A 41,850-nucleotide genomic window follows, 5' to 3' on the forward strand; every position below is an offset into this window, starting at 1 on the left:
CGCGCCGACGGCGGCCAGCGCCTGCAACTCGTGGTCGGCCGCCTGCACGCTCAAGGGGCCGACCGACCGCCGGGCGGGGTCGCCGGCCAGCAGCGCCTCCTCGGCCGCGCGCAGGTGGCCGAGCGCCCGGGTGGCCCTGCGGACCAGCGCGTGCCCCGCCCCGGTGCAGGTGAGCCGGCGCGGCGAACGGTGGAACAGCGCCACCCCCAGCTCCGCCTCCAGCGACTGGACGGAACGGGTGACCGCCGACTGCGAGACCGCCAGCCGCCGCGCCGCGGCGGCGATCCGCGCGCCGTCGGCCACCGCCAGCAGCACCCGCAACTTGCGCAGCTTAGGCACGGACGCGCTCTCCCGTCTGTCGGAAACGCATGGAAGGAATGGAAAAATCCCTTTTTGATCAGTGAGGTATATCACGGCTGTCCGGAACCGGGGATCATCCTATAACCGTTTCGCATTGTTCGTGCCGCAAATTGCAATTCTGCCGGCATGGTTTGGCGGCGACACTGTCGGCCTCGCCCCGGATCGGGCGCCCTTGTCCGTCCCGCCGCCCCACCAGCAGAGCCCGCAGCGCCATGAACGACATCAGCCGCCCCGTCGCCGTCCCCGCCGGCGATCCGGAAGGACCCGAGGATCTGGACGGGGTCGAGCGCCCGCGCGGCGCCGGCCGGGGCGAGGCGGCCTGGGGCAGCGACCCTGTCGCCGAGACCCTGCGCCGCCTCGGCCTGCCCTTCGTGGCGCTGGTGCCGGGGTCGAGCTTCCGCGGCCTGCACGACAGCCTGGTCAACCATCTCGGCAACCGCGACCCGCAGATGGTGCTGTGCCTGCACGAGGAGCACGCGGTCGCCATCGCCGACGGCTACGCCCGGGTCACCGACCGTCCCATCGCCGTGGCGCTGCACGCCAACGTCGGCCTGATGCACGCCTCCATGGCCCTCTACAACGCCTGGTGCGACCGGGTGCCGATGGTGGTGCTGGGCGCCAACGGGCCGGTCGACGCCCACCGCCGCCGGCCGTGGATCGACTGGGTGCACACCTCGCGGGACCAGGCGGCGATGGTGCGCCACTTCATCAAGTGGGACGACCAGCCCGCCTCGACCGAGGCCGCGGTGGAGGCGGTGCTGCGGGCCCACCAGATCACCACGACCGCGCCGTTCGGCCCGACCTATGTCTGCCTCGACGTCGGCCAGCAGGAGACCCCGCTCGCCGCCCCGCTTCCGGCGGTGGACGTCGCCCGCTACGCCGCCGCTCCGCCGCCGGCCGCCCCGGCGGCCAGCGTCGCCACCGTGGCGGCAGCGCTGGCCGCGGCGCGCCGGCCGGTGCTGATGTTCGGCCGGGCCGGGCGCGGCCGGGCGGAGTGGGACCGCCGGATCGCGCTGGCCGAGGCGACCGGGGCGGCGGTGCTGACCAGCATGCACAACCCCGCGGTCTTCCCCACCGACCACGCCCAGCACCTGCTGCCGCCCTGCGGCGAGCGCCGCTCCGACGCCGAGGCGGCGCTGCTGGCCGAGGCCGACCTGCTGGTCAGCTTCGACTGGATGGACCTCGCCGGCTATGTGCGCAGCTGCACCGGCCGCTCGCAGGCCCTCAGCCCGGTGGCGACACGGGTCGTCCATTGCTCCCTGGACGGGCTGATGGCCAATGGCTGGAGCATGGACCACCAGGCGCTGCCGGCGGTCGATGTCCCGATCCTGGCCCACCCCGACGCCTTCGCCGCCCAGCTGCTCGAGGCGGTCGGCGACCGCCCGGCCGGCACCGGCTGGGACTTCGCCGGGCCGCACTGGACCAGCCACCTGCCCGACGCGCCGGTGGGCGACCGGGCCGACCGCATCGCGCTGGGCGACTTCGCCATGACCATCCGCCGCTTCGGCATGGAGCACCCCACCACCTTCGTGCGCCTGCCGCTCGGCTGGCCGCGGGCGGCCAGCCACTTCACCCACCCCCTGTCCTACCTCGGCAAGGATGGCGGCGGGGCGGTCGGCGTGGGCCCCGGCCACGCCGTGGGTGCCGCCCTGGCCTTGCGCGGCAGCGGCCGGTTTCCCACCGCGGTGCTGGGCGACGGCGATCTGCTGATGGGCGTCAACGCCCTGTGGACCGCCAGCCACATGCGCCTGCCGCTGCTGGTCGTCGTGGCCAACAACACCTCGTTCTTCAACGACGAGATCCACCAGGAGACGGTGGCCCGTGCCCGCAACCGGCCGGTGGAGAACCGCTGGATCGGCCAGCGCCTCGCCGATCCCGAGGTCGACATCGCCGCGATGGCCCGGGCCCAGGGCTTCACCGCCGGCGACCCGGTGCGCCGTGCCGCCGACCTGGCCGAGGCGCTCGCCGCGGCGGCCGCGGCGGTGGCCGGCGGCGGCCGGGTCCTCATCGACGCGCGGATCGAGCCCGGCTACGCCGCCGCCTTCGGCCTGCCGGCCGCCTGACCCCGACCACCCCGGCCCGCGAAGAAGGCCGGACCACACACGCCTGCTCTGGAGGGACCCCGATGATCGCGAAGACACTCTCGACCCTGCTGGCCGCCACCGCGGTCGCCGCCGTTTCCGGTGCCGTTTCCGGTGCCGTCACCGCCGCGCACGCGGCGTTCCCGGAAAAGCCGATCACCATGTACATCGGCTTCAACCCCGGCGGCGCCGTCGACACCACCGCCCGCCTCATCCAGAAGAACCTGGAGAAGGAGCTGGGGGTGCCCGTGGTGGCGGTGCAGAAGCCGGGCGGCGGCGGCACGGTGATGGCGACCACCCTGATGCACGCCCAGCCCGACGGCTACACCATCGGCATGGGTGCCAGCGCCGCCTACGCGCTGGCGCCGCTGCTCAACACCGACATCCGCTACCAGATCGACGACTTCGACCACATCGCCACGGTGTCCTACCCGCAGGACGCCACCGTGGTGCGGGCCGACGCGCCGTGGAACACCTATGCGGAACTGGTCAAGGACGCCAAGGGCCGGGGCAAGCCCCTGTCGCTGTCGTCCCAGGTGTCGGTGTCGCGCCTGATGGCCATCGCCATCGAGGAGGCCGAGGGCATCGCCATCGACGTGGTGCCGGTCAAGGGCGGCTCGGTCGGCATCCAGCAGGTGCTGGGCGGCCACACCGACATGACGTGGGGCGCGTCGGGCTGGCACCCGCAGGTCAAGTCGGGGGCCATGAAGCCGCTGTTCTCCCTGGGCTACAAGCGCAACCCGGACTTCCCCGACATCCCCACCCTGACGGAGCTGGGCATCGGCTACGCCTTCGTCGACACCTTCATGCTCTCCGCGCCCAAGGGGCTGCCCGACGACATCCGCGAGACCCTGACCAAGGCGGTCGAGGCGGCGCTGACGGAGGAGCTGCGCCGCGAACTGCAGGAGAAGATGTACCTGGCCGCCGACTACCGCAATCCCAAGGACACGGTGGCATACCTGCACATGCAGCGCGCGCAGGTGAAGCCCTTCGTCGAGAAGATGCTGGCCGCCGACGCGAAGTGATGGGCCGGCCCCCTCCCCGCAAGGGGAAGGGGCGGCGCACGAAACCAAGAGACCGACATGCGCACTGCCGACATCTGCGCCGGCGCGTTCCTGCTGCTGGTGGGGCTGCTGACCCTGTTCCGCATCATCCCGGCGGAGATCAGCGGCCATTCCGACTACGGCCTGCCGCCCGATTTCTTCCCCCGGGCGCTGGCCGCCCTGTTCATCGGCCTGTCGGCGCTGCTGGTGGGCTCGCGGCTGTGGGCGGCGCACCGGCGCCGTCCGCCGGTGGAGAGCCCCCGCCCGCCGATGGCCCCGGTGGACTGGGGCTTCATCGCCGGCGCCGCACTGTTCTTCGCCGGCGTCCACCAGGTGATGACCCATGTCGGCTTCATCGCCGCGGGCATGATCGCGGTGGCCCTGGTGGGCGCGCTGATGACCGGCCTGCGCCCCCACCCGGTCAGGCTGGCGGCGCTCACCGTCGGCGCACCGCTGGTCGTCTACCTGGCCTTCCGGCACCTCTTCATGGTTTTCCTTCCGGCGTAAGGACCGCTCGTCATGGACCAGATCCTCGCCGGGGTCGGCGACGCCTTCACGCTGACCACCATCGTCTACGTCGCCTTCGGCGTGTTCATGGGCATCATGGTGGGCGCCATCCCCGGCCTCAACGGCCCGATGGCCATCGCGGTCGCTGTGCCGCTCACCTATTACATGGACCCGCTGGCGGCCATCGCCTTCCTGATCGGCATCAACAAGGGCGGGACCTTCGGCGGCTCGATCTCCGCGGTGCTGCTGAACACGCCGGGCTCGCCGGAATCAGCGTCCACCGCGCTCGACGGCTACCCCCTGGCGCGTCAGGGCAAGGGGCTGAAGGCCATGAAGATGGCCCTCTACTCCTCGGTGTGCGGCGACCTCTTCAGCGACATCGTCCTGTTCACGGTGGCCGCCCCCTTCGCCATCATCGCCCTGCAGATGGGCCCGCCGGAGCTGGCGGCCGTCTTCGCCTTCTCGCTCACCATCATCGCCGGGCTGTCCGGCTCGTCGCTGATCCGCGGCCTGATCGCCGCCGTGCTCGGTGCCTTCCTCGCCACCGTCGGCCTCGACATCGAGACGGCGCAGCCGCGCCTCACCCTGGGCATGACCGACCTGATCGAGGGCATCCCGATCATCCCCATGACCATCGGCCTGCTGGCCCTGTCGGAGATCCTGATCCAGGTCGAGGAGCGGTTCTTCGGGCGCGAGCCGGGCGGCCACAGCTTCACCGTCTTCGGCAAGGGGGTGCCGCGCGAGGACCGGCGGGTCAGCTGGGCCGAGTACCGGGCCTGCCTGCGCACCATCGTCCGCTCCGCCCTGATCGGCACCGGGGTCGGCGCGGTGCCCGGCATCGGCGCCATCGTCGCCGGCTTCCTCGGCTACGGCGCGGCGCGCCGGGCGTCCAAGACGCCGGAGCGGTTCGGCACCGGCACCCTGGAGGGCATCGCCGCGGCGGAGGCCGCCAACAGCGCGGTCACCGGCGCCAACCTGATCCCGTTGCTGGCCCTGGGCATCCCCGGCAGCCTGTCGGCGGCGATCCTGATCGGCGCCTTCCTGATCCACGGCGTCGACCCCGGCCCGCTGGTCTTCACCGAGCACCCGCGCCTGATCTACGGCATCTTCGCCGCCATGTTCCTCGGCAACGTGCTGAACTTCCTGATCGGCAACCTCGGCCTGCGCCTGTTCGCCGTGGTGGTCAGCGTGCCGAAATGGATCATCCACCCCACCGTGGTGATCCTCTGCATCGCCGGTGCGTTTGCCAACGGCAACGCCATGTTCTCGGTGGCGGTGATGATGGTGTTCGCGGTGCTGGGCTACTTCATGCGCAAGTTCCAGTTCTCCTACGCCACCTTCATCGTCGGCTTCGCGCTGGGCGACGGGTTCGAGCAGGCGGTCCGCCAGTCGGTGATCCTGTTCAACGACCGCCCCGGGGCGCTGCTGGAGCACCCCATCGTCCTGCTGTTCTCGGCGCTGACCGTGTTCGCCGTGTGGCGCATCGCCCGCGGCAACCGGCGCCCCGCCCGCCCGCCCGAATCCCGGCCGCACGACGGTGCCGCCGAAGGAGCCCTGTCGCCATGAGCCCCTCCACCCCGGTCCTTCCCACCCACCGCGACCTCTACTACGGCGGGGCCTGGCACCCGCCGCGCGACGGCGGCCGGGTCGCCTGCCGTGCCCCCGGCAGCGGCGCCGACCTTGGCGGCGTCGCCCGCGGCGGGCCGGCGGACATGGCCGCGGCGATCGCCGCCGCCCGCGCCGCCTTTCCCGGCTGGCGCGACACCCCGCCGCTGGAGCGCGCCCGTCGCCTGCGCGCCATCGCCGACGTGATGCGCGCCCACAAGGAGGAGCTGGCCCTGGTCGACGCCGCTGACAGCGGCAACCCGGTGTCGGCCATGCTGAAGGACGTGGACATCGCCACCGCGGCGCTCGACTTCTTCGCCGGGCTGGTGACGGAGATGAAGGGCGACAGCATCCCGATGGGGCCGGCCGCCCTCAACTTCACGGTGCGCGAGCCGCTGGGCGTGGTCGGGCGGATCGTCGCCTTCAACCACCCCCTGATGTTCGCCGCCGCCAAGATGGCCGCCCCCCTGGCCGCCGGCAACGCGGTGGTGATCAAGCCGGCGGAACAGGCGCCGCTGTCGGTGCTGCGCTTCGTGGAGCTGGTCGGGCACCTGCTGCCGCCGGGCGTCCTCAACGTCGTCAACGGCGGGCCGGAGGCCGGCGCCGTGCTGGCCGGCCACCCCGGGGTGGCCATGGTCGGGCTGATCGGCAGCGTGCCCACCGGGGCGGCGGTGATGGCCGAGGCGGCCCGGACCGTCAAGCCGGTGATGCTGGAGCTGGGCGGCAAGAACGCCCTCATCGTCTGCCCCGACGCCGACGTGGAGACGGCCGCCCGTGGCGTCGTCGCCGGCATGAACTTCGCGTGGTGCGGCCAGTCCTGCGGCTCCACCAGCCGCGCCTTCGTCCACGCCGCGCTCCACGACGCGGTGGTGGCGCGGGTGCGCGACCTGCTGGCCGACCTCGTGCCGGGCGACCCGACCGACCCGGCGACCCGGATGGGCGCGCTCATCAGCGAGCGCCAGCGCGACCGCGTCCTCCACCACATCGCCACCGCCCGGGCCGAGGGCGCGCACCTGCTGTGCGGCGGCGGCCCGCCGGAGGACCCGGCGCTGGCCGGCGGCCTCTTCGTCCTGCCGACGGTGTTCACCGGGGTGACCCCGGACATGACCATCGCCCGGGAGGAGATCTTCGGCCCGGTCCTGGCGGTGCTGCGCTGGGAGGACGAGGCGGCGATGCTGGAGGCGGTGAACGCCGTGGACTACGGCCTCACCTGCTCCATCTGGACCCGCGACCTCGACCGTGCCCACCGCCTGGCGCGGCGCGCCCAGGCCGGATTCGTGTGGATCAACACGGTGGCCGCGCACTACCTCGGGGCGCCGTTCGGCGGGGTGAAGCGATCGGGCATCGGGCGCGAGGAGTGCCTGGGCGAACTGTTGAGCTTCACGCAGGAAAAGAACATCCATGTGGCGCTGGAGTCCGCCTGACCGGCTGTGGACGGCGGCGGGAACCCTGGCCATCGCCACCGCGGGGGGCGCGCTGGCGGCCGCCCTGCGCCTGCCCCTGCCGTGGCTGATCGGGGCGCAGCTGGCGCTGTGCGCGGTGGCGCTGCTGCGGCTTCCGGTGTTCGACCACCCGCCGTGGTGGCCGCGGGCCAGCCGCGACGTCTTCCTGCCGGTGATCGGGGTGATGATCGGTGGCTCCTTCACCGCCGACGTGCTGGGCCAGGTCCCGCACTGGTGGATCGGCCTGGCCGCCCTGTCGGTCTTCCTGGTGGCCGTGCACATGCTGGTGTTCGCGCTGTTCCGCCGGGTCGGCGGCTACGACCTGCCCACCGCCTTCTTCGCCGCCTTCCCCGGCGGCTTCATCGAGGCGACCGTGATGGGGGCGGAGGCCGGCGGCAGCCAGCGGGTGATCCAGCTCCAGCACTTCCTGCGGATCTCGCTGATCGTGCTGCTGGCGCCGCTGGTGTTTGGCTGGTTGAGCGGCCACGCCGTGGGCAGCGCCGCCGGGGCCGCGCCCCAGGGGGCGCCGGCGGCGCTGGGCTGGGCCGACGCGGCGGTGCTGCTGGCCGCCGGGGTCGGCGGCACCCTGGCCGGGCGGCGGCTGCGCATGCCCGCCCCCGACATCTCCGGCGCCATCGTCGCCAGCGCCGCGGTCCACCTCGCCGGGCTGGTGGACGCCCAGCCGCCGGGTGCCCTGGTGGCGCTGGCCCAGCTCATGGTCGGAACCTCGCTGGGCGTCGCCTTCGTCGGCATCGCCCGGGGCGAGCTGGTGCGGGCGCTCGGCCTGGCGCTGGCGGCGCTGGCGGTGGTCGCCGGCCTGGCCGTCGCGGTGGCGCTGGCGCTGGCCCGCCTGCTCGACGTGCCGGTGGCGGCGGCGGTGCTCGCCTTCGCGCCGGGGGGGCTGGCCGAACTCAGCCTGATCGCCCTGTCGCTCCAGCTCAGCGTGCCGTTCGTCACGCTGCACCACCTCTTCCGCATCGTCTTCACCATCGCCGTGCTGCCGCGCCTCTACCGGCTGGTCGGAGGGCGCGCACCGCACCGCCCGTGACAGGGGCGCAGCGTCGCGATAGATTGGTCGCCATGATCCGACCGCTTCCCCTGGGGCTCATGGCCCTGTGCGCCGCCGCGCTGGCGGCCTGCGGAACCCCGCGGGTGGTGCCGGGTCCGGTGTCGTCCGCCTACACCCGCGGCGAGGCCGCCGCCGCCGCAGGGTTCCGCGACGTGCGGGTGGTGGCGCTGGGCAGTCCCTTCGGCCTCGACCGGGCCGCCCTGGGGCGGCTGGTGACCGGGGCGATGCCCGGGCAGGTGGCCGGCGTGCCGACCCGCCTCACCACCACGCCGGGCCCGTCGGCCCATCCCGACTACCGGGTGGTGGTGGCCTTCAACCCCGCGGCGTCGACCACCGGCGACATGCTCTGCGGCGACGCCCCGGTGCCGGCGGGGCCGCCGCGTGACGGGCTGCTGGTCCAGGCGGCGCTGTGCCGGGACGTCGGCTTCCTCGGCGTCTTCGACACCGACGGGCCGCTGGGGGCGCTTGGCCTGCTGGGCGGCGGCCCGCTGACCACCGCCACCGGCTGGCTCGACCGCGCGCAGGGGCCGGACGACCCGGCGGTCACGGCGATGCTGGGCGACGTGGTGCGCACCCTGTTCCCCGACGCCTCCGAGCGCGAGCTGGAGACCGAATAGCCGGGCGGCTCAGCCGGCCGCGGCGACTCCGGCCAGCCGGCACACCTGGGCCATCAGGTCGCGGTTCGAGAAGGGTTTTGTGACATAGGCGTCGGCCCCCAGGGCGAGGGCCTGGCTGCGGTCGCTGTCGCGGCCGCAGGCGGTCAGCACCAGCACCCGGATGTCCTTGGAGGCGGGGTTGCCCTTGACCGCCTTCAACACCTCCAGCCCGCTGCCGCCGGGCAGCATCAGGTCGAGGATCACCACCGCCGGGCGCCGGCCGCCGATCGCCTGGAGCGTCAGGGCCACGTCCCTGGCCGACGCCACCGCCAGCCCCGCCCGCTCCACCAGGAAGGCGAGCGGCTCCACGATGGTCGGCTCGTCGTCGGCGATCAGCACCAGGGGGCGCACGGCGCATCCTTCCCACATGATTCGGCTCACGGATGATCCTACCACGAGCGGTCGGCCGATGCAGCCTGCCCCTCCGGGTGGGAGACGAGGGTCGACGGGAACGCGCGCTGCGGGCAGTCGTCGCGGGCGCACAGGTGGCAGTTGATGCCGGTCTCCACCGCCGGCCCGGCGGTGGTGTCGCCGTAGACGACGCGTTCGGCGTGGATCGCCTCGCAGCCGATCATCAGGCCGTAGCGCTCGCCGGGCTCGCCGAAGCCCGCGGCCGGTTTGACGATGGCACGGGCGATGAACAGGAATTCCGGCCCGTCGCCCAGGCGCACCCGCTGCACCGCCGTCTGCGCCGGGTCGCGCGGCGCGGCGTAGACCGCCCACAGCGGGCAGGCGCCGCCGAAGCGCGGCAGGCGCAGCACCGGCAGGCTGAAGCGCTTGGAGATGTTGCCGGCGGGGTCGACGCGCAGGAAGGCGAAGGGCACGCCCTCCTCGCCCGGACGGCGCAGGGTGACCAGGCGGTGGCAGATCTGCTCGACGCTGGCGCCGAACCGTGCGGCCAGGCGGTCGATGTCGTAGCGCACCGCGTCCGCGGCCGCCCGGAACGGCCGGTAGGGCAGCAGCAACGCCCCGGCGCCGTAACTGCGCAGCGCGTCCACCGCCCGCCGCCGGGCCGCCGCCGAGCGCAGCCGCGGGTCGTCGGCATGGGCGTCCACCGTCCCGCCGGCCGCCAGCGCGAAGGCGAGGCGCGCCAGGGCGAAGCGCAGGGTCGGCTGGGCCATGCCGGGCGCGGTGTGGAAGACCCGGGCGTCGGCGTCGTAGCGGCCGCGGCGCAACGGCGCTGCGCCGGTCTCGTCGGGGTCGTCGGGGCGGGCGTGGTGCACGCGCACGCCGTGCCCCCGGCGCAGCCAGTCGGCCAGCGCCGTCTCCACCGGGGTGTCCTCGCCGAGTCCGGCGGCGTGACCGGCAAGCTCGGCGGCGATCGCCTCGGCCTGCTCCTCCAGGTCGGGGAAGTGGTTGGCGTGGTCGATGATGAAGTCGTCGACCTCCTCGGCCGGCGTGTTGGCGCGCCCGGTGTCGCCGCGGTCGCTCAGGCGGTGGAACAGCGCCTCGGCGATGTCGCCGAGCCGCCCGCTCTCGCCGGCCATCAGGGCGACGAAGCGGGCGCGGCGGTCCGGCTCGATCTCGGCGTGGTCGTGGAGGATCTCGGCGAAGGAGCGCACCGCGGCGATGCGGGTGCGGAGTTCGTGGCTCGCCTCGATCAGCGCGGAATCATGGGCCAGCCGGTCCGACAGGGCCTCCGCCAGGGTGGCGGCGCGGCGGTAGGAGCGGTGCAGGCGCACCGCCGCGCGGCCCCACTCCGGCCGCCGGCCCACCAGGTCGGTGATGCCCTCCTGGTCGAGCGGGAGGTCGCGCAGCAGCGGCTCGGTGGTGACCTCGGTGAGGTCCTGAACGAGGCGCGCGGCCTCGGCGCCGGCGACGTCCTCCAGCTCCAGGTCGAGCGCCTCGGCGAGGCGGCGCAGCAGGCTGCCGGCGACCTCGCGCTTGCCGTGCTCGATCAGGTTCAGATAGCTGGCGGAGATCCCCGCGCGGGAGGCGAGGGCCGCCTGCGTGACGCCGCGCTGGCGCCGATGCTGGCGAATGCGCAGCCCCACCGGCAAGCGCGCCACGGTCGTCCCCCCGTTGTTCCGTCCCGGCCCTCAGCGGCTTTACAACTCTTACACGGTCCCGGCCCGCGGTGAACCGGAATTTACAAACTTTTCGTGCATCGCCAATCGCCGCTGGAGGCCGCGGCCGAGTGGATTTAGCTTCTGATGGTCCGCCACGCGGACAATCCGGCGTTCCCGATCAAGCAAAAGACGTCGGGGAGGAAACCAACCTCGGGAGACAGCCATGACGATCATCGACAGCAGGATCAGCCGGCGCGGCGTGCTTCGGGCGGGGGCGGCCACGGGCATCGCGCTTGCGGCGCCGCTGCACTTCGTTCGCAACGCCTGGGCGGAGCAGGCCATCGGCAACTTCCCGGCGCGCACCGGCGGGGCGGAGGTCACCTACGGCTTCATCGTTCCGCAGACCGGCGCCTACGCCGACGAGGGGGCCGACGAGCTGCGGGCCTACCAGCTCGCGGTCAAGCACATCAACGAGGGCGGCGGCATGCTCTCGACCATGAAGCCGCTCAGCCTCAAGGGCAACGGCGTGCTCGGCAAGAAGCTGGCCTACGTCACCGGCGACACCCAGACCAACCCGGACGCCGCCCGCCAGGCCGCCCAGCGCGCCATCGAGCGCGACGGCGTCATCATGTTCTCCGGCGGCTCGTCGTCGGCGGTGGCGGTGGCCCAGCAGTACCTCGCCCAGGAGAAGGGCGTGGTGTTCATGTGCGGCCTGACCCACTCCAACGACACCACCGGCAAGGACCGCCGGCGCTACGGTTTCCGCCACTTCTTCAACGCCTACATGTCGGGCATCGCGCTCGGCCCCATCCTGGCGGAGCGCTACGGCAAGGACCGCCGGTCCTTCCACCTCACCGCCGACTACACCTGGGGCCACACCCAGTACCAGTCGATCAAGGAGGCGACGGAGAAGCAGGGCTGGACCACCGTCAACAACATCATGACGCCGCTGGGCTCGCCCGATTTCTCGCAGTTCCTCACCGCCGCCATCAACTCCGACGCCGACGTGCTGGTGCTGAACCACTACGGCAAGGACATGATCAACTCGCTGACCCAGGCGGTGCAGTTCGGTCTGCGCTCCATGCAGAAGAACGGCAAGCAGATCGAGATCGTCGTGCCGCTCTATTCCGAGCTGATGGCCAAGGGCGCCGGCGACAACATCGAGGGCGTGCTGGGCACCGCCAACTTCAACGAGAAGCTGGACGACCCGGGGTCGATGGCGTTCATCAAGGCCTTCACCGACGCGTACGGCTTCCCGCCGTCCCAGGCGGCGCAGACGGCCTATGTGCAGACCCTGCTGTACTCCGACGCCGTGGAGAAGGCCGGCACCTTCTACCCGCCCGAGGTCATCAAGGCCTTGGAGGACGTCGAGATCGAGGGCATCGGCCCGGGCAAGGCGCTCTACCGTGGCGCCGACCACCAGTGCTTCCACGACATCCTGGTGGTGGAGGGCAAGGCGGCGTCGGCGCGGCAGAACGAGTACGACCTGCTGCAGATCGTCAAGCAGGTGCCGCGCGAGCAGGTGACCTACGACCCCGACATCGAGGCGTTCGGCGGCAAGGCGGCGGAACTCGGGCCCTACGTCCCGAAGGCCTGAGCCAGGGAAAGCCCCGGCACCGGGGCATGGCGCGGACACCGTCCGCCCGTGCCGCGGCGCCGGGGTTGGGACGAGGGGGGCAGCGACGCCGGCGTGACGTCTCTCCCCAGCGCCGGCGCGCGCACCCCCCTCTCCCCCGGCCCCGCTCCCGCCACCGGGAGCTCTGGAACGGCGTGCATGGGCTGAACAAGGCGGGACCACCGTGACCATCAACAGCGTATTCCTGATGGTGCTGACCGGGCTGCAGCTCGGCGCGATCTACGCATTGATCGCGCTCGGGCTGACCCTGATCTTCGGCACGCTCGGCGTCGTGAACTTCGCGCACGGCGCGCTCTACCTGATCGCGGCGTATTTCGCCGTCTTCGTCGCCGGATCCATGGGCTTCGGGCTGGCGATCCTCCTGGTGCCGGTCATCCTGTTCGTCATCGGCATCGCCATGGAACGCGGGCTGATCCAGTTCTTCTACCGGCGCCCCCACACCGACCAGATCCTGGTGACCTTCGGCCTCGCCATCGTCGTGGAGGAGGCGCTGAAATGGATGTTCGGCGCCAACAACATCCCCTTCGCCCTGCCGGCCTGGGGCGCCGGGCAGGTGCTGTTCTACGGCGCCGACGCGGTGGTGCCGGCGGCGATCCCCGGCTTCCGCGTCCCCATGCCCTTCCTGGAGGGCTTCTCGTTCTTCCCGGCGTGGCGGCTGCTGCTCATCCTGGTCACCGGCGTCACCATCGCCGCGCTGTTCGCGCTGCTGCAGTTCACCCGCTTCGGGCTGGTGGTGCGGGCCGGCATGCGCGACCCGGAGATGCTGAAGTTTCTCGGCGTCGACGTGTCGGCGCGCTTCTCCATCGTGTTCGGCCTGGGGGCGCTGATCGCCGGCATCGCCGGCGTGTTCGGCGGGCCGGTCACCCAGGTGTCGCCGACGGTGGGCATGGCGTTGCTGGTGCCGTCCTTCCTGGTGGTGGTGATCGGCGGCATGGGCTCCATGCTGGGCGCCCTGGCGGCGGCCCTGCTGCTGGGCATGGCGCTCAGCTTCACGACCGGCTTCGCGGCGGTGGCCGGCGATCCCACGGTGAAGGCCGTGCTGACCGGCCTGCAGCAGATCGTCGTCTACCTCATCGCCGTCGTCGTGCTCCTCGTCCGCCCGCGCGGCCTGTTCGGCACCAAGGGAGTCTTCGAATGAGTTCCAGCACCGAGACCGCGGACGCGCAGGGGCGGCGCCCGGCGGCGGCCCCGCGCGCGATCCGCCTGCCGCGGATCGACTGGATCGTCCTGGCGATCTTCGCCGTTGTCGTCCTGACCATGCCGGAATGGCTGATCTGGATCGCCGGCTACGAGGCGCTGGCCACCAAGATCGCCATCTGGGCCCTGTTCGCCCTGGGCTTCGACATCCTGCTCGGCTTCACCGGCTACCTCTCGTTCGGCCACGCCGCCTTCTTCGGCGCCTCCGCCTACTTCACCGGGCTGTCGCTGAAGCACCTGTCGTCGGACATCCTGCCGGCGCTGGCGCTGTCGCTCACCGGGACGCTGGTGATCGCGCTGTTCCTCGGGTTCCTGACCCTGCGCCGGTCGGGCATCTACTTCTCGGTGCTGACCCTGGCCTTCGCCGAGATGATCCACGCCCTGGTCCTGTCCTCGACCCTGCAGGCCTGGACCGGCGGCGACAACGGGCTGACCGGTCTGCAGTCGCCGACCCTGCTGGGCATCCCGATGCGCGAGCACAACGTGTTCCTGCTGTCGGCCGGGCTGCTGGTCCTCGGCTTCCTGGTCGCCATGGTGATCCGCCGCTCGCCCTTCGGCCTGATGCTGCGCTCGATCAAGGAGAACCCGATGCGCCTGGAGTACACCGGCGTCAACGTGTTCTCCTACAAGCTGGCCGGCTTCGTCATCAGCGCCATGTACGCGGGCCTCGCCGGCTCGCTGATGGTGATCTACGAACCCTACGTCGCCACCAAATACCTGTACTGGTCGACGTCGGGCGAGGTGGTCATCATGTCGGTGATCGGCGGCGTCGGCACGCTGATCGGACCGATGGCGGGCGCCGCCTTCATGCTCTACTTCGAGAACGTGGTGCAGGCGTTCATCGGCGAGCAGTGGAAGCTGGTGCTGGGCCTGATCTTCGTCTTCATCGTCATTTTCCTGCCCGGCGGCTTCGCCGACCTCGGCCGGCAGCTCTGGCGGGTCACCGGCCACCGCATCCGGCGGCGCCGCCACAACGTTCCCGACATGGCCTCCGCGGCCGATTCCCGGCCGCACCGCCGCATCGACCGCAGCGACGACGAAGGCTGATCCCCCACGATGCCGAGCCAATCAATGGAGACGCGCATGGCCGGTCGGCCGATTCTCGAGGTCCGCGGCGTGTCGAAGAGCTTCGGTGGCCTGCGGGCCCTCAACGACGTCAACCTGACGGTCGAGGAGGGCACCATCCACGCCATCATCGGTCCCAACGGGGCCGGCAAGTCGACCCTGCTCAACGTGCTGATCGGCCTGATCCAGGCCGATCACGGCACCATCACCTACGCCGGCGAGGCGCTGAAGGGGCTGTCGCCGCACACCATCATCCAGAAGGGCATCGCCCGGGTCTTCCAGACCCCGCAGATCTTCCCCGGCCTGACCCTTCAGGAGAACGTGGCGATCGCCGCCCTGGCGCGGCGCGACGGCCAGTTCAGCTTCGGCGTCCTGGAATCCCTGGCCCCCGGCCACCCGATCCTGGACGAGGCGGCGGAGCACCTGCACGACGTCGGGCTGGGCGACCACCTGGCCGACGAGGCCCAGCACCTGTCGCGCGGCGACAAGCGCCGCCTGGAACTGGCGCTGTGCCTCGCCGCCAAGCCGCGCCTGCTGCTGCTGGACGAGCCGACGGCCGGGATGTCGCGCCACGACACCAACACCACCATCGACCTGCTGCGCCACCTCTCGCGCAAGGGCATGACCAAGATCGTCATCGAGCACGACATGCACGTGGTGTTCTCCCTGTCGGAGCGCATCACCGTGCTGGCCCAGGGCACGGTGATCGCCGAGGGCACGCCCGAACAGGTCCGCGCCAACCCGCGCGTCCAGGAAGCCTATCTCGGGGGAGCGCACCACCAATGACCGCCATCGCCATCGACGAGGCACGCGCCCCGGAGGGGGCCGACGACGCCTACTTCGTCTGCCGCGACGTGCACGCCTACTACGGCGAGAGCTACATCGTGCAGGGCGTCGACTTCACCATCCGCGAGCGCGAGATCGTGGCGCTGCTCGGCCGCAACGGAGCGGGCAAGACATCGACCCTGCGCACCATCGCCCGCGCCGACAACCCGGCGCTGCGCCAGGGCGAGATCTGGCTGGCCGGCCAGCCGCTCCACGCCATGCGGGCCCACCAGGCGGCCCGCGCCGGCGTCCAGCTGGTGCCCGAGGACCGCCGCATCATTCCCGGCGTCACCGTCGAGGAGAACCTGATCCTCGCCCAGATCGCCGAGCCGCGGGGCTGGCCGATCGAGCAGATCTACCAGCACTTTCCCCGCCTCGCCGAACGCCGCCGCCAGGAGGCCACGACCCTGTCGGGCGGCGAGCAGCAGATGCTGGCGGTGGCCCGGGCGCTGGCCCGCGATCTCAAGCTGCTGCTGCTGGACGAACCCTACGAGGGGCTGGCCCCGCAGATCGTGCGCGAGATCGAGAACATCCTGCAGGAGGTCAAGCGCCTGGGCATCACGACGGTGATCGTCGAGCAGAACGCCATCGCCGCCCTGGAGCTGGCCGACAGCGCGGTGATCCTCGACATGGGCACCGTGGCCTTCACCGGGACCGCCCACGAGGTGCTGGAGAACGCGGAGCTGCGCCGCGACTACCTGGCGATCTGACGGCCCCCCGCCCCGGGGCGCCCGCTAGCGCAGGGGCGGGGCGTACAGCAGGCCGCCGTCCAGCCACAGGGCGTTCTGGCCGCGCTCCAGCGCGAAGGGGGTGCCGGGGCCGAGGTTGCGCGCGAAGATCTCGGCGTAGTTGCCGATCGCCGCGATGACCCGGCGGGCCCATTCCGGGTCGAGCCCCAGGGCCGTGCCGAACCCGGGATCGCCCCCGGCGAGGCGGCGGATCTCGGTGTCGGGGCTGTCGGCCAGGGCCGCGACGCCGGCGGACCCGACCTCCCGGGCCTCGGCCACCACGGTGGCCAGCGCCACCCAGCGCACGATGTTGAACCATTGCGGATCGCCCTGCGCCACCGCCGGCCCCAGCGGCTCGCGCGAGATGGTCTCCGCCAGGATCGTCCATTGCCCGGGCCGCACGGTCATGGTGGCGGCGCGCGCGGACAGCTCGCTGCGGTCGCCGGTCACGAGGTCGCAGCGGCGCTGGGCGAAGGCCGCGAACTTCTCCTCGGAGCTGCCGGTGCGCAGCGGCGTCAGCGTCACGGCGCCGCGGCGGATGGCGCCCTCCAGGTTGGCCTCCGAGGTGGTGCCGGACTGGACGCACACGGTGCGATCGCCGGCCTGGGCCGCGCTGGTCACGCCGAGGTCGCCCCAGGCCATGAATCCCTGCCCGTCGTAGTAGAGGACCACCGGAAAGGCGGTGCCCAGGGCCGTGTCCCGGGTGAAGGTCCAGGTCGTCATGCCGAAGGCGATGTCCACCTCGCCGGCGGCCAAGGCCTTGAACTTGTTGGCCGTGTTGATGCGGTGCACGGAGATGGCCTCGGCCGACCCGAGGGTGGCGGCCGCGACGGCGCGGCAGAAGTCGACCTCGAACCCCTGGGCCCGGCCCTCGGCGTCGACGCCGCTGAACCCCGGCGTGAGGTCGATGCCGCAGCGCACCTCGCCCCGGGTGCGAACGCGCTCCAGCACCTCCTGGGCGTGCGCCGGGGCGGCCCCGAACACGGCCGGCGTGGCGCAAACCGCCGCGATGGCGAGCACCAGCGCCCGTCGCCTGCCCCTTCGCGTTCCTCCCGTCATGGTCTCCTCCCCGAGGTGTGCGCGTCCAGCGTACCAAGAGACCATGACAGTTCATGTGCAGCAAGCATAGGCCCGGCCGTTGTTCTCCCCTCCGGCAATCAGCGGCGGTCCGCCTCCATCCCGATGTCCGGCGCACACCAACAGAACGCGCGGCGGGTTGCTTGGCGGTCGCGGGCGAGTTCTTGCCGCGTGGGTCGCCGTCGCGGCATTGTGGCGCGCCGTGGGCCGAGCGTCTCTGGGTGATCTGGCGATCATCCACGCGATGGGCCCGGCTCGGGGTTCGGGCCGGCACGGCCCTCAGCGCGGTTCGCTCGCCAACCCCTTCACGATGGCGTAACCGGCAAGCAGCAGGACGATGGTGAACGGGAACCCCGTGGACACCGCCATCGCCTGCAACGCGCCGAGCCCGCCGCCGATCAGCAGGGCGATCGCCACCAGCCCTTCGAAGCAGGCCCAGAAGACGCGCTGCGACACCGGCGCGTCGACCTTGCCGCCGGCCGTGATGGTGTCGATCACCAGGGACCCGGAGTCCGACGAGGTCACGAAGAACACGATCACCAGGACGATGGCGATCACCGACGTGATCGACTGGAGCGGCAGCGCTTCCAGCATGGAGAACAGCTTGAGTTCCAGGGGGGCGTCGGCGACCGCCTGGTGGCCGTCGTTGAGGATCTGGCTGATCGCCGTGCCGCCGAAGGCCGTCATCCAGAACACCGAGACCAGGGACGGGATGATCAGCACGCAGGTGAGGAACTCGCGCACCGTCCGGCCGCGGCAGATGCGGGCGATGAACATGCCGACGAAGGGTGACCAGGAGATCCACCAGGCCCAGTAGAAGGCGGTCCAGCCGTCGCGGAAATTGTCGTCGGTGCGGCCGAACGGGTTGGAGAGCTCCGGCAGGTAGCGCATGTATTCGTAGAGATTGGTGAAGAAGCCGGACAGGATGGCCACCGTCGGCCCCACCAGGACAACGAAAAGCAGCAGCAGCCCGGCCAGCACCATGTTGACTTCCGACAGGAGCTTGACGCCGGCGTCAAGCCCGGCCACCACGGAGGTCAGGGCGATGCCGGTGATGCCGATGATCAGCAGGATCTTCGTCGTCTCGGTCACCGGCACGCCGAAGACGTGGTTGAGGCCGGCCGTCGCCTGCTCCGCGCCGAAGCCCAGCGAGGTCGCCAGGCCGAACAGGGTGGCGAAGACCGCCAGCGTGTCGATGACGTGCCCGGGCCAGCCCCAGATGCGCTCCCCGAACACGGGGTAGAAGACCGAGCGCATGGTCAGCGGCAGGCCCTTGTTGTAGGCGAAGAGGGCGAGCGCCAGCGCCACCACCGCGTAGATCGCCCAGGGGTGCAGGCTCCAGTGGAAGATGGTGGCGGCCATGCCGAGGTGGCGCGCCGCCACCGGGTCGCCGGCCGCCCCGGCCAGCGGCGCCCAGCTCTCCGCCGTGCCGGCGTTCTCCGCCAGGGAGGAGGAGAAATGGGAGATCGGCTCGGAGACGCCGTAGAACATCAGGCCGATGCCCATGCCGGCGGCGAACAGCATGGAGAACCAGGCGAGGTAGGAGTAGTCGGGCCGGGCGTCCTTGCCGCCGATCCGCACCGCGCCATAGGGCGAGACGATCAGGAACAGGCACAGCAGGACGAAGATGTCGGCGGAAAGCAGGAAGAACCAATCGAACGTCGAGGTCAGGAACTCCCGCAAGCTGTTGAACACCGGTCCGGCTTCGTTTTGAAACATCAACGAAATCATCACGAACGCGACGATGGTCAGCCCGGAGATGACGAAGACCGGATTGTGGATGTCGAGGCCGAAGGGGCCGATCTGTTTCTGGATGTTGTCCTGCCCGACTTCGTAGTCGGTGTCGATCAGCGTCGCCTCACCCGAAGGCGCTGGAATCCCGGTGTCGGTCATGATCTCGATCCCTCTTGTGTTCGTTGGGTTGGCCGCAGCGCTCCCTGGGTTTCCGGTGGTTGATGACGGGGCACGGCCGTGTCCGCGACGCGCCCGCCCGTGGTCCGGGCCCGCCACGCGGTGCCACGCGGTGCGGGGGTGGCCGGATCGGCGGGTGGAAGCTTAACCGCGGGGTTTTGGTCCCGCCTATAACCGAATCGTCATTGTTGCGGACGAAAGCGGTGGGAACGGCCCGTCTCCCGGGGACCCATCGGACCCCTGCATATTGAAAATGCGTCGCAGTTGCGGTAAATCGGGCGCTCCGCTCCGCGCGATCCCGTTGCCCCCGTCCGCCCCGCATGCCCACCAAGCTCCTCGCCCTGGCCCATCTGTTCGCCGCCGAGCGGTCGCGGATCGTGCGGCTGGTCGGGCGGATCGTCGGGTGCCGGGACACCGCCGAGGATCTGGCCCAGGATGCGTTCCTGCGCCTGTGGAACCGCGGCGACCCGACGGTCGACGCCGGCTATCTGCTGCGCACCGCGCGCAACCTGGCGATCGATCATCTGCGGGCGCAACGGGTGCGCGCCGCCTCCGACGACGCCGCGGCGCTGGACGGCGTGGCCGATGACGGCGCGCCGGCGGACCATGCGGTGGCCGCGCGCGAGGAGTTGGAGGCGCTGCGCCACACGCTGGGGGCACTGCCCGAGCGCGCCCAGCGCGTCTTCCTGCTCAACCGCCTCGACGGCTTGACCTACGCCCAGATCGCCGCGACTCTCGATGTCTCGGTCAGCACCGTGGAGAAGGACATGATCCGTGCCCTCGACGCCTGCCGGCGGCGGCTTCCCGGCCGGGGGGCGCGGTGATGGGACGGGGCACCGCCCGCGACGGCGGGATGGCCCGGCAGCCGGGGGAGCGGGCGGCGCGCGAGGCCCTGGCCTGGTACGTCCGGATCAAGGACCCGGGGGCCGGCGCCGCCGACCGCGCGGCCTTCGCCGCCTGGCTGGCCGCGGCGCCGGAGAACCGCCGGGCCTACGCCGACGCCGGCACCCTGTGGGAGCGGCTGGAGGGGCCGGCCGTCCGGCTCGGCGCCGGCGGCTGGTACCGTGCGCCGGCCCGCCCCGCCGCCCGCCCCGCCACCCACCCCCTCATCGGGCGCTGGGCCCCCGCGGTGGCCGCCGCCTGCGCGCTGGCGCTGCTCGCCGCCGGGGCGCTGTGGCGGGACCCCGGGCTGGTGGACCGGGCGCTGGCCGACCACGCCAGCGGCCCCGGCGAGCGCCGCGCCGTGGTCCTGGCCGACGGGTCGCGGCTGGTGCTGGACGCCGACAGCGCGGTCTCGGCGACCATCGCCGGCAACGCGCGCACCCTGGTGTTGCGGCGCGGCCGGATCTGGGTCGACGTGGTGCCCGATCCCGACCGCCCGTTCCGGGTCGAGGCCGGCGGCGCGGAGACCCGCGTGCTCGGCACCGCCTTCGACGTCGACCGCCAGGGCGACCGGGTCACGGTGACGGTGGAGCGCGGACGGGTGGCGGTGGCACCCCGCGCGGTGGGGCCGGCATCGGACGCGGTCGTGCTCTCCGCCGGGCAGCGCAGCGAGGTGGCGGACGGCCGGGTCGCGCCGCCCCGCGCGGTGTCCGCCGACACCGCGTTCGCCTGGCGGCGCGGCCTCGTCGTCTTCGACCGGGCGCCGCTGCGCGACGTCGCGGCGGCCCTGGACCGGCTGAGCGGCGGGCGCGTGCTGGTGGCTGGCGACGACCTTCAGGGGCTGCCGGTGACCGGCGTCTTCCGGGCCGACGACCCCGCCGCCGTGCTGGGCGCCCTGCGCAGCGCGCTGGGGGTGCGGACCACCGAGCTGCCCGGCCTCGCCGTGGTCATCCACCGCTGACCCGTCGTCGTCGGACATCTTAAAAAAAGTCATGAGGACTCTGCCGGCCCCATCCGTTCGATCAGTGGTGCGAGTGACACGCATTCGCTGTATGGACGATGGGGGCTGGGGGGGTGAGCATGACGGGTGGACGGGACGCGGTGCCGGTGCGGAGCGTGGCCGGAGGGGGGGCGCGGTGGTGTGCGGGGGTGTCGCTGATGGCGCTGGCGATCGCCGCCGCCGCGGGTGGAGAGGCGCGGGCGCAGGTCGCCGCCGCGCCGCCATCGTCCGCGGCCCAGGTGGCACAGGCGGCCCGCACCTTCGCCCTGGACATTCCGGCCAAGCCGCTGCTGGCCGCCCTGGCCGACTTCACCGCCGCCACCGGGGTGCAGGTGGTCCGCCAGAGCGCCAGCGCGCTTGCCGGCGACTCCAGCCCGCTGCGCGGCACCTTCACCGCGGATGAGGCGCTGGGCCGTCTCCTGGCCGGCACCGGCTACACCCACCGCATGACCGACCCCGCCACCGCGGTGCTGGAGCCGGCCAACGCGGCGGCGGCCGTCGGCGGCGGCCAGGGCGCGGTGGTGCTCGACCCGGTCACGGTGCAGGGGCGACGGACAGCGGCGGACCTCGCCGGGCCGGTCGACGGCTACGTCGCCACCCACAGCGCCGCCGGCACCAAGGCGGCGACGCCCCTGGTGGAGACGCCGCGCTCGGTCTCCGTGGTGCCGCGCGAGCAGATCGAGGACCAGGGGGCGAAGACGGTGATGCAGGCCATGCGCTACACCCCCGGCGCCTTCACCGGCCAGGTCGGCGCCTCCAACCGCTACGACTACGTCATCCTGCGCGGCATCGTCGACCGCAGCATCAACAACGTGTTCCTCGACGGCCTGAAGATCCTGGGCGACGACGCGACCTACAGCTCGATGCAGGTCGACCCCTATTTCCTGGAGCGGATCGAGGCGGTGAAGGGACCGGCCTCGGTTCTCTACGGCCAGAACTCGCCGGGCGGCCTGATCGCCATGACCAGCAAGAAGCCGCTGTTCGAGCCGTTCGCCGAGGTCGAGGCCAGCGTCGGCACCGGCAACCAGCGCGGCGTCGGCTTCGACGTCTCCGGCCCGATCGGCGACGGCGCGCGCGCGGCGTTCCGCGTCACCGGGCTGGCCGACGCCGCCGACACCCAGTTCGATCACACCGAGGAGAAGCGCTACGCGGTGGCGCCGTCGCTCACGCTGCGCCTCACCGAGGACACGACGCTGACGGCCATGGCCTACCTGCAGCATGATCCCGAGGGTGGCACCCACAACGGGGCGCCGGCCGAGGGCGTGCTCTACCCCCGCAACGGCCGCACCATCTCCCGCCACTTCTTCGACGGCGAACCCGGGCTGGAGGCGTTCGAGCGCACCCAGACGATGGTCGGCTACCAGGTCGAGCACCGCGTCGACGACACCTGGACGGTGCGCCAGAACCTGCGCTACCTCGACAGCGAGGTCCACATCGACCAAGTCTACCAGACCGGCTGGATCTCCGGCACCGACACGTTGAGCCGCTACTACGGCGGCGGCGACGAGAGCCTGCAGGCGATCGCGGTCGACACCCAGGTCCAGGCGGAGTTCGCCACGGGTGCGGCGACCCACACGGTGCTGGCCGGCCTCGATCACCAGCACCGCCGCTCCAAGAACGACTGGCAGTTCGCGCCGATGCCGGCCATCGACGCCTTCGATCCCGTGTACGGGAACGACGCGCTGGCGGGCGGCGCGCCGATGCGGGCCACCCGCACCCTGGCGCAGACCGGCGTCTACCTGCAGGACCAGATCGCCTGGGGCGGTTGGCGCCTGTCGCTGGGCGGCCGCCAGGATTGGGCCGAGCGCACCAACCACGACCGCATCGCCGGAACCCGGACCGGCGAGGACCGCACCAAGTTCACCAAGCAGGCGGGCGTCCTCTATCTGTTCGACAGCGGCATCGCGCCCTACGCCAGCTACGCGGAGTCCTTCAACCCCAGCCTCTACAGCGGCGCCGACGGCCGTCCGCTGGCGCCCACCGAAGGGGTGCAGGTCGAGGCCGGTGTGAAGTACCAGCCGCCCGGCGGCCGCAGCCTGCTCACCGCCGCCCTGTTCCAGCTGGAGCAGGAGAACGTCGCGGTGTCCGACCCCAACACCTTCGTCTATCACCCCGTCGGCACCATCCGCACCCGCGGCGTGGAACTGGAGGGGCGCGTGCAGGTGAGCGAGGGGCTGCGCGTGCTGGCCGGCTACACCCTCCTCGACACCGAGTACAAGACCTCCCCCGACGGCAAGCAGGGCAACACGCCGCCGCAGATCCCCCGCCACATGGCGTCGCTGTGGGCGGAATACGCCTTCGGCGACGGCCCGCTCGCCAATCTCAGCCTCGGTGCCGGGGTGCGCTACGTGGGCGAGAGCTGGGCCGATTCCCTCAACACCACCAAGGTGCCCAGCGCCACCGTGGTGGACGTCTCGCTGCGCTACGGCCTCGCCGCGCTCGGCCTTCCCGACACCCAGCTCCGGGTGAACGCCAACAACCTGTTCGACGAGACCTACGTGGCGTCGTGCCTGGAGCTGGCCAACTGCTACTTCGGCGCCGAGCGCAGCGTGACCGCGACCCTGACACACCGCTTCTGACCCGGCGCCGCTCCGGTTCGGGGCGGTCTCACCGGCCGCTCCCGGCGCCGGGCGGGCGGCGGCGCGGGCGGGGCGACGGGGCGACCCGGGCCACCGCGTCCTGGCGGTGGGCGACCGGCGACCACACCCCGTCGGAGCGCTCGATCTCGGCCCGGATCAGCGGCCGCAGCATGGCCTTCAGGGCCTGTTCGGCGCGGGTCAACGGCCGGCGGTCCGACTGCACCAGGTAGAGGTCGCGGCGGATCTCCGGCTCGACGATGCGCTTGGCGATCAGTTCCCCCGCCGCCACCTCCTTGCGCACGGAGCCGAGCGGCATCACCGTCGCCGCCATGCCCTGGGCGACGAGATCGCGCATCAGCGCCACCGACTGCACCTCGTGCACGATGTCCAGCGCCACCCCCGCCGCCGCCGCGGTGGCGTCGAGGACACGGCGCGTGCTGTGCTTGTTGCCGGGAACCACCAGGGCGTGGCCGGCCACCGCGGCGAAGGGGATGGTGCCGCCGTCGCCCTTGCCGCGCCCGGCGCTCTCCACGAAGAACAGGGCCTCGTCGAGCACCGGCTCCCACCGCAGGCCGGGCAGGGCGGTGGCGCTGTAGGCCAGGGCCATCGACAGCTCCCCGGCCGCCACCCACTCCATCAGCACGGCTGACATCTCCTCCACCAGCGACAGGCGGATCTTGGGCGCCTCCGCCGCCACCCGGCGCAGCAGAGGGCCGGCCAGCCGGCTGCTGGTGTTGGGTGTCAACCCCAGCGCGACGGCGCCCTGGGGCTGGTCGGCGAAGGCCCGGGCGCGGGCCGCCGCCGCCTCGACCCGGGCCAGGATGTCGCGCGCGTCGTCGGCCAGCGTCTGCCCCGCCTCGGTCGCCCGCACCCCGCGGGAATGCCGGACCACCAGGGGAACGCCGAGCTGGTCCTCCAGCGCGCGAAGCTGCTGGCCCATCGCCGGCTGGGTCACGCCCAGGCGCCCGGCGGCGGCGGTCAGGCTGCGGGCGTCGAGCACAGCCAGGAAATAACGGAGCTGGCGAAGGTCCATCGGGCGTCCCGCGGGCGGCGTTCAGTGCGGCCCCAGCTATAACAAAAACTTTGACCTCGCAGAAGCCCTGCTGCTTTGCTGGCGGACCGTCCGTCCACCTAACATATGGCCACAACAAACCCACCGGGAGGAGACGCGATGCTTCGCCGCATGTTTCTGGCAGCCTCAGCCGGCGCCGCGGCCCTGGCGCTGGCCGGCGCCGCCCAGGCCGACACCGCCGCCGACTTCTACAAGGGGGAAGTCCTCCATTTCGTCGTCGGCTACGGGCCCGGCGGCGGCTTCGACCAGTACGCCCGCCTGCTGGCGCCGCACCTGGAGAAGGCGACCGGGGCCACCGTCATCGTCGAGAACCGCCCGGGCGGCGGCGGCATGACCGCCATCAATCAGGTCCAGCGCGGCAAGGCCGACGGGCTCACCGTCGCCTTCGTCAACGGCGTGCCGGCGGCGCTGGGGCAGATCACCGAATCCCCGGCCGTGCGCTTCGACATGCGGGAGATGACCTTCCTCGGCCGCGTCTCGGCCGAGGCCTGGGCCCTGCTGGCCAGCGGCGAGTCCCCCTACCGTTCGCTGGGCGACATGGTCGCCGCCAGCGCCAAGGGCGAGACCCTGACGTTCTCCGGCATCGGCCGCGCCGACGGTCCGACCGACACCGCCGCGGTGGTGTGCGCGGCGCTGGACCTGCGGTGCAAGATGATCGTCGGCTACAAGGGCTCGAGCGAGGCGGCGCTGGCCGCCATGCGCGGCGACGCCACCGGCTTCGCGGTGACCGACCGCAGCGCGCGCGACTACGCCCAGGGCGGCAAGCTGGTGCCGGTCGCCATCGTCGGTCGCAAGCGCTCGCCGCTGATGCCCGACGTTCCCACCGTGTTCGAGGCCGCCGCGGTGCCGGAGAGCACGCAGTACTTCATCGACTTCCGCTCCAGCGTCGCCGACATCGGCCGCGCCATCATCACCGTGCCGGGCACCCCGGAGGACCGCGTCGCCTTCCTGCGGGACGCCTTCCGCGCGGTGCTGACCGACCCCGCGGTGCGCAAGGAGGCGGAGCAGAAGGAGCTGCCCATCGACTACGCCCCGGCCGAGGCGGTGCGCGAGGCCGTGGAGGGCGCCTTCGGCGCGCTGCCGGAGGAGCGCCTGGCGGTCGTCCGCTCCGTCCTCCTCGACACGTACTTCTGAGCGCGGGGGACCCTCGTCCATGGTGGACAGCATCGTCCAGGGCCTGGCGCTGGCGTTCCGGCCCGATGTCCTCCTGGCCGTCGCCGCGGCCCTGCCGCTCGGCCTGCTGTTCGGGCTGCTGCCCGGCCTGAGCGGCCTGACCGCGCTGGCCATGCTGATCCCCTTCGTCTACGGGATGGACAGCATGGCCGGCCTCGCCTTCCTGCTGACCGCCCACGCCGTCGTCTACACCGGCGGGTCGGTGACGGCGATCCTGCTGGGCATCCCCGGCTCGCCCCCCAACGCCGCCACCGTGGTCGACGGCGTGCCCCTGCGCATCAAGGGGCTGGGCGGCATGGCGGTGGGCGCGGCGCTGACCGCGTCGGCGGTGGGCGGCGTGTTCGGCGCCCTGGTGCTGGTCTGCCTGCTGCCGGTGCTGCAGCCGGTGGTGATGCTGTTCGGCCCGGCCGACACCTTCCTCCTCTCGCTCATGGGCCTCACCTTCCTGGCCGCGGTGGGCACGGGGTCGCCGGCCAAGGGGCTGTTCGCCGGGGCGCTGGGCATCTTCGTCAGCTTCGTCGGCGACGAACCGATCTCCGGTGTGCCGCGCTACTGGTTCGGCTCGGAGTACCTGCTCGACGGGCTGCGGCTGGTGCCGCTGGCGCTCGGCCTGTTCGCCATCCCCGAACTGGCGTCGCTGATGTCGGGCCAGGCCCTGGCCCGGCCCGCCGGGGTGCTGGCCGGGCGCCAGGTGCTGGCGGGCATCGCCGCGGTGTTCCGGCATTTCGGCCTGACCCTGCGCAGCTCGGCCATCGGCGCCGTGATCGGCATCGTTCCCGGCGTGGGCGGCGAGACCTCGCCCTTCGTCGCCTACGCCGCCGCCCGCCAGGCCGACCGCAACCCGCAGCGCTTCGGCACCGGGGTCATCGAGGGGGTGATCGCGCCGGAGGCCAGCAACAACGCCAAGGAGGGCGGCGCGCTGGTGCCGACCCTGGCCTTCGGCATCCCCGGCAGCTCGGGCATGGCGCTGCTGCTGGGCGCCTTCCTGGTGCTGGGGTTGCAGCCCGGGCCGGACTTCCTGAAGGACCACATGGACATCGGCGTCGGGCTGATGGTCGTGCTGGCGCTGGCCAACGTCCTGGCCGCGGGGCTGATGGTGGCGGTGGCGCCGCTGCTCACCCGGGTGCTGTACGTGCCGCGCGCCTTCCTCGTCCCCGGCCTGATGGCCCTGGTCGTGCTCGGCGCCTACGCCACCGCCAACGACCTGCGCGACGTCGTGGCCCTGTTCGCCGCCGGGCTGCTGGGCATGGGGTTCGTCCGCCTCGGCTTCAACCGCGCGGCGTTCCTCCTGGGCTTCGTCCTGGGGCCGGCGGTGGAGCGCTACTTCCAGATTTCCCTCAACGTCTACGGCGCCGATTTCCTGCTGCGGCCGTTGTCGCTGGCCCTGATCGCGATCACCGTCGCCGCCGTCGCCGGACCGCGGGTGCGCACGCTGTGGCGGAGGTCCCATCCATGAGCCGTCCCCTCGTCTCCTTCGCCGTCGCGACCGCGCTGCTGGTCGACGCCCTGGTGGTCTGGGGCATGACCATCGGCGACTACCCCGCCGGGGCCAACCTGTTCCCGGCCATGGCCGCGGCCTTTCTGAGCGTGATGGCGGCGCTGGTCGTCGCCGGGGCCCCCGCCGCCCGCCGCGACCGCGGCGACGGCGACCCGCCGTTCCGGGCGGTGGCCCTGGCCTGGCTGGGTGGCCTCCTGGCGGTGCTGGTGCTGCTCGGCCTGCGGGTCGGCCTGCCGCTGTTCGCCGTCGCCTACGCGCTGGGCGCCGGGGCGCGGCGCGGCCCGGCGCTGGCGCTCGGCGTCGCGGTTGTGATCGTCGTCGAACTCCTCTTCCACGGCGTCCTCGGCATGGCCCTCGACCGGGGCTGGATCGTCGAGACGCTGTTCCCCTGATCGGTTGAGAGCCACCGGAGAGCCCGCATGTCCCTGTCTTCTTCCGCCAACCGGCCGGCCGAGTTCGTCCAGGACGGCGGCACCTCCCGCCTCCACCTCAGCGTGGCCGTGGTCGACTGCGATCACGTGCGCGATGTCACCAGCGGGGCGGTGCGCCCCGAGGGCGTCGCCCTCACCCCCCTGCTGCTGCCCATCGAGGAGATCTTCTTCCGCTTCCTGAAGAACCGCGAGTTCGACGTCTCGGAGATGTCCACCGCGAAGTTCGTCACCCTGCAGGCCGCCGGCGGCGGCGGCATGGTGGGCATCCCCGTCTTCCCGTCGCGGGTGTTCCGCCATTCGGCCATCTACGTCCGCGCCGACCGCGCCATCACCGCGCCCAAGGACCTGGAGGGCCGCACCGTCGGCATCCCGGAGTGGGCCCAGACCGCCGGCATCTACGCCCGCGGCTTCCTGACGGAGAGCTACGGCGTCGACCTCGCCGCCATCTCCTGGGTGCAGGCGGGGGTCAACCAGCCGGGGCGCGGCGAGAAGGTGGCGTTCACCCTGCCGCCCGGGGTGCGCTACGAGAGCCGGCCCGACGACAGCCTCAACGACCTGCTGCTGTCCGGCGCCATCGACGCCGTCATCAGCGCCCGGCCGCCGGCCGCCATGATCGCCGGCGACCCCCGGGTGCGCCGCCTGTTCGACGACCCGCGGGCCGAGGAGATGCGCTACCACGCCGACACCGGCGTCTTCCCCATCATGCACGTGCTGGCGATGCGCCAGGCGGTGTTCGAGCGCCACCCCTGGGTCGCCATGAGCCTGCTCAAGGCGTTCGAGGAGGCCAAGCGGCGCAGCGTGGAGCGCATGGTCGACGTGGCGTCGGCGCGCACCCCGCTGCCCTGGGGCGCCGCCTTCGCCAGCGAGGTGTTCGCCCGCTTCGGCGGCGACCCCTGGCCCTACGGCGTCGACGCCAACCGGACCACCCTGGACGCCTTCTGCCGCTACTGCCACGACCAGGGTCTGACCGGGCGCCGGCTCACCGCCGACGACCTGTTCCCGGCCGAGGTGCGGGCGGCCGTGCGGGTGTAGGGCGGGGCATTTTCCCCGTACCCAGCCGCGGGCCGGCGCGTTACCCTCGCGCCGGGCCACCGTCGGTCCGGCAAGGGGAACCACGGCCATGGCGTTCACGGCGACGATCCTGCTCCTCGGCTCCGGCGAGCTCGGCAAGGAGTTCGTCATCTCCGCCAAGCGCTACGGCTGCCACGTCGTGGCCTGCGACAGCTACGCCGGGGCGCCGGCCATGCAGGTGGCCGACGCCTGCGCGGTGTTCTCCATGCTGGACGGCGCCGCCCTGCGGGCCGCCGTGGAACAGCACCGGCCGGACGTCATCGTGCCGGAGATCGAGGCGATCCGCACCGAGGTGCTGCAGGAGCTGGAAGGGGAGGGCTTCACCGTCGTGCCCTCCGCCCGGGCCACGGTGATGACCATGAACCGCGACCGCATCCGCGAGGTGGCGGCGGCCGAGCTGGGGCTGCGCACCTCGCGCTACCGCTACGCCGAGAGCCTGGAGGAGGTGAGGGCGGCGGTCGCCCACACCGGGCTGCCCTGCGTGGTCAAGCCGGTGATGTCGTCGTCGGGCAAGGGCCAGAGCACGGTGCGCGAGGAGGGAGCCCTGGAGGCCGCGTGGGACTACGCGGTCGCCAACATGCGCGGCGACCGCCGCCGGGTGATCGTCGAGGAGTTCGTGGCCTTCGACTACGAGATCACCCTGCTGACCGTGCGCACCCGCGAGGGCGTCGCGTTCTGCGCGCCGATCGGCCACCGCCAGGAGCGCGGCGACTACCAGGAATCCTGGCAGCCCGCCGCCATGTCCGACGCCCTGGTGGCCGAGGCCCAGGCGATGGCCCGCGCGGTGGTCGACAACCTCGGCGGCTACGGGCTGTTCGGGGTGGAGTTCTTCGTGGCCGGCGACGCGGTGATCTTCTCCGAACTGTCGCCGCGGCCCCACGACACCGGCCTGGTGACCCTGATGTCCCAGGACCTGTCGGAGTTCGACCTGCACGCCCGCGCCATCCTCGGCCTGCCGATCCCCGCCATCCGCCAGACCGGGCCGACCGCCTCGGCGGTGATCCTGGCCGACCGGGAGTCGGACGAAGTCGGCTACGAGGGGCTGGACGCGGCGCTGCGCCTGGGCACGGCGGACGCCCCGGTGGAGGTGCGCATCTTCGGCAAGCCGACGACCCGGCCCTACCGCCGGATGGGCGTGGCGCTGGCCGCGGGGGCGACCACGGACGCGGCGCGGGCGCTGGCCCGCCGGGTGGCGGACCGGGTGCGCATCCGCTACGGCTCCTGACCGCCCGGGCGGCCGCAGGGATGGCCGAGTTGGCGGGCGAGAAACGCCCACAGGGGGCCGTCGGCGTCGTCGAGGGCGTTGACGGCGGTGAAGTGCCGCCCGCCGGGGACCGTCGCCAGGGCGTGCTCGTCGCCGGGCAGCCGGGCGTGGAACGCCGCGGCCTGGCGGCGGAACTCGTCGCTCTCGGCCCCGCCGACCGCGACCAGGGTGGGCGGCAGGCGGGCGGGCAGGCGGTGGACGACGCTGGCCGCCGCCACCTCCGGCGCGCTCAGGCCCAGCGCGTCGTTGCGGCTCGACAGCGCCACCGGCTCCAGGTCGTACATGCCGCTGACCAGCAGGGCACACGCCGGCGGCTGCGGCGCCGCGGCGAGCTCCACGGCGAGCGCCAGCGCGGCGAGGTGGGCGCCCGAGGAATGGCCGCCCAGGGCGATCCGGTCGGGCCGGATGCCGTGCCGACCGGCGTGCGCCTGGAGGTGGCGGAACGCCCGGGCCACCGCGGCGGCGATGGCGTCGAGCCGGGTGCCCGGCATCTTCGGCACGTTGGCGGCGACGAAGGCCACGCCGCGGCCCACCGCCACGTCGGCCCAGAAGCTGGTCTCGGCGGTCGTGTTGAACCGCCACTGGCCGCCATGGACGAACAGCAGCGCGGGCGCGGGACCGCCCGCGGCGGGCGGGGCGAACACGTCGTAGGTCTCGGCGGGGCCGGCGCCGTAGGGCACCGCCGCGGCGAAGGGCAGGGCGGCGCGGTTGCGCCGGCTGCGGTCCCGCAACGCCGCCAGGTCCTGGTCGGCCTGCGCTGTGCCGGTGTTGGTGTACTGGGCGTCGAGCGCGGCCTGGTCGTAGGGCCCGTAGCGCAGCGGGCCGGTCATTCGTCGCTTGCCATAATACAATCCCCATGACAAACCGGGACGGCGTACAAGTCGCCCGACCCTAGCCCTGGAGCGGTCGGCGGAACAAGCACCGTGACCGAGGCCCCATGACCAGCATCGAGGCGTCCGCGCTCGCCCTGCCGCTCGACCGCGCCGGCGGCGTCCCGGTGTTCGCCCAGATCCGCGACCGGCTGGTGGCGATGATCGGGTCCGGGGCGCTGGCCGACGGGGCGCGCCTGCCGCCGATCCGCGCCCTGGCGCGGACGCTCGGCGTCAACGCCATGACCGTGGCCAAGGCCTACCGCGAGCTGGCCCAGGGTGGCTACACCGAGGCGCGGGCCGGCGGCGGCACCGTCGTGCGCGGTCCCGGGGTGCGCGGTCCCGGGGTGCGCGGCCCCGGGGGGCGCCGGGGGGAGGCCCCGCCGCGGGCGGCGGCGCCGGGCGAATCCGCCGCCGACGCGGAGGCGGTGCCGCTCACGGCCCGCCTGTTCGAGCTGGCCCGGGCGCCCGGCGTCATCGGCTTCACCGCCAACTACCCCGGCGCCGCGGAAAGCCGGGTGGAGCGGTTCCGCCGGCGCATCGCCGCCCTGGCGTCGCGTGCCGACGCCGACCGCTTCTTCCGCTACGACCCGCCCAACGGCCGCCGCTGCCTGCGCGAGGCGGCGGCGGCCCATCTGGCGGGGCAGGGGATCGCCGCCCGCCCCGGCGAGGTCATGGTGACTTCGGGCGGCCAGCAGGCCATCGACCTGGTGGTGCGGGCCCTGGTCCGGCCGGGCGACCTGGTGGTGGTCGAGCGGCCGACCTACTACGGCGCCCTCAACGCCTTGCGCCAGGCCGGGGCGCGGCTGGCCGAGGTGCCGCCGGGCGACGACGGCCCCGACCTCGACCGCCTGGACGCGCTCCTCGCCGGGGAGCGCCCGCGGCTGGTCTACCTCAACCCGACCTTCCAGAACCCCACCGGCGCCACCACCGGGGCGGCGGCGCGGCGCGCCATCCTCGACCGCCTGAGCGCCCACGGCGTCCCCCTGCTGGAGGACGACCATTGCCCCGAGCTGCGCTTCCGCGGGACGCCGGTGCCGGCCTTCCGGGCCATGGCGGGTGCGGAGGAGACCGTGTTCTACGCCCGCGGCTTCGGCAAGGCGCTGCTGCCCGGGGTGCGGCTGGGCGTGCTGCTGGCGCCGCCCTGGGCGCACCGGCGGCTGGCCGCCCTGAAGGCGCTCACCGACCTGCAGTCCAACGCCTTCATGCAGGGCGCCCTGGCCGACTGGCTGGCGACCGACGGCGGCGACGTCACGGCGGAGCTGGTGCGGGTCTACGGCGCCCGCCAGCAGGCGCTGGTGGACGCGCTGCGTGCCGGCCTGCCGCCGGCGGTGCGGGTGGGGCAGCCCGACGGCGGGCTCAGCCTGTGGGCGCAGCTGCCCGAAGGCGCCGCGGTGGACGAGCTGTACTACCGCGCCGTCAGCCACGGCGTCGCCTTCACCCCCGGGGCGCCGTTCTATGCGGCCGACCCCGATCCCCGCACCCTGCGCCTCAGCTTCGGCCTGGTGCCCGACGACGCCATCGCCGAGGGCGCGCGGCGCCTGTGCTCCCTGGTGCGCGACCTGGTGGACCCCGCGGTGCCCTGGAACGGATGGGTGGTCTGACCCGGGCCAACCTGACCCGGGTTAATTGTATTAGTACGACGCGCGCGATGCATTAGTTTGTTTTGTGGGCGGGCCGCCGGGCCGATGGGCAGCGGGCGCCCAAAATCCGGGCAGCCGGCCCCTCGCGACCACCGAACCCTGCGGCAAACCGCCGCCGCACCGTTGGCACGCCGCTTGCTGATGTATGTATCATAAGACAAGATACTTGTATCAGAGAGGGGGAGCGCATGGGGGACGGGCGCATGGGGAACGGGCGATGACGGTGGGCGGCGGTGACGGGCGGGCCGAGGCGCTGGCGGCGCGGGCGCGGCGCGACCTGGAGGTCCTGGCCTATCCCAACGTCGACTGGGTGCAGCCGGTGTCCCATTCCTCCGGCGGCCATGTGTTCGACGTGGCGGTGGTCGGCGGCGGCCAGTCGGGCCTGGGCGTCGCGCTGGGGCTGCGCCGCGACGGCGTCACCAACCTGGCGGTGATCGACCGCAACCCCGCCGGGTTCGAGGGCCCGTGGGAGACGTTCGCGCGGATGGACAAGCTGCGCACCCCGCGCTTCCTGGTCGGGCTGGACCAGGGCCTGCCGAACCTGTCGCTGCGCGCCTGGTACGAGGCCCGCCACGGCGAGGCCGCCTGGCTGGCGCTGGACCGGCTGCCGCGCCCGGAGTGGATGGCCTACCTGCGCTGGTACCGGCACGCCGTGGGGCTGGCGGTGCGCAACGACACGGCCTTGGAGGCGATCGAGCCGGACGGCGCGGTGCTGGCCCTGCGGCTGCGCGGACCGGGCGAACCGGAGGTGCTGCTGGCCCGCCGCGTGGTGCTCGCCACCGGCTACGACGGCGGCGGGGAATGGCGCGTCCCCGCGGAGATCCGCGCCGCCCTGCCCGCGGCCGTCTGCCACCATTCCAACGGCCCGATCGACTTCGCGCCGATGCGCGGCAAGCGGGTGGGTGTGCTGGGCCACGGCGCCTCGGCCTTCGACGCGTCGCTGGCCGCCCTGCGCCACGGCGCGGCCTCGGTCGACCTGTGCTTCCGCCGGCCCGCGCTGCCCGGCGTCAACCCCCACCGCTGGATCGAGTTCGCCGGCTTCCTCAAGCATTTCCCCGACCTGGACGATGCGGTGCGGTGGAGCGTCAACCACCATTTCGACGCGGTCGACCAGCCGCCGGCGCGCCACAGCTTCGACGCCGCCCACGCCTTCGCCGCCTTCCGCGCCCACGCCGGCGCGCCGTGGACGCGGGTGGCGTGGGAGGGTGGGGAGGTCCGGGTGGAGACCCCGGTCGGCCGTTTCGCCTTCGACGCGGTGGTGTGCGCCACCGGCTCGGCCATCGACCTGGCCCACCGGCCGGAGCTGCGGCCCTTCGCCGATGACATCGCGCTGTGGCAGGACCGCTACCACCCGCCGCCCGAGGAGGCGCACCCCACCTTGGGCCGCTATCCCTATCTCGGCGCCCACTACGAGCTCCAGGCGCGCACGCCGGGCACGGCGGCGTTTCTGGAGCGCATCCACGCCTTCAACTTCGCCGCCATCGTCAGCATGGGCCCCCATTCCACCTCGATCAGCGGGCACAAGTACTCCATCCCCCGCCTGGTCGCCGGGGTGACCCGCAGCCTGTTCCGCGAGCAGGCGGGCTGGCTGGTGCCGGCGCTCAAGGCCTACGACGAGGTGGAGCTGGAACTGCCGGTGCGCGACGCCGCCCCGGCGGTGTCCCTGTTCGACGCCGACACCCCCATCCCCGCAGCGGAGCGACGCCCGTGACCGACACCGCCCACACCGACCCGCCCCGCTTCGTCGACCTGGCCGTGGAGCCGATCGGCCGCGCCGCCTTCGCTCCCTACGGCGACCTCGTGGAGGCCATCGAGGACGGGGTTCTGTTCGGCCCGGACGACGCCCGCCTCGACCTCTCCCAGGGGACGCCGCGCTTCTACATCATGCGCCTCGACCCGCGGCCGCTGGTGGTGCGGCGGATCACCCGCCACCGCCGCGTCACCCAGGCGCTGGCCAGCGTCGGCGGCCGGCCCTGGATCATCGCGGTGGCCCCGCCCGACGGGCTCGACGACGCCGCGGCCGAGCCGGCGCCGGAACAGGTGCGGGCTTTCCTGGTGCCGGGCGACGCGGCGGTCGTCCTGCACCGCGGCACCTGGCACGCCGGCCCCTACTTCGAGGGGCCGAACCTGTCCTTCTTCAACCTGGAGCTCAGCGACACCAACGAGGTCGACCACCACAACGCCCATTTCGACCGCCGCCACGGCATGGCCTTGCGGCTGCTGCCGCCGGCACCGGGTCCGGCCTGACCGCCATGGCCGGCGACCAACCCACGGAGGCGTCGATGAGCGACCGTCCGCCCGGCGAGCCCATGGTCCATGTCTGGAACCTGCACAAGAGCTTCGGCGCGACCGCCGTGCTGAAGGGCGTCGATCTGTCGGTGGCGCGGGGCGAGGTGGTGGTGGTCATCGGCCCCTCCGGCTCGGGCAAGAGCACGCTGCTGAGCTGCATCAACTTCCTGGAGCCGTTCGAGAGCGGCACCGTGAAGGTGGACGGCGACTACGTCGGCTTCGGCCCGGAGCGCGGCGGCGCGCGCGCCCGGCTGCCGGAGCGGCAGCTCGACCGGCTGCGCACCCGCATCGGCATCGTCTTCCAGCACTTCAACCTGTTCCCCCACATGACCGTGCTGCAGAACCTGATCGAGGCGCCGGTCCAGGTGAAGCGCGAGCCGCGCGACGTCGCCGTGGCCCGCGCCCGCCGGCTGCTGGGCCAGGTCGGCCTGGCCGCCAAGGAGGGCGCGTACCCCGGCGAGCTGTCGGGCGGCCAGCAGCAGCGGGTGGCGATCGCCCGGGCGCTGTGCATGGAGCCCAAGGTGATGCTGTTCGACGAGGTCACCTCGGCCCTCGACCCGGAGCTGGTGGGCGAGGTGCTGGCGGTGATGCGCGCTCTCGCCGGCGCGGGCATGACCATGATCATCGTCACCCACGAGATGGCGTTTGCCCGCGACGTCGCCGACCGCGTCGTCTTCATGGACGGCGGGATGGTGGTGGAGCAGGGCCCCCCCGCCGCGCTGTTCGGGGCGCCGCGCGAGCCGCGCACCCAGGCCTTCCTGCGCAAGTTCCGCGACGACGCGCAGGGCACCGCGGCGGACCCGCGGGACGGCTCGACGCCGCTGCCCCACCGCCTCGGCGGGGCCGGCTGAGGCGGGGCCACGCCGCGCGACACGACGACGACACCCGACCAGGGCCGGCGCCAAGCCGGCCGGGGACGCGATCCGCACCATCCGGCCGGCCATCGCCGGCGGCACGAACAGAGGAGAGTGGAGATGATCGGCAAGGCTTTCGTGGCGGCGACGGGCCGCCTGGCGCTGGTCGCCCTGGTGGCGGCGGGGCTCTCGGCGGGCGTGGCGCGCGCCGAGACCACCCTCGACAAGGTGATGGCCGCCAAGACCCTGGTGGCCGCCAACTCCTTCGGCTACGCCCCGTTCGGCTTCATCGAGAACGGCAAGCCCGCGGGCTTCGACGTCGACCTGGGCGAGGAGATCGCCCGGCGCATGGGCGTCTCCATGACGTGGGAGAAGATCGACTTCAAGGGCATCATCGCGGCGCTCACCTCGGGCCGCGTCGACGCCCTGATCACCGCCATGACCTGGTCGCCGGAGCGGGCCGAGCGCATCCTGTTCTCCGAACCCTATTACGACGCGGGCATCGGCGCCGCCTATGTCGAGGGCACGCCGGTGGAGAAGCCCGAGGACCTCAAGGGCAAGGTGGTCGGCGTCCAGCTCGGCTCCGCCGGCGAGCGCTGGGCGCGCGAGCATTTCGGCCAGGACATGGAGCAGGTGAAGACCTACGACGAGCTGATCCTGGTCCTGAAGGACCTGGAGAACGGCCGCATCCAGGCCGCGGTGTCGGCCCTGCCGGCGGTGAAGTACGCCATCCGCGCCATGCCCACCCTGCACACCTCGCCGGTGTGGGACGGCCGCAAGGTCGGCATCAACACCCGCAAGGAGGACACCGCGCTGATGGCCGAGATCGACAAGCACCTGGCGGCGCTGAAGGCCGAGGGCTTCCTCGACGAGCTGGAGGCCAAGTGGTTCGGCCAGGGCGGCGCGACCGCCGCCAAGCCGTGACGGAACGGCCGGCGGGTCCGGCGGCGGGAATCCCCCGCCCGCCGGCCCCGCCGGCCCGGCATCGCCGCCTGTTGGAGCAGAGGCCATGGATTTCGAGCTCGACATCTTCCTGCAATCCCTGCCGTCCCTCCTCGCCGGCTCGCTGACCACGGCAAAGCTGACGGTGGTGTCCATCGCGCTCGGCCTGTGCGTCGGCCTGGCGGGCGGCCTGGCGCGGATCGCCGCGACGCCGCTCCTGCGCTGGCCGGCCACGGTGTACGTCACCCTGCTGCGCGGGGTGCCGATGCTGGTGACGCTGCTGTTCCTCTATTACGGGTTGCCTTCGGCGGGCATCCAGCTCAGCGCCTTCACCGTGGCGGTGCTGGCCCTGGCGCTGACCAACGGCGCCTATGTGGCGGAGATCGTGCGCGCCGGCATCCAGGCGGTCGACCCCGGCCAGATGCGCGCGGCCCGTTCGCTCGGCATGTCCTACGCCACGGCGATGCGGCGGATCGTGCTGCCCCAGGCGCTGCGCCGGGTGCTGCCGCCGATCACCAACGAGTCGATCACCCTGCTGAAGAACACCGCCCTGGTCTCCACCATCGCCCTGACCGACCTGCTGCGCGCCGGGCTTGAGGTGATGACGTGGCAGGCCAACACCTTCAGCCCCTTCGCCGGGGTGGCGCTGTTCTACCTGGCGATGACCCTGCCGCTGCAGGCCATCAACCACCACCTCGAACGCCACTACCGCATCCGGTGAGCGTCCCCATGACCCGGACCCTCCTCGCCGGGGTGTCGGTGGCGCTGACCCTGGACGGCGACGGGGCGGGGCTGCGCCGCGACGTGGACATCCTGATCGACGGCGACCGGATCGCCGCGGTCGGGCCGGGCCTGGCCGCGGAGTGGCCGGAGGCGGCCCGGATCGACGGGCGCGGCCGGCTGGCGCTGCCCGGCCTGGTCAACGCCCACACCCATTCCCCGGAAACCCTGGCGCGCGGGGCCGGCGAGGGCCAGCCGCTGGCGTCCTGGATGGCCAGCGTGTGGCGCCGCCTCGACCGGCTCGACGCCGCGCAGGTGCGCCTGGCGGTGCTGCTGGGGGCGGTGGAGATGCTGCAGGGCGGGGTGACCGCCGTGCTCGACCATTTCCGCCAGACGCCGCTCAGCGAGGCGGCGGTGGAGGCGGCGGTCGCGGCCTACGAGGAGGCGGGCCTGCGCGCCGTGGTCGCGGCCATGGTCCGCGACGGGCTGGACGGGCAGGGGCAGACGGTGGGCGCCCCCTGGGCGGAGCCGGAACCGGCGGACCGCCTGCTGGCCCGCTGTGCGGGGCTGGTGGCGCGCCATGGTGCGGCCGACGCGCTGGTGCGGGTGGGCGTCGGCCCGTCCGCGCCGGGCCGGGCCGGCGACGCCCTGCTGGCCGGCGCCGCGGCACTGTGCCGCGATGGCGGCGTGCCCTTCCACATCCACGTCGACGAGACCAAGGGGGAGGCCGAGGCCGCCCGCGCCCGCCACGGCGTCAGCGCCGTCGCGCGGCTGGAGGCGCTGGGCGTGCTGGGCCCCCACGCCTCCCTGGCCCATTGCGTGTGGATCGACGCCGCCGACGCGCGGCGCATCGCCGCCGCCGGCGCCACCGTGGTGCACAACCCCGTCAGCAACCTGCGCCTGGGCGCCGGGGTGATGCCCCTGGGGATGATGCGTGCGGCCGGCGTCCGCGTCGCCCTGGGCAGCGACGGCGCGGCCAGCAACGACGGGCAGTCGGTGCTGGAGGCCGCCAAGGCCGCGGCCATCCTGCACCGCGCCGGCGAGCCCGACTCGGCCCGTTGGCCCTCCGCGGCCGAGGCGCTGCGCATGGCGGTGGACGGCGGTGCCGCGGCGATCGGCCTGGCGCCGGGGCGCCTGGCGCCGGGGGCACGCGCCGACATCGTCCTGTTCGACCTGGACGCCCCGGCGTTCGTGCCTTTGAGCGGGGCGGTGGAGCAACTGGTGCTGGCCGGCGCCGGGCTGCGCGCCGACCGGGTGCTGGTGGCCGGGCGCGAGGTGCTGCGCGACGGGCGCCCGACCCGCATCGACACGGCCCGGCTCTACGCCGCCGCCCGGGCGGCGCTCGGGCCCGGGTGACGGGTGTCGGCGGGTTTGCGCAGAACGGCTAACGTAGACACGACGGCTCTACGGATTTAGAGTGACCGCATCCACCAAGGGGGACACGCTGATGCGCACGGAAATCGCCCGCTGGGGCAACAGCCTCGCCCTTCGGCTTCCGCGGCCGATCGCGGATCAGGCGGGAATTGCCGAGGGCGTCGCCGTCGAAATCGCCGTCGAGGGCGATCGGATCGTCATCCGGCCGGCACTGCCACGCTACTCGCTCGACTCATTGCTTGACGGTATCACCGCCGACAATGTGCCCGACGTCACCTTCGATGATGGGCCGCGAGGGCAGGAACTGCTGTGATGCTGCCCGACCGCGGCGACCTCGTCTGGCTCGACGTCACTCCCCAGGCGGGACATGAGCAGGCCGGCCGGCGGCCCGGGCTGGTGCTGTCGCCACGAGCATATCACCAGCGAGCGCCGTTCGTGATCGTGTGTCCGATCACCAGCAAGGCGAAGGGCTACCCTTTCGAAGTGCCTTTGCCCGAGGGCCTGCCCATCGACGGCGTCGTTCTCGCCGACCAGGTAAGGAGCCTCGACCGGCGCGTGCGTCATCTCGATCCCGCCGGTGCCGTTCCGCGGCAATGCCTTCAGGAGGTCCTCGCCAAGTTGGCGCCTCTGCTGGCTCTGCGCCTTTGAGCGCTCTTATTCCGCCGCCTGCGCGTCCGGCTCGGCGCCGGGGGCGCCGGCGGTGTCCCGGGATGGCACCGCCGGCCGGCGGCGGAAGGCGAACCAGTACATGCCGCCGACGAAGACGGCACCACCGACCCAGTTGCCCAGGGTGACGAGGCCGAGGCGCAGCGAGAAGTTGGCGACCGTGATGGTGGTCGCCGGGTCGGGGCCGGCGGTGCCGAGCTCGGCCCAGAAGGTGTCGGGGGCGCCCCACTGGATCAGCAGGCCCAGCGGGATGAAGTACATGTTGGCGATGGCGTGCTCGAAGCCGGCGGCGGCGAAGGCGGTGACCGGCAGGGACATGGCGAGGATCTTGTCGGTCACCGTGCGGGCCCCCAGGCACAGCCACACCGCCAGGCAGACCAGCACGTTGCACAGGATGGCCAGGACGAAGGCGTTCAGGGGCGCCAGCCCGGCCTTGGCGCCGGCGATGTAGAGGGCGGTGCGGCCGACCTCGCCGTGGCCGAAGCCGTACTGGCCGGACAGAAAGACCAGCACCGCGGTGCCGGCGGCGCCGATGAAGTTGCCGACCCACACCAGCACCCAGACCCGGGCCATCTCGGCCACCGTCAGGCGGTGGCTGGCCCAGGCCATGACCATCAGCGCGTCGCCGGTGAAGAGCTGGGCGCCGGCCACCATGACCAGCACCAGCCCGAGGGAGAAGGCGAGGCCGCCCAGCAGCTTGGTGATGCCGTAGGGCATCACCTCGCCGCCGGCCATGGCGACCGTCGAGAACATGGCGCCGAGGCCGATGTAGGCGCCGGCCAGCACGGCCAGGGCCAGCAGGCTCGCCGTGTCGCGGTGCGCCTTCTTCAGGGCGAGGTCCTCGGCGGCCCGGGCGATGGCCTCGGGCGACAGGGCGTCGGGGGAGTGGGGGTCCATGGCATCGGTCCTTGCGGGCGGCGGAGCGCCGTCAGGGGGCGGTGAGGCCGGCGGCGCGGAAGATCCCGCGCACCTCGGCCGTCAGCTCGGGCGACGGCGGCTCGGTGTCAGACAGTTGGTAGGGGCGGCCCAGGGCCTGCCACTTGTGCTCGCCCATCTTGTGGAAGGGCAGCACGTCGACCCGCTGCACGGTGCCCAGCCCGGCGGCGAACTCCGCCAGGCCGGCAATCTCGTCGCGGTCGTCGGTGAGGCCGGGCACCAGCACGTAGCGCAGCCAGATCGGCTTGCCCAGCTGGGACAGGCGCTCGGCGAACTCCAGGGTCGGGCGCAGCGGCACGCCGGTCAGGCGGCGGTGGGTGGATTCCTTGAAGGCCTTGATGTCCAGCAGCACCAGATCGACGTCGTCCAGCAGGTGGTCGTCGGCGTGGTGGCCGAGGAAGCCGGAGGTGTCGAGCGCGGTGTGCAGGCCCATGGCCTTGGCCCCGCGCAGCAGCGCCGCCGTGAACTCGGGCTGCACCAGCGGCTCGCCGCCGGTCAGCGTGACGCCGCCGCGGCCGCGGCGCAGGAAGCCGGCGACGCCGGCGATGTCCTCCAGCACCTCGGCGGCCGCGGTGCGGCGCCCGTCGTGCATGTGGTGGGTGTCGGGGTTGTGGCAGTAGAGGCAGCGCAAGGGGCAGCCGGCCAGGAAGACGACGTAGCGCACCCCCGGCCCGTCGACCGTGCCGCCGGTCTCGACGGAGTGGATCCAGCCGGACACGGCTCCCCCCGAAGGGGGAGCCACGGCCGAGCGAAGCGGGGTGTCAGTGCTTGTCATGGAAGGTCCGGGAGATGACGTCGAGCTGCTGCTCGCGCGTCAGCTTGATGAAGTTCACGGCGTAGCCGGAGACCCGGATGGTGAGCTGGGGGTAGAGCTCCGGGTGGTCCATGGCGTGGAGCAGGGTGTCGCGGTCGAAGACGTTGACGTTGATGTGGTGGCCGCCCTGGGCGAAGTAGCCGTCGAGCAGGCCGACCAGGTTGTCCACCCGCTCGCCCTCCGTCGGGCCGAGGGCGCCGGGGACGACGGTGAAGGTGTAGGAGATGCCGTCCTGGGCGTGCTGGTAGGGCAGCTTGGCGACGCTGGCCATGGAGGCGACGGCCCCCTTGGTGTCGCGCCCGTGCATCGGGTTGGCGCCGGGTGCGAAGGGCTGGCCGGCCTTGCGGCCGTCCGGGGTGTTGCCGGTCTTCTTGCCGTAGACCACGTTGGAGGTGATGGTCAGCACCGACTGGGTGGGCACGGCGTTGCGGTAGGCCTTCTGCTTGCGCAAGAAGCCCATGAAGGTCTCGACCAGCCACACGGCGATGGCGTCGACCCGCTCGTCGTTGTTGCCGAAGGCGGGGTAGTCGCCGTCGATCACGAAGTCGGTGGCCAGGCCGCG

General features: G+C 72.8%; 39 protein-coding genes (1 of these 39 only partly in view). 29 read left to right on the plus strand and 10 right to left on the minus strand.

Going from position 1 to position 41,850, the window contains the following annotated elements; translation table 11 throughout:
- Window positions 1–339, minus strand: partial view of a LysR family transcriptional regulator gene (locus AC6H2I_RS04935; RefSeq protein ID WP_497499461.1) — the beginning only. The gene continues 972 nt to the left of window position 1, outside the view; 339 of the gene's 1,311 nt are visible here — the first part of the coding sequence; the start codon lies at window positions 337–339; its stop codon lies off the left edge, out of view.
- 233 nt (window positions 340–572) lie between these two features.
- Here AC6H2I_RS04935 and AC6H2I_RS04940 point away from each other — a divergent pair, with 233 nt between their 5' ends.
- From AC6H2I_RS04940 to AC6H2I_RS04970, 7 genes are all read left to right on the plus strand, one after another.
- Window positions 573–2,423 carry a thiamine pyrophosphate-binding protein gene (locus AC6H2I_RS04940; RefSeq protein ID WP_497499462.1) on the plus strand — a complete coding sequence of 617 codons (1,851 nt, stop codon included), beginning with the start codon at window positions 573–575 and terminating at the stop codon, window positions 2,421–2,423.
- A gap of 62 nt (window positions 2,424–2,485) precedes the next feature.
- Window positions 2,486–3,466, plus strand: coding sequence for a tripartite tricarboxylate transporter substrate binding protein (locus tag AC6H2I_RS04945; protein ID WP_497499463.1), 981 nt, complete (start codon window positions 2,486–2,488; stop codon window positions 3,464–3,466).
- 57 nt (window positions 3,467–3,523) lie between these two features.
- Window positions 3,524–3,991: a tripartite tricarboxylate transporter TctB family protein gene (locus AC6H2I_RS04950; RefSeq protein ID WP_497499464.1), complete on the plus strand. Its 468-nt coding sequence runs from the start codon at window positions 3,524–3,526 to the stop codon at window positions 3,989–3,991.
- Between the two features lie 12 nt (window positions 3,992–4,003).
- Window positions 4,004–5,557: a tripartite tricarboxylate transporter permease gene (locus tag AC6H2I_RS04955; RefSeq protein ID WP_497499465.1), complete on the plus strand. Its 1,554-nt coding sequence runs from the start codon at window positions 4,004–4,006 to the stop codon at window positions 5,555–5,557.
- A complete protein-coding gene (locus tag AC6H2I_RS04960; protein WP_497499466.1) occupies window positions 5,554–7,020 on the plus strand; it encodes an aldehyde dehydrogenase family protein in 1,467 nt (488 codons plus the stop codon). The genes AC6H2I_RS04955 and AC6H2I_RS04960 overlap by 4 nt, the downstream gene beginning before the upstream one ends.
- Window positions 6,998–8,086, plus strand: coding sequence for an AbrB family transcriptional regulator (locus tag AC6H2I_RS04965; protein WP_497499467.1), 1,089 nt, complete (start codon window positions 6,998–7,000; stop codon window positions 8,084–8,086). The genes AC6H2I_RS04960 and AC6H2I_RS04965 overlap by 23 nt, the downstream gene beginning before the upstream one ends.
- Before the next feature lie 32 nt (window positions 8,087–8,118).
- Window positions 8,119–8,724 (plus strand): hypothetical protein, encoded by a 606-nt coding sequence (locus AC6H2I_RS04970; protein WP_497499468.1) that lies wholly within the window; start codon window positions 8,119–8,121, stop codon window positions 8,722–8,724.
- A 9-nt stretch (window positions 8,725–8,733) separates the two neighbouring features.
- Here AC6H2I_RS04970 and AC6H2I_RS04975 read toward each other — a convergent pair whose 3' ends face one another.
- The gene (locus AC6H2I_RS04975; protein WP_497499469.1) at window positions 8,734–9,144 is read right to left on the minus strand and encodes a response regulator transcription factor; all 411 of its coding nucleotides are present in this window, start codon (window positions 9,142–9,144) and stop codon (window positions 8,734–8,736) included.
- A gap of 8 nt (window positions 9,145–9,152) precedes the next feature.
- Window positions 9,153–10,772: a short-chain fatty acyl-CoA regulator family protein gene (locus AC6H2I_RS04980; protein ID WP_497499470.1), complete on the minus strand. Its 1,620-nt coding sequence runs from the start codon at window positions 10,770–10,772 to the stop codon at window positions 9,153–9,155.
- A 223-nt stretch (window positions 10,773–10,995) separates the two neighbouring features.
- Between AC6H2I_RS04980 and AC6H2I_RS04985 the strand changes: the two genes are divergently transcribed.
- The 5 genes from AC6H2I_RS04985 to AC6H2I_RS05005 all read left to right on the plus strand — a co-directional run bounded on the left by AC6H2I_RS04985 (window position 10,996) and on the right by AC6H2I_RS05005 (window position 16,205).
- The gene (locus AC6H2I_RS04985) at window positions 10,996–12,369 is read left to right on the plus strand and encodes a substrate-binding protein (RefSeq protein ID WP_497499471.1); all 1,374 of its coding nucleotides are present in this window, start codon (window positions 10,996–10,998) and stop codon (window positions 12,367–12,369) included.
- 202 nt (window positions 12,370–12,571) lie between these two features.
- A complete protein-coding gene (locus AC6H2I_RS04990; protein WP_497499472.1) occupies window positions 12,572–13,546 on the plus strand; it encodes a branched-chain amino acid ABC transporter permease in 975 nt (324 codons plus the stop codon).
- On the plus strand, window positions 13,543–14,652 hold the full coding sequence (locus AC6H2I_RS04995; protein ID WP_497499473.1) for a branched-chain amino acid ABC transporter permease: 1,110 nt from the start codon (window positions 13,543–13,545) through the stop codon (window positions 14,650–14,652). The genes AC6H2I_RS04990 and AC6H2I_RS04995 overlap by 4 nt, the downstream gene beginning before the upstream one ends.
- Window positions 14,653–14,688: 36 nt before the next feature.
- The gene (locus AC6H2I_RS05000) at window positions 14,689–15,456 is read left to right on the plus strand and encodes an ABC transporter ATP-binding protein (protein ID WP_497499474.1); all 768 of its coding nucleotides are present in this window, start codon (window positions 14,689–14,691) and stop codon (window positions 15,454–15,456) included.
- Window positions 15,453–16,205 carry an ABC transporter ATP-binding protein gene (locus AC6H2I_RS05005; RefSeq protein WP_497499475.1) on the plus strand — a complete coding sequence of 251 codons (753 nt, stop codon included), beginning with the start codon at window positions 15,453–15,455 and terminating at the stop codon, window positions 16,203–16,205. Before AC6H2I_RS05000 ends, AC6H2I_RS05005 begins: the two co-directional genes overlap by 4 nt.
- A gap of 24 nt (window positions 16,206–16,229) precedes the next feature.
- Here the strand turns inward: AC6H2I_RS05005 and AC6H2I_RS05010 are convergent, their stop codons facing one another.
- Window positions 16,230–17,282, minus strand: coding sequence for an amino acid ABC transporter substrate-binding protein (locus AC6H2I_RS05010; RefSeq protein WP_497499476.1), 1,053 nt, complete (start codon window positions 17,280–17,282; stop codon window positions 16,230–16,232).
- A 297-nt stretch (window positions 17,283–17,579) separates the two neighbouring features.
- Window positions 17,580–19,193: a BCCT family transporter gene (locus AC6H2I_RS05015; protein ID WP_497499477.1), complete on the minus strand. Its 1,614-nt coding sequence runs from the start codon at window positions 19,191–19,193 to the stop codon at window positions 17,580–17,582.
- A 338-nt stretch (window positions 19,194–19,531) separates the two neighbouring features.
- Between AC6H2I_RS05015 and AC6H2I_RS05020 the strand changes: the two genes are divergently transcribed.
- The 3 genes from AC6H2I_RS05020 to AC6H2I_RS05030 all read left to right on the plus strand — a co-directional run bounded on the left by AC6H2I_RS05020 (window position 19,532) and on the right by AC6H2I_RS05030 (window position 23,672).
- Entirely contained in the window at window positions 19,532–20,035 is a 504-nt protein-coding gene (locus tag AC6H2I_RS05020; RefSeq protein ID WP_497499478.1) for an RNA polymerase sigma factor, read from the plus strand.
- Window positions 20,035–21,054 carry a FecR family protein gene (locus AC6H2I_RS05025; protein ID WP_497499479.1) on the plus strand — a complete coding sequence of 340 codons (1,020 nt, stop codon included), beginning with the start codon at window positions 20,035–20,037 and terminating at the stop codon, window positions 21,052–21,054. Before AC6H2I_RS05020 ends, AC6H2I_RS05025 begins: the two co-directional genes overlap by 1 nt.
- 119 nt (window positions 21,055–21,173) lie before the next feature.
- Window positions 21,174–23,672, plus strand: coding sequence for a TonB-dependent siderophore receptor (locus AC6H2I_RS05030; RefSeq protein ID WP_497499480.1), 2,499 nt, complete (start codon window positions 21,174–21,176; stop codon window positions 23,670–23,672).
- A gap of 28 nt (window positions 23,673–23,700) precedes the next feature.
- On the opposite strand, the gene AC6H2I_RS05035 is transcribed toward AC6H2I_RS05030, so the two are convergent.
- A complete protein-coding gene (locus AC6H2I_RS05035) occupies window positions 23,701–24,705 on the minus strand; it encodes a LysR family transcriptional regulator (RefSeq protein ID WP_497499481.1) in 1,005 nt (334 codons plus the stop codon).
- 138 nt (window positions 24,706–24,843) lie between these two features.
- Between AC6H2I_RS05035 and AC6H2I_RS05040 the strand changes: the two genes are divergently transcribed.
- From AC6H2I_RS05040 to purT, 5 genes are all read left to right on the plus strand, one after another.
- Window positions 24,844–25,878, plus strand: coding sequence for a tripartite tricarboxylate transporter substrate binding protein (locus AC6H2I_RS05040; protein ID WP_497499482.1), 1,035 nt, complete (start codon window positions 24,844–24,846; stop codon window positions 25,876–25,878).
- 19 nt (window positions 25,879–25,897) lie between these two features.
- Window positions 25,898–27,373, plus strand: coding sequence for a tripartite tricarboxylate transporter permease (locus tag AC6H2I_RS05045; protein WP_497499483.1), 1,476 nt, complete (start codon window positions 25,898–25,900; stop codon window positions 27,371–27,373).
- A complete protein-coding gene (locus AC6H2I_RS05050; RefSeq protein WP_497499484.1) occupies window positions 27,370–27,807 on the plus strand; it encodes a hypothetical protein in 438 nt (145 codons plus the stop codon). The genes AC6H2I_RS05045 and AC6H2I_RS05050 overlap by 4 nt, the downstream gene beginning before the upstream one ends.
- A 27-nt stretch (window positions 27,808–27,834) precedes the next feature.
- Complete coding sequence (locus AC6H2I_RS05055; protein ID WP_497499485.1) at window positions 27,835–28,878, plus strand: type 2 periplasmic-binding domain-containing protein; 1,044 nt, start codon at window positions 27,835–27,837, stop codon at window positions 28,876–28,878.
- 88 nt (window positions 28,879–28,966) lie between these two features.
- Window positions 28,967–30,142, plus strand: a complete 1,176-nt coding sequence (gene purT, locus AC6H2I_RS05060; RefSeq protein WP_497499486.1) for a formate-dependent phosphoribosylglycinamide formyltransferase — start codon at window positions 28,967–28,969, stop codon at window positions 30,140–30,142.
- On the opposite strand, the gene AC6H2I_RS05065 is transcribed toward purT, so the two are convergent.
- Entirely contained in the window at window positions 30,130–31,011 is an 882-nt protein-coding gene (locus AC6H2I_RS05065; RefSeq protein ID WP_497499487.1) for an alpha/beta hydrolase, read from the minus strand. The two genes, purT and AC6H2I_RS05065, sit on opposite strands and share 13 nt — an antisense overlap.
- 107 nt (window positions 31,012–31,118) lie before the next feature.
- Between AC6H2I_RS05065 and AC6H2I_RS05070 the strand changes: the two genes are divergently transcribed.
- The 9 genes from AC6H2I_RS05070 to AC6H2I_RS05110 all read left to right on the plus strand — a co-directional run bounded on the left by AC6H2I_RS05070 (window position 31,119) and on the right by AC6H2I_RS05110 (window position 39,520).
- A complete protein-coding gene (locus tag AC6H2I_RS05070; RefSeq protein WP_497499488.1) occupies window positions 31,119–32,654 on the plus strand; it encodes an aminotransferase-like domain-containing protein in 1,536 nt (511 codons plus the stop codon).
- Window positions 32,655–32,910: 256 nt separating this feature from the next.
- Complete coding sequence (locus AC6H2I_RS05075; RefSeq protein ID WP_497499489.1) at window positions 32,911–34,404, plus strand: NAD(P)-binding domain-containing protein; 1,494 nt, start codon at window positions 32,911–32,913, stop codon at window positions 34,402–34,404.
- Window positions 34,401–34,940 carry an ureidoglycolate lyase gene (locus AC6H2I_RS05080; RefSeq protein ID WP_497499490.1) on the plus strand — a complete coding sequence of 180 codons (540 nt, stop codon included), beginning with the start codon at window positions 34,401–34,403 and terminating at the stop codon, window positions 34,938–34,940. Before AC6H2I_RS05075 ends, AC6H2I_RS05080 begins: the two co-directional genes overlap by 4 nt.
- A 35-nt stretch (window positions 34,941–34,975) precedes the next feature.
- On the plus strand, window positions 34,976–35,833 hold the full coding sequence (locus AC6H2I_RS05085; RefSeq protein ID WP_497499491.1) for an amino acid ABC transporter ATP-binding protein: 858 nt from the start codon (window positions 34,976–34,978) through the stop codon (window positions 35,831–35,833).
- Window positions 35,834–35,956: 123 nt separating this feature from the next.
- A complete protein-coding gene (locus AC6H2I_RS05090) occupies window positions 35,957–36,760 on the plus strand; it encodes a substrate-binding periplasmic protein (RefSeq protein WP_497499492.1) in 804 nt (267 codons plus the stop codon).
- An 85-nt stretch (window positions 36,761–36,845) separates the two neighbouring features.
- The gene (locus AC6H2I_RS05095) at window positions 36,846–37,499 is read left to right on the plus strand and encodes an amino acid ABC transporter permease (protein ID WP_497499493.1); all 654 of its coding nucleotides are present in this window, start codon (window positions 36,846–36,848) and stop codon (window positions 37,497–37,499) included.
- Between the two features lie 8 nt (window positions 37,500–37,507).
- Window positions 37,508–38,854, plus strand: a complete 1,347-nt coding sequence (locus AC6H2I_RS05100) for an amidohydrolase family protein (protein ID WP_497499494.1) — start codon at window positions 37,508–37,510, stop codon at window positions 38,852–38,854.
- 61 nt (window positions 38,855–38,915) lie between these two features.
- A complete protein-coding gene (locus AC6H2I_RS05105) occupies window positions 38,916–39,185 on the plus strand; it encodes an AbrB/MazE/SpoVT family DNA-binding domain-containing protein (RefSeq protein WP_497499495.1) in 270 nt (89 codons plus the stop codon).
- Window positions 39,185–39,520: a type II toxin-antitoxin system PemK/MazF family toxin gene (locus tag AC6H2I_RS05110; protein WP_497499496.1), complete on the plus strand. Its 336-nt coding sequence runs from the start codon at window positions 39,185–39,187 to the stop codon at window positions 39,518–39,520. The genes AC6H2I_RS05105 and AC6H2I_RS05110 overlap by 1 nt, the downstream gene beginning before the upstream one ends.
- Window positions 39,521–39,526: 6 nt before the next feature.
- On the opposite strand, the gene AC6H2I_RS05115 is transcribed toward AC6H2I_RS05110, so the two are convergent.
- From AC6H2I_RS05115 to AC6H2I_RS05125, 3 genes are all read right to left on the minus strand, one after another.
- Window positions 39,527–40,435 (minus strand): formate/nitrite transporter family protein, encoded by a 909-nt coding sequence (locus AC6H2I_RS05115; protein ID WP_497499497.1) that lies wholly within the window; start codon window positions 40,433–40,435, stop codon window positions 39,527–39,529.
- A 31-nt stretch (window positions 40,436–40,466) separates the two neighbouring features.
- Entirely contained in the window at window positions 40,467–41,192 is a 726-nt protein-coding gene (pflA, locus tag AC6H2I_RS05120; RefSeq protein ID WP_497499498.1) for a pyruvate formate-lyase-activating protein, read from the minus strand.
- A 43-nt stretch (window positions 41,193–41,235) separates the two neighbouring features.
- On the minus strand, window positions 41,236–41,850 hold a 615-nt coding region (locus AC6H2I_RS05125; RefSeq protein ID WP_497499499.1), incomplete at its 5' end, for a glycine radical domain-containing protein.

It is taken from the genome of Azospirillum sp. NS33, from assembly GCF_059703765.1.

What these genes read in the sequence shown, in the direction of transcription:
- AC6H2I_RS04940 (WP_497499462.1), top strand. Translation starts at nt 573, where the DNA reads ATGAACGACATCAGCCGCCCCGTCGCCGTCCCCGCCGGCGATCCGGAA.
- AC6H2I_RS04945 (WP_497499463.1), top strand. Translation starts at nt 2,486, where the DNA reads ATGATCGCGAAGACACTCTCGACCCTGCTGGCCGCCACCGCGGTCGCC.
- AC6H2I_RS04950 (WP_497499464.1), top strand. Translation starts at nt 3,524, where the DNA reads ATGCGCACTGCCGACATCTGCGCCGGCGCGTTCCTGCTGCTGGTGGGG.
- AC6H2I_RS04955 (WP_497499465.1), top strand. Translation starts at nt 4,004, where the DNA reads ATGGACCAGATCCTCGCCGGGGTCGGCGACGCCTTCACGCTGACCACC.
- AC6H2I_RS04960 (WP_497499466.1), top strand. Translation starts at nt 5,554, where the DNA reads ATGAGCCCCTCCACCCCGGTCCTTCCCACCCACCGCGACCTCTACTAC.
- AC6H2I_RS04965 (WP_497499467.1), top strand. Translation starts at nt 6,998, where the DNA reads ATGTGGCGCTGGAGTCCGCCTGACCGGCTGTGGACGGCGGCGGGAACC.
- AC6H2I_RS04970 (WP_497499468.1), top strand. Translation starts at nt 8,119, where the DNA reads ATGATCCGACCGCTTCCCCTGGGGCTCATGGCCCTGTGCGCCGCCGCG.
- AC6H2I_RS04985 (WP_497499471.1), top strand. Translation starts at nt 10,996, where the DNA reads ATGACGATCATCGACAGCAGGATCAGCCGGCGCGGCGTGCTTCGGGCG.
- AC6H2I_RS04995 (WP_497499473.1), top strand. Translation starts at nt 13,543, where the DNA reads ATGAGTTCCAGCACCGAGACCGCGGACGCGCAGGGGCGGCGCCCGGCG.
- AC6H2I_RS05000 (WP_497499474.1), top strand. Translation starts at nt 14,689, where the DNA reads ATGGCCGGTCGGCCGATTCTCGAGGTCCGCGGCGTGTCGAAGAGCTTC.
- AC6H2I_RS05005 (WP_497499475.1), top strand. Translation starts at nt 15,453, where the DNA reads ATGACCGCCATCGCCATCGACGAGGCACGCGCCCCGGAGGGGGCCGAC.
- AC6H2I_RS05010 (WP_497499476.1), bottom strand. Translation starts at nt 17,282, where the DNA reads ATGACGGGAGGAACGCGAAGGGGCAGGCGACGGGCGCTGGTGCTCGCC.
- AC6H2I_RS05015 (WP_497499477.1), bottom strand. Translation starts at nt 19,193, where the DNA reads ATGACCGACACCGGGATTCCAGCGCCTTCGGGTGAGGCGACGCTGATC.
- AC6H2I_RS05020 (WP_497499478.1), top strand. Translation starts at nt 19,532, where the DNA reads ATGCCCACCAAGCTCCTCGCCCTGGCCCATCTGTTCGCCGCCGAGCGG.
- AC6H2I_RS05025 (WP_497499479.1), top strand. Translation starts at nt 20,035, where the DNA reads ATGGGACGGGGCACCGCCCGCGACGGCGGGATGGCCCGGCAGCCGGGG.
- AC6H2I_RS05030 (WP_497499480.1), top strand. Translation starts at nt 21,174, where the DNA reads ATGACGGGTGGACGGGACGCGGTGCCGGTGCGGAGCGTGGCCGGAGGG.
- AC6H2I_RS05035 (WP_497499481.1), bottom strand. Translation starts at nt 24,705, where the DNA reads ATGGACCTTCGCCAGCTCCGTTATTTCCTGGCTGTGCTCGACGCCCGC.
- AC6H2I_RS05040 (WP_497499482.1), top strand. Translation starts at nt 24,844, where the DNA reads ATGCTTCGCCGCATGTTTCTGGCAGCCTCAGCCGGCGCCGCGGCCCTG.
- AC6H2I_RS05045 (WP_497499483.1), top strand. Translation starts at nt 25,898, where the DNA reads ATGGTGGACAGCATCGTCCAGGGCCTGGCGCTGGCGTTCCGGCCCGAT.
- AC6H2I_RS05050 (WP_497499484.1), top strand. Translation starts at nt 27,370, where the DNA reads ATGAGCCGTCCCCTCGTCTCCTTCGCCGTCGCGACCGCGCTGCTGGTC.
- AC6H2I_RS05055 (WP_497499485.1), top strand. Translation starts at nt 27,835, where the DNA reads ATGTCCCTGTCTTCTTCCGCCAACCGGCCGGCCGAGTTCGTCCAGGAC.
- purT (WP_497499486.1), top strand. Translation starts at nt 28,967, where the DNA reads ATGGCGTTCACGGCGACGATCCTGCTCCTCGGCTCCGGCGAGCTCGGC.
- AC6H2I_RS05065 (WP_497499487.1), bottom strand. Translation starts at nt 31,011, where the DNA reads ATGACCGGCCCGCTGCGCTACGGGCCCTACGACCAGGCCGCGCTCGAC.
- AC6H2I_RS05070 (WP_497499488.1), top strand. Translation starts at nt 31,119, where the DNA reads ATGACCAGCATCGAGGCGTCCGCGCTCGCCCTGCCGCTCGACCGCGCC.
- AC6H2I_RS05075 (WP_497499489.1), top strand. Translation starts at nt 32,911, where the DNA reads ATGACGGTGGGCGGCGGTGACGGGCGGGCCGAGGCGCTGGCGGCGCGG.
- AC6H2I_RS05085 (WP_497499491.1), top strand. Translation starts at nt 34,976, where the DNA reads ATGAGCGACCGTCCGCCCGGCGAGCCCATGGTCCATGTCTGGAACCTG.
- AC6H2I_RS05090 (WP_497499492.1), top strand. Translation starts at nt 35,957, where the DNA reads ATGATCGGCAAGGCTTTCGTGGCGGCGACGGGCCGCCTGGCGCTGGTC.
- AC6H2I_RS05095 (WP_497499493.1), top strand. Translation starts at nt 36,846, where the DNA reads ATGGATTTCGAGCTCGACATCTTCCTGCAATCCCTGCCGTCCCTCCTC.
- AC6H2I_RS05100 (WP_497499494.1), top strand. Translation starts at nt 37,508, where the DNA reads ATGACCCGGACCCTCCTCGCCGGGGTGTCGGTGGCGCTGACCCTGGAC.
- AC6H2I_RS05110 (WP_497499496.1), top strand. Translation starts at nt 39,185, where the DNA reads ATGCTGCCCGACCGCGGCGACCTCGTCTGGCTCGACGTCACTCCCCAG.
- AC6H2I_RS05115 (WP_497499497.1), bottom strand. Translation starts at nt 40,435, where the DNA reads ATGGACCCCCACTCCCCCGACGCCCTGTCGCCCGAGGCCATCGCCCGG.